At 63.5% G+C, this 55668-nt stretch carries 57 protein-coding genes and 1 pseudogene (1 of these 58 only partly in view); 24 read left to right on the top strand and 34 right to left on the bottom strand.

Going from position 1 to position 55668, the window contains the following annotated elements; all coding sequences use genetic code 11:
* Nucleotides 1–321 carry the end of an MFS transporter gene (locus XB14_RS21050; RefSeq protein ID WP_077963625.1) on the top strand. The gene continues 1002 nt to the left of window position 1, outside the view, so only the last 321 of its 1323 coding nucleotides appear in the window; the start codon falls outside the window, past its left edge; its stop codon occupies nt 319–321.
* Between the two features lie 11 nt (nt 322–332).
* Here the strand turns inward: XB14_RS21050 and XB14_RS21045 are convergent, their stop codons facing one another.
* The gene (locus tag XB14_RS21045; protein WP_077963623.1) at nt 333–935 is read right to left on the bottom strand and encodes a TetR/AcrR family transcriptional regulator; all 603 of its coding nucleotides are present in this window, start codon (nt 933–935) and stop codon (nt 333–335) included.
* Between the two features lie 51 nt (nt 936–986).
* A complete protein-coding gene (locus XB14_RS32770) occupies nt 987–1409 on the bottom strand; it encodes a hypothetical protein (RefSeq protein ID WP_143348477.1) in 423 nt (140 codons plus the stop codon).
* On the opposite strand from XB14_RS32770, the gene XB14_RS21040 reads away from it, so the two are divergent.
* Both XB14_RS21040 and XB14_RS21035 read left to right on the top strand, forming a co-directional pair.
* The gene (locus XB14_RS21040) at nt 1389–4532 is read left to right on the top strand and encodes an efflux RND transporter permease subunit (RefSeq protein ID WP_077963622.1); all 3144 of its coding nucleotides are present in this window, start codon (nt 1389–1391) and stop codon (nt 4530–4532) included. The two genes, XB14_RS32770 and XB14_RS21040, sit on opposite strands and share 21 nt — an antisense overlap.
* Nucleotides 4533–4547: 15 nt before the next feature.
* The gene (locus XB14_RS21035) at nt 4548–5699 is read left to right on the top strand and encodes an efflux RND transporter periplasmic adaptor subunit (protein WP_077963620.1); all 1152 of its coding nucleotides are present in this window, start codon (nt 4548–4550) and stop codon (nt 5697–5699) included.
* Between the two features lie 18 nt (nt 5700–5717).
* Here the strand turns inward: XB14_RS21035 and XB14_RS21030 are convergent, their stop codons facing one another.
* Nucleotides 5718–6614: a DMT family transporter gene (locus XB14_RS21030; protein ID WP_234804099.1), complete on the bottom strand. Its 897-nt coding sequence runs from the start codon at nt 6612–6614 to the stop codon at nt 5718–5720.
* Nucleotides 6615–6745: 131 nt separating this feature from the next.
* Here XB14_RS21030 and XB14_RS21025 point away from each other — a divergent pair, with 131 nt between their 5' ends.
* On the top strand, nt 6746–7219 hold the full coding sequence (locus XB14_RS21025) for an Lrp/AsnC ligand binding domain-containing protein (protein ID WP_077963618.1): 474 nt from the start codon (nt 6746–6748) through the stop codon (nt 7217–7219).
* A 12-nt stretch (nt 7220–7231) separates the two neighbouring features.
* Here XB14_RS21025 and XB14_RS21020 read toward each other — a convergent pair whose 3' ends face one another.
* Nucleotides 7232–7687, bottom strand: a complete 456-nt coding sequence (locus tag XB14_RS21020; protein WP_077963616.1) for an SRPBCC family protein — start codon at nt 7685–7687, stop codon at nt 7232–7234.
* Between the two features lie 170 nt (nt 7688–7857).
* On the opposite strand from XB14_RS21020, the gene XB14_RS21015 reads away from it, so the two are divergent.
* Nucleotides 7858–8916, top strand: coding sequence for an adenylate/guanylate cyclase domain-containing protein (locus tag XB14_RS21015; RefSeq protein ID WP_077963614.1), 1059 nt, complete (start codon nt 7858–7860; stop codon nt 8914–8916).
* A 54-nt stretch (nt 8917–8970) separates the two neighbouring features.
* Here the strand turns inward: XB14_RS21015 and XB14_RS21010 are convergent, their stop codons facing one another.
* The 12 genes from XB14_RS21010 to XB14_RS20955 all read right to left on the bottom strand — a co-directional run bounded on the left by XB14_RS21010 (nt 8971) and on the right by XB14_RS20955 (nt 19500).
* On the bottom strand, nt 8971–10023 hold the full coding sequence (locus XB14_RS21010; protein ID WP_077963613.1) for an alpha/beta hydrolase family protein: 1053 nt from the start codon (nt 10021–10023) through the stop codon (nt 8971–8973).
* The gene (locus XB14_RS21005; protein ID WP_077963612.1) at nt 10010–10618 is read right to left on the bottom strand and encodes a gamma carbonic anhydrase family protein; all 609 of its coding nucleotides are present in this window, start codon (nt 10616–10618) and stop codon (nt 10010–10012) included. The genes XB14_RS21010 and XB14_RS21005 overlap by 14 nt, the downstream gene beginning before the upstream one ends.
* A gap of 26 nt (nt 10619–10644) precedes the next feature.
* Nucleotides 10645–10977, bottom strand: coding sequence for a cupin domain-containing protein (locus tag XB14_RS21000; RefSeq protein ID WP_077963611.1), 333 nt, complete (start codon nt 10975–10977; stop codon nt 10645–10647).
* 25 nt (nt 10978–11002) lie between these two features.
* Entirely contained in the window at nt 11003–12007 is a 1005-nt protein-coding gene (locus XB14_RS20995) for a quinone oxidoreductase family protein (RefSeq protein ID WP_077963610.1), read from the bottom strand.
* A gap of 27 nt (nt 12008–12034) precedes the next feature.
* Entirely contained in the window at nt 12035–12913 is an 879-nt protein-coding gene (locus XB14_RS20990; RefSeq protein ID WP_077963608.1) for a 3-keto-5-aminohexanoate cleavage protein, read from the bottom strand.
* A gap of 39 nt (nt 12914–12952) precedes the next feature.
* Nucleotides 12953–13894 carry a dioxygenase gene (locus tag XB14_RS20985; protein ID WP_077963606.1) on the bottom strand — a complete coding sequence of 314 codons (942 nt, stop codon included), beginning with the start codon at nt 13892–13894 and terminating at the stop codon, nt 12953–12955.
* 19 nt (nt 13895–13913) lie between these two features.
* Complete coding sequence (locus XB14_RS20980) at nt 13914–14699, bottom strand: glutathione S-transferase family protein (protein WP_077963604.1); 786 nt, start codon at nt 14697–14699, stop codon at nt 13914–13916.
* Nucleotides 14700–14710: 11 nt separating this feature from the next.
* On the bottom strand, nt 14711–15754 hold the full coding sequence (locus tag XB14_RS20975; RefSeq protein WP_077963602.1) for a branched-chain amino acid ABC transporter permease: 1044 nt from the start codon (nt 15752–15754) through the stop codon (nt 14711–14713).
* The gene (locus XB14_RS20970; RefSeq protein ID WP_077963600.1) at nt 15754–16632 is read right to left on the bottom strand and encodes a branched-chain amino acid ABC transporter permease; all 879 of its coding nucleotides are present in this window, start codon (nt 16630–16632) and stop codon (nt 15754–15756) included. The genes XB14_RS20975 and XB14_RS20970 overlap by 1 nt, the downstream gene beginning before the upstream one ends.
* Nucleotides 16633–16643: 11 nt before the next feature.
* Nucleotides 16644–17372, bottom strand: coding sequence for an ABC transporter ATP-binding protein (locus XB14_RS20965; RefSeq protein ID WP_077963598.1), 729 nt, complete (start codon nt 17370–17372; stop codon nt 16644–16646).
* Entirely contained in the window at nt 17372–18118 is a 747-nt protein-coding gene (locus XB14_RS20960) for an ABC transporter ATP-binding protein (RefSeq protein ID WP_077963597.1), read from the bottom strand. Before XB14_RS20960 ends, XB14_RS20965 begins: the two co-directional genes overlap by 1 nt.
* Before the next feature lie 98 nt (nt 18119–18216).
* Nucleotides 18217–19500 (bottom strand): amino acid ABC transporter substrate-binding protein, encoded by a 1284-nt coding sequence (locus XB14_RS20955; RefSeq protein WP_077963596.1) that lies wholly within the window; start codon nt 19498–19500, stop codon nt 18217–18219.
* A gap of 251 nt (nt 19501–19751) precedes the next feature.
* Between XB14_RS20955 and XB14_RS20950 the strand changes: the two genes are divergently transcribed.
* Both XB14_RS20950 and XB14_RS20945 read left to right on the top strand, forming a co-directional pair.
* Nucleotides 19752–20792, top strand: coding sequence for a LacI family DNA-binding transcriptional regulator (locus XB14_RS20950; RefSeq protein WP_077963595.1), 1041 nt, complete (start codon nt 19752–19754; stop codon nt 20790–20792).
* A 221-nt stretch (nt 20793–21013) separates the two neighbouring features.
* Complete coding sequence (locus XB14_RS20945; RefSeq protein ID WP_077963594.1) at nt 21014–21778, top strand: SDR family NAD(P)-dependent oxidoreductase; 765 nt, start codon at nt 21014–21016, stop codon at nt 21776–21778.
* Nucleotides 21779–21908: 130 nt separating this feature from the next.
* Here XB14_RS20945 and XB14_RS20940 read toward each other — a convergent pair whose 3' ends face one another.
* Together XB14_RS20940 and XB14_RS20935 are read right to left on the bottom strand one after the other, a co-directional pair.
* Nucleotides 21909–22238, bottom strand: coding sequence for a hypothetical protein (locus XB14_RS20940; protein WP_077963593.1), 330 nt, complete (start codon nt 22236–22238; stop codon nt 21909–21911).
* 7 nt (nt 22239–22245) lie between these two features.
* Nucleotides 22246–22641 carry a CynX/NimT family MFS transporter gene (locus XB14_RS20935; RefSeq protein WP_143348476.1) on the bottom strand — a complete coding sequence of 132 codons (396 nt, stop codon included), beginning with the start codon at nt 22639–22641 and terminating at the stop codon, nt 22246–22248.
* Between the two features lie 143 nt (nt 22642–22784).
* Between XB14_RS20935 and XB14_RS20930 the strand changes: the two genes are divergently transcribed.
* The 4 genes from XB14_RS20930 to XB14_RS20915 all read left to right on the top strand — a co-directional run bounded on the left by XB14_RS20930 (nt 22785) and on the right by XB14_RS20915 (nt 27377).
* Nucleotides 22785–22991: a hypothetical protein gene (locus XB14_RS20930; protein ID WP_077963590.1), complete on the top strand. Its 207-nt coding sequence runs from the start codon at nt 22785–22787 to the stop codon at nt 22989–22991.
* A gap of 150 nt (nt 22992–23141) precedes the next feature.
* Nucleotides 23142–25211 carry an ATP-dependent helicase gene (locus XB14_RS20925; protein ID WP_077963588.1) on the top strand — a complete coding sequence of 690 codons (2070 nt, stop codon included), beginning with the start codon at nt 23142–23144 and terminating at the stop codon, nt 25209–25211.
* A gap of 423 nt (nt 25212–25634) precedes the next feature.
* The gene (locus XB14_RS20920) at nt 25635–26852 is read left to right on the top strand and encodes an MFS transporter (RefSeq protein WP_077963586.1); all 1218 of its coding nucleotides are present in this window, start codon (nt 25635–25637) and stop codon (nt 26850–26852) included.
* A 219-nt stretch (nt 26853–27071) separates the two neighbouring features.
* On the top strand, nt 27072–27377 hold the full coding sequence (locus XB14_RS20915; protein WP_077963584.1) for a hypothetical protein: 306 nt from the start codon (nt 27072–27074) through the stop codon (nt 27375–27377).
* Between the two features lie 68 nt (nt 27378–27445).
* On the opposite strand, the gene XB14_RS20910 is transcribed toward XB14_RS20915, so the two are convergent.
* Both XB14_RS20910 and XB14_RS33315 read right to left on the bottom strand, forming a co-directional pair.
* On the bottom strand, nt 27446–29494 hold the full coding sequence (locus tag XB14_RS20910) for a bifunctional aldolase/short-chain dehydrogenase (protein WP_077963582.1): 2049 nt from the start codon (nt 29492–29494) through the stop codon (nt 27446–27448).
* Nucleotides 29460–29771: a hypothetical protein gene (locus XB14_RS33315; RefSeq protein WP_179119633.1), complete on the bottom strand. Its 312-nt coding sequence runs from the start codon at nt 29769–29771 to the stop codon at nt 29460–29462. The genes XB14_RS20910 and XB14_RS33315 overlap by 35 nt, the downstream gene beginning before the upstream one ends.
* Nucleotides 29772–29862: 91 nt before the next feature.
* Between XB14_RS33315 and XB14_RS20905 the strand changes: the two genes are divergently transcribed.
* Nucleotides 29863–30852 (top strand): sugar-binding transcriptional regulator, encoded by a 990-nt coding sequence (locus tag XB14_RS20905; protein WP_234804098.1) that lies wholly within the window; start codon nt 29863–29865, stop codon nt 30850–30852.
* A 32-nt stretch (nt 30853–30884) separates the two neighbouring features.
* On the opposite strand, the gene XB14_RS20900 is transcribed toward XB14_RS20905, so the two are convergent.
* The 7 genes from XB14_RS20900 to XB14_RS20870 form a co-directional block, all read right to left on the bottom strand.
* Nucleotides 30885–31832 (bottom strand): carbohydrate kinase family protein, encoded by a 948-nt coding sequence (locus XB14_RS20900; protein WP_077963578.1) that lies wholly within the window; start codon nt 31830–31832, stop codon nt 30885–30887.
* Between the two features lie 80 nt (nt 31833–31912).
* Complete coding sequence (locus XB14_RS20895; RefSeq protein WP_419178615.1) at nt 31913–32872, bottom strand: ABC transporter permease; 960 nt, start codon at nt 32870–32872, stop codon at nt 31913–31915.
* Nucleotides 32873–32946: 74 nt separating this feature from the next.
* Nucleotides 32947–34515 carry a sugar ABC transporter ATP-binding protein gene (locus XB14_RS20890; protein ID WP_077964032.1) on the bottom strand — a complete coding sequence of 523 codons (1569 nt, stop codon included), beginning with the start codon at nt 34513–34515 and terminating at the stop codon, nt 32947–32949.
* 86 nt (nt 34516–34601) lie between these two features.
* Nucleotides 34602–35603, bottom strand: a complete 1002-nt coding sequence (locus XB14_RS20885) for a substrate-binding domain-containing protein (RefSeq protein WP_077963572.1) — start codon at nt 35601–35603, stop codon at nt 34602–34604.
* 77 nt (nt 35604–35680) lie between these two features.
* Nucleotides 35681–36682: an ABC transporter permease gene (locus XB14_RS20880; protein ID WP_077963569.1), complete on the bottom strand. Its 1002-nt coding sequence runs from the start codon at nt 36680–36682 to the stop codon at nt 35681–35683.
* Between the two features lie 351 nt (nt 36683–37033).
* Nucleotides 37034–37726, bottom strand: a complete 693-nt coding sequence (locus tag XB14_RS20875) for an alpha/beta fold hydrolase (RefSeq protein WP_234804113.1) — start codon at nt 37724–37726, stop codon at nt 37034–37036.
* 157 nt (nt 37727–37883) lie between these two features.
* A complete protein-coding gene (locus XB14_RS20870; RefSeq protein WP_268802295.1) occupies nt 37884–38168 on the bottom strand; it encodes an alpha/beta hydrolase in 285 nt (94 codons plus the stop codon).
* Between the two features lie 233 nt (nt 38169–38401).
* Here XB14_RS20870 and XB14_RS20865 point away from each other — a divergent pair, with 233 nt between their 5' ends.
* The 3 genes from XB14_RS20865 to XB14_RS20855 all read left to right on the top strand — a co-directional run bounded on the left by XB14_RS20865 (nt 38402) and on the right by XB14_RS20855 (nt 40273).
* Nucleotides 38402–38908 carry a carboxymuconolactone decarboxylase family protein gene (locus XB14_RS20865; RefSeq protein WP_077963564.1) on the top strand — a complete coding sequence of 169 codons (507 nt, stop codon included), beginning with the start codon at nt 38402–38404 and terminating at the stop codon, nt 38906–38908.
* Nucleotides 38905–39264: an Atu4866 domain-containing protein gene (locus tag XB14_RS20860; protein WP_077963563.1), complete on the top strand. Its 360-nt coding sequence runs from the start codon at nt 38905–38907 to the stop codon at nt 39262–39264. The genes XB14_RS20865 and XB14_RS20860 overlap by 4 nt, the downstream gene beginning before the upstream one ends.
* A 118-nt stretch (nt 39265–39382) precedes the next feature.
* Nucleotides 39383–40273, top strand: a complete 891-nt coding sequence (locus tag XB14_RS20855; RefSeq protein ID WP_077963562.1) for a LysR family transcriptional regulator — start codon at nt 39383–39385, stop codon at nt 40271–40273.
* 24 nt (nt 40274–40297) lie between these two features.
* Here the strand turns inward: XB14_RS20855 and XB14_RS20850 are convergent, their stop codons facing one another.
* Together XB14_RS20850 and XB14_RS33865 are read right to left on the bottom strand one after the other, a co-directional pair.
* Complete coding sequence (locus XB14_RS20850) at nt 40298–40945, bottom strand: substrate binding domain-containing protein (RefSeq protein WP_327326894.1); 648 nt, start codon at nt 40943–40945, stop codon at nt 40298–40300.
* A 104-nt stretch (nt 40946–41049) separates the two neighbouring features.
* Nucleotides 41050–41103: pseudogene (locus XB14_RS33865) on the bottom strand (hypothetical protein); the annotation flags it as partial.
* Between the two features lie 200 nt (nt 41104–41303).
* Between XB14_RS33865 and XB14_RS20845 the strand changes: the two are divergent.
* From XB14_RS20845 to XB14_RS20820, 6 genes are all read left to right on the top strand, one after another.
* Nucleotides 41304–42041 carry an SDR family oxidoreductase gene (locus XB14_RS20845; protein ID WP_077963561.1) on the top strand — a complete coding sequence of 246 codons (738 nt, stop codon included), beginning with the start codon at nt 41304–41306 and terminating at the stop codon, nt 42039–42041.
* 450 nt (nt 42042–42491) lie between these two features.
* Nucleotides 42492–43700: an MFS transporter gene (locus XB14_RS20840; RefSeq protein ID WP_179119632.1), complete on the top strand. Its 1209-nt coding sequence runs from the start codon at nt 42492–42494 to the stop codon at nt 43698–43700.
* A gap of 122 nt (nt 43701–43822) precedes the next feature.
* Nucleotides 43823–44461, top strand: coding sequence for a LysE family translocator (locus tag XB14_RS20835; RefSeq protein ID WP_077963551.1), 639 nt, complete (start codon nt 43823–43825; stop codon nt 44459–44461).
* Nucleotides 44462–45015: 554 nt separating this feature from the next.
* Nucleotides 45016–45693 carry an isochorismatase family protein gene (locus XB14_RS20830; RefSeq protein ID WP_077963549.1) on the top strand — a complete coding sequence of 226 codons (678 nt, stop codon included), beginning with the start codon at nt 45016–45018 and terminating at the stop codon, nt 45691–45693.
* A gap of 80 nt (nt 45694–45773) precedes the next feature.
* Nucleotides 45774–46844, top strand: coding sequence for an LLM class flavin-dependent oxidoreductase (locus XB14_RS20825; RefSeq protein WP_077963547.1), 1071 nt, complete (start codon nt 45774–45776; stop codon nt 46842–46844).
* On the top strand, nt 46837–47478 hold the full coding sequence (locus XB14_RS20820; protein WP_210190035.1) for an NADPH-dependent F420 reductase: 642 nt from the start codon (nt 46837–46839) through the stop codon (nt 47476–47478). The genes XB14_RS20825 and XB14_RS20820 overlap by 8 nt, the downstream gene beginning before the upstream one ends.
* A gap of 45 nt (nt 47479–47523) precedes the next feature.
* Here XB14_RS20820 and XB14_RS20815 read toward each other — a convergent pair whose 3' ends face one another.
* Together XB14_RS20815 and XB14_RS20810 are read right to left on the bottom strand one after the other, a co-directional pair.
* Nucleotides 47524–47739 (bottom strand): DUF4287 domain-containing protein, encoded by a 216-nt coding sequence (locus XB14_RS20815; protein WP_077963543.1) that lies wholly within the window; start codon nt 47737–47739, stop codon nt 47524–47526.
* 74 nt (nt 47740–47813) lie between these two features.
* Nucleotides 47814–48542 carry a TetR/AcrR family transcriptional regulator gene (locus XB14_RS20810; RefSeq protein ID WP_077963535.1) on the bottom strand — a complete coding sequence of 243 codons (729 nt, stop codon included), beginning with the start codon at nt 48540–48542 and terminating at the stop codon, nt 47814–47816.
* Here XB14_RS20810 and XB14_RS20805 point away from each other — a divergent pair.
* Nucleotides 48489–50009 (top strand): aspartate aminotransferase family protein, encoded by a 1521-nt coding sequence (locus XB14_RS20805; RefSeq protein WP_210190034.1) that lies wholly within the window; start codon nt 48489–48491, stop codon nt 50007–50009. The two genes, XB14_RS20810 and XB14_RS20805, sit on opposite strands and share 54 nt — an antisense overlap.
* A gap of 279 nt (nt 50010–50288) precedes the next feature.
* Complete coding sequence (locus XB14_RS20800; RefSeq protein WP_077963530.1) at nt 50289–50882, top strand: TetR/AcrR family transcriptional regulator; 594 nt, start codon at nt 50289–50291, stop codon at nt 50880–50882.
* A 30-nt stretch (nt 50883–50912) separates the two neighbouring features.
* Here XB14_RS20800 and XB14_RS20795 read toward each other — a convergent pair whose 3' ends face one another.
* Nucleotides 50913–52007: an MFS transporter gene (locus XB14_RS20795; RefSeq protein ID WP_234804111.1), complete on the bottom strand. Its 1095-nt coding sequence runs from the start codon at nt 52005–52007 to the stop codon at nt 50913–50915.
* Here XB14_RS20795 and XB14_RS33860 point away from each other — a divergent pair.
* Nucleotides 51927–52730: a CGNR zinc finger domain-containing protein gene (locus XB14_RS33860; RefSeq protein WP_077964030.1), complete on the top strand. Its 804-nt coding sequence runs from the start codon at nt 51927–51929 to the stop codon at nt 52728–52730. The genes XB14_RS20795 and XB14_RS33860 overlap by 81 nt on opposite strands.
* 199 nt (nt 52731–52929) lie before the next feature.
* On the opposite strand, the gene XB14_RS20785 is transcribed toward XB14_RS33860, so the two are convergent.
* Nucleotides 52930–53481, bottom strand: coding sequence for a hypothetical protein (locus XB14_RS20785; RefSeq protein WP_077963526.1), 552 nt, complete (start codon nt 53479–53481; stop codon nt 52930–52932).
* A gap of 294 nt (nt 53482–53775) precedes the next feature.
* Entirely contained in the window at nt 53776–55578 is a 1803-nt protein-coding gene (locus XB14_RS20780) for a phosphoenolpyruvate carboxykinase (GTP) (RefSeq protein WP_077963525.1), read from the bottom strand.
* Nucleotides 55579–55668 lie beyond the last annotated feature (90 nt).

The raw sequence follows: 55668 nt of genomic DNA, 5'->3' as shown, positions 1-55668 counted from the left end.
GACCGGCCTGCGCTCTTTGCCGCCCAGTTCGCCCTTTCGCATGCCTGCTGGCTGATCACCTATCCGCTTGCCGGCTGGCTCGGCGCAACCGTGGGGCTCGGCACGACCTTCACCGCGCTTGGCCTCATCGCCGTGGGTGCCATCGTCGCGGCCGCCCGCCTCTGGCCGGCGCAGGATCCGGACGAAATCGAGCACGTGCACCACGCGCTGGCTGACGATCATCCCCATGTCGCCGGCGCGACGCGTGTCGGCCGCGGTCACCGCCACACCCATGTGTTCGTGATCGACAGCCACCACCCCGACTGGCCCGCCGAGCGATAGGCACACGGTCGTTACCTGGGAACGGCGCCACTGCCGGCAAAGAACAGGATCGCCGCGTCGGCGATCTCCGCGAAACGAGCGCTCGGCCCTTCGGCGCCGCTGCTCTGCTGAGCGGCGCGCGCGCCTTCGATCAACAGCAGCAGCGTGTCGCCGAGCAGTTCCGCATCGGCGACGCCGGCCCTGCGGCAAAGCTCCACGACCCGATCCCGTTGCGCATCCTTGAATGTGCGGATCACCTCTCGTCCGGGATGATCCTCGTCCGTCAGTTGCACGGCGGCGCTCATCATTTCGCATTGGCACCTGTCGTCGCCGAGATGTTCGGCAATGCGCCGGACCCAGGCCCTGAGCTGCCCCAACCCATCGCCGGGATGCGCGTCTTCCAGCTCGCGCCAGAAGCCGTCCATCTCCATTCCCGCATGGCGCAGGCATTCGACGATCAGGTCGTCCTTCGAACTGAAGTGGCGGTAGAGCGTCATCTTGTTGCTGTCGGCCGCATCAGCGATCGCATCGACGCCGGTTCCGCGAATGCCGTGCCGGCGGAAGAGATCACGCGCGGCCTCGACGATGCGATCGCGCGGCGAACGACGGGATGGCTTGCAGAAATCCGTTGTCATCGCATTGGCCCGGCGTGGACGGCGCGGAAAATCTTGCCCCTTGACGCCCTGTCATGGGTCGATAACATGCGACGATGTTACCGACCAGTAACATTTTCGCCAGCGCGGCACATCGAGGAAAAGCCGCCGTCGCGAAGACAGTTCCGGAAACGGCGGCGGTAACCGCAGAAAAATTTCGAGCGCAGTGTCGGTGAGCGCGGTCGTCAGGCGTCTTTTAGCCAGAGCGCACACCGCAGAGACTTTTAAAATTCGACAATGCTCGTGATTTGGGTCGATCCGGCCCATCATGATCTCGTGCTGGAGCCTTACGATGCGCATGCTGGATGGGCAGAAGGCTGAGGAGAACGTCGCTGACCAAAAGGTCCGCGCGGCGGGTGTGCGCATGCCCGGTTTCGAAATGCTCCGCCGTGCTGCCCGCCGCGATGGCGGCGCACCCAATGGATCGGTCCAGTCATGATCGACTTCTTCATCCACCGGCCGATCTTCGCATCGGCGATCGCGATCATCATGACGCTTGCCGGCGGCATCTGCTACTTCCTGCTGCCGATCTCGCAGTTTCCCGACGTGACGCCGCCGCAGATCGTGGTCGCCGCCAACTATCCGGGCGCCAGCGCCCAGGTCGTTGCCGACACGGTCACGACGCCGCTCGAACAGCAGATCAACGGCGTGCCGGGCATGCTCTACATGACCTCGACGAGTTCGAACGACGGCTCGTCGCGCATCATCATCTCCTTCGAAGTGGGCTATCCGATCGACGTCGCAGCGCTCGACGTGCAGAACCGCGTGTCGCAGGCCGCCTCTTCGCTTCCGGCCCTCGTCAACCAGACCGGCGTCACGATCGCCAAGCAGATCCCCAACTTCACCGTGCTCGTCAGCCTGGATTCGCCCGACAATTCGGTCGATTTCGCCTCGGTCAGCAACTACGCCTATCTGCAGATCCTCGATCCGCTGAAGCGCCTGCCGGGTGTCGGCGACGTCCAGCTCTTCGGCGAGCGCCGCTATTCGATGCGCGTCTGGCTTGATCCCGACCGCATGGCCAATCTCGGCATCACCGCCGTCGACGTCCAGAACGTGATTACCGAGCAGAACATCCAGGTGGCCGGCGGCAAGATCGGACAATCGCCGGCGCCGGCGGGCACCCCCTTCGAGATGCAGATCAACGCGCTCGGGCGACTGAGCGATCCGTCCCAGTTCGGCGACATCGTGCTTCGAGCCGACCAGACCACCGGGGCGACGACCCGGTTGCGTGATGTGGCCCGCATCGAACTCGGCGCGCTGCTCTATTCCTCCTCGGTCACCTTCAACGGCAAGGAGAGCGTCGTGCTTGCCGTCTTTCAGGGGCCGGGCTCCAACGCGCTCGACCTGCAGGCCCGCGTGCAGGCGAAGATGGACGAACTTTCGCAGCGCTTCCCCGCCGGCATCGCCTACCACATGTTCTACGACACCACACGCTTCGTTTCGGCGGCGATGAAGGATGTGGTGTTCACGCTGCTCGAGGCGCTGGCCCTTGTCGTTTTCGTCGTCTTCATCTTCCTGCAGAACCTGCGCACGACGATCATTCCGACGATCGCCATTCCGGTCTCTCTCATCGCGACGCTGGTCGTCATGTATCTCTTCGGCTTCTCGCTCAACATGCTGAGCCTGCTCGGCATGGTGCTCGCCATCGGCCTCGTCGTCGACGATGCGATCGTGGTCGTCGAGAACGTCGAGCGCCAACTCGAAGCCGGCCTACCGCCACTCGAGGCCACCAAAAAGGCGATGCAGGAGGTGACCGGGCCGATTATCGCGACGACCGCGGTGCTGCTTGCCGTCTTCATCCCCGTCGCCTTCATCCCGGGCGTCGCCGGCAGCCTCTACAACCAGTTTGCGCTTACGGTCGCGATCTCGGTCGCCTTTTCCGCCTTCAACTCGCTGACCCTCAGTCCGGCCTTGAGCGCTGCGTTCCTGCGCTATCGCGGTGAGCCGCGTTTTGCTCTCTTCCGCTGGTTCAACACCGGTTTTCACGCGCTGTCGCACGGCTATGCGCACAGCGTCGCCGGGCTCGTGCGCTGGCGTTGGGCGCTTTTTGCCGTCTTCCTCGCCGCGATCGCCTCGACCTACGCGCTATGGCAGCGCATCCCCTCGACTTTCCTGCCGGTCGAGGACCAGGGCTACTTCTTCGTCGTCATCCAATTGCCCGACGGTGCCTCGCTTGAGCGCACCGAGGCGGTCGCGCGGCGGTCCGAGGAGATCCTTCGCGGCACTGCCGGCGTCGATTTCGTCGGCTCCGTCGTCGGCTTCAATTTCCTCTCCTTCGCCGCCCAGTCGAACTCCGCCGTGCAGTTCGCGGTCCTGAAGCCTTGGGACGAACGACCGCCGGAACAGGGCGCCTCGGCGTTGCGCGAGGCTGTGACGCCGCAACTCTTACAGATCCCGGATGCGCTGGTGCTCGCGTTTGATCCGCCGTCGATCCAGGGTCTCGGCGCGACCGGCGGCTTCGAATTCCAGGTCGAGGATCTCGCCGGGCGCAGTGCCCAGGCGCTGAACGATGCGACCCAGGCGCTAATCGCCGAGGCGCGCAAGCAGCCGGAGATCAATCCGTACCAGCTGTTCACCACCTTCAGCACCTCGAGCCCGCAATTCGACTATGATCTCGACCGCGACAAGGCGAAGCTGCTCGGCTTGAGCCTGCCGGATATCTTCAGCACGCTGCAGATCTATTTCGGCTCGCTCTATGTCAACGACTTCAACATCTTCGGCCGCACCTTCCGCGTAACGCTGCAGGCCGACCAGGGCGCGCGGGCCTCGGCGACCGATCTTTCACGCCTCTACGTGCGCAACGCTGAGGGCGAGATGGTGCCGCTCAACACGCTAGGAACCTTCAAGCCGACGGTCGGGCCCGAGACCATCACGCACTACAACAATTATCCCTCGGCACTGGTCAACGGGGCGGCAGCACCCGGCTTCAGCTCGAGCCAGGCGGTGGCCGCGATGGAGCGTGTCGCCCGCACGACATTGCCCCGGGACTACACATTCGAGTGGACCGGCATTACCTATCAGGAGATCCGGGCAGGCTCGATCGCCGCGCTCGTCTTTGCGCTCGCCCTCGTCTTCTGCTTCCTGATCCTGGCCGCCCAGTACGAAAGCTGGTCGATGCCTTTCATGGTGCTGCTTTCGGTGCCGCTCGCGCTCCTGGGTGCACTCTCGGCGCTGTGGCTGCGCGGCATGCAGATCGACGTCTATTCGCAGATCGGATTCGTGATGCTGGTTGGACTTGCCGCCAAGAACGCCATCCTGATCGTCGAGTTCGCACGAAGGCGGCGCGAGGAGGGGCTCGACGTGGTCGCTGCCGCCGCGGAAGCGGCGCGTCTGCGGCTGCGGCCGATCCTGATGACGGCCTTCGCTTTCATTCTCGGCGTGCTGCCGCTGATGTATGCCAGAGGCGCGGGCGCTGCCAGCCGCCAGTCGATCGGCACGACCGTGTTCGGCGGCATGCTGGCGGCAACCATTCTCACACTGATTTTCGTCCCGGTCTTCTACGCGGTCATCGAAAGATGGCGCGAGGGCAGATCCTCGCAACCGATCGGCCAGCGTCACGAGCCGGAGGCGGCGGAATAGGAATTGGAGCCTGACATGCGTGGTTCGAGACTGGTCCTTGCCGCAGCGGTCGTGGTCGCCGCCCTCGCCGCGGCCTATCATTACAAGAACGGCGGCTTCGAGCTGAAAGGCGGCGACGCCGGCGCGGCGGTGGGTCCGCCGCAACAGGCCATGCCTGTCCCGGTCGCAGCGGTCGTCAAGAAAACCATTCCCATCTATCTCGACTATTCGGCGCGAACGGAAGCGATCCGCAACGTGACGCTTCGGGCCAAGATCACCGGCTACATCGAGTCCCAGGCGGCGCCCGACGGTTCGGATGTGAAGCAAGGCGATCTGCTCTACCGGATCGACCCGCGCGACTATCGCGCGGAACTGGATCAGGCGAAGGCTCAGGTCGAACGGGACGAGGCGTCGCTCGCCTATCTGCGCTCCAACCTCAACCGCGGCAACGAGCTCGCCACGACCGGGTACCTCGACAAGGACAGTTTCGACCAGCGCCAGAGCGCGGTACACCAGGCCGAAGCGGCGCTGGCCATGTCGCGGGCAGCGGTGCGCACCGCCGAGATCAACCTGGACTATACCGAAATCCAGGCCCCCTTCGCCGGTCGCCTGGGACGGAACCAGGCGCCCGAGGGCACGCTGGTCAGCAACACCGCAGGCACGCCGCTCAACAACCTGGTGCAGCTTTCGCCGATCTACGTCTCGTTCAACCCGAGCGAGACGGAGCTCGCCGAGATTCAGAAGGCGCGGGCGAAAGGCAAGGTGGAGGCGGAAGTGCTTCTTCCCGGCGACAAGGAGCCGCGCTATCGCGGCGATCTCAGCTTCATCAACAATACGGTCGAGGGCAATACCGGAACGGTCGTGGCGCGCGTAACGATCGACAACACCGATCTGACCCTGCTGCCCGGTCAATATGTCCGCGTGCGGCTGAAGGTCCGCGAGGAACCAAACGTGCTGATGGTGCCGGAAACGGCGCTCGGCTCGAGCCAGCTCGGCAAATACATCTATGTCGTCGGCAAGGACGAGACGGTCGAGCAGCGGCTGGTCACCCTCGGCCCGACGAGCGGCGACCTGATCGGCCTGACGTCGGGCGTTTCGGAGGGCGACAAGGTGATCGCGGGAAACCTGCAGAAGATCTTCCCCGGCGCGCCGGTCAAGCCGATGCCTGCCGAGCAGGCGCAGAAGTAGGCGGGCAGCCGGCCCGGCCTACGCCCTTTTCAGGATCGGGAAGACCATTCCGAACGTGATGACGGCAATGGCGACGACCTGAAGCAGCGTCGGGACTTCACCGAGAACGACGACGCCCGCCGCGGTCGTCGTCACCGGGACGCACGGCATGAACAGCGACGCAGGCTGCGGGCCCAATTGGCGGATGACATAGGTGTAGAGAACGCTCGCGAGCGCTCCGGCAAGAAAACCCTGGATGACGAATTGCGTGGCAATTTCTGTGAAAGACGCGGCAGCGAGCCCGCTGGGCGCCAGAATGTGCAGCAAGGGCAACGGCAGGCAGGAGAAGAACACCACGGCGATCGTCGCCGTCACGGCGTCGACGGACCATAGCCGCACCAGCACCGCAAAGGTGGCAAACATCAACCCCGATATGGCGAACAAGAGATCACCGCGCAATGTCCCGGCGTCGGCGACGCCCGACTGGACGACGAACAGCAAAAGGCCGGCAATGACCGTGGCAACACCTGCAAGCCGCATGCCGGAGGCCTTGTCCTTGAAGACGAGGCGGGAGAACAGGAACGAAAAGAAGACGATTACGGCGGGAGAGAGTGCAGCCGCATGGGCGACCGGTGCCAGCGAAAGTCCCTGGTTGATGATCAGCGGATAGGGCAGCCCCGTCAGCAGCGCCAGCACGGCTGCCTTGCGCCAGCCAAGCTGCATCAACTTCGGCAAGCCGAAGCTGAGGAACACCGGCAGGAAGGCCAGGGCGGCACCAGAGAACCGCAAGGTGACGATGTCGGCGGCCGTCAGATGCTCGCGCAGACTGAACCGGGCGGCCACGAACTGTAAGGTGGTGATGGCAACGACCGCCACCCCTGCCCATATCGCCAGCCGCCGGCTGCGGTCGCCCTCCCCCATCGTAGCACTTTGCACGCCCGTCTCCCACACTGCGGAAGCCCCACCCGGGGCTTCGACAGAAACACCGTATTGCGCAAACGGCTGCGTCGAAATACACTTATTTTGATGAATCTGAGCGATTATCACTCTTTCATGGACCAAATAGCGTGAAGAACGAAATTGCAGGTCTAGACACCGTCGATCGCACCTTGCTGAGATTGCTGCAGGAAGATGGCCGGCGAACCACACTGGAGCTGGCAGAGTGTGTCGGTCTGTCGCCAACGGGCACGAGCCAGCGCGTGAAGCGTCTCTTCCGCGAGGGTTATGTGAAGGCCGTGCGGGCGATCCTCGATCCGAAGAAGATCGGCCGAGGCACCGTCGTCTTCATCCAGGTGCGCCTCGACCATACCGCCCCGCATATCTTCGAGCGCTTCTCCGACGCGGTTGCAAAGGCGCCGGAAGTTCTGGAATGCCATATGGTGATCGGCGGCTTCGATTATCTGGTGAAGGCGCGGATTGCCGACATGTCGCTGTTTCAGGATTTTCTCGAACGGGTGATCTTGCCCCTGCCCGGCGTCAGGGAGACACACACCTACGCGTCGGTCGGCGACGTCAAGCCGGACGCACTTCTGCCGATTTGAGGAACAAGCGGTTCAGGCCGCGCCGTCGCGGCCGAGCCACGGATCGGGTCCCGGGTCGCGCCCGGACGCCACCTGTCCCAGCCGCTCCAGATAATGCGCCCAGCCCTCCGCATGACCGGCGCATTGCTCGGCGGTGGGCAATCCCGTTTGCGTGAGGCGCAGCAATGTTCCGGGCGGCTGCTCGATCAGGTCGATCTCGATCAGGCTCGAGCCGGGCGGGACGATCTCGCTGCCCTCCCAGCCGAAGCTGTAGGCGAGCCGATGCACCGGCACCACCTCGCGAAACGATCCACGGGCAAATCGGGCGCCCGTCACATTGACGAGATAGAGGCCACCGGGTTCCGCCTTGGTGTCGGCCTCCGTTCCCATCCAGCGCAGGATCTTTTCCGGGTCGGTCAAAAGAGCGAACACTGCGGCGGGCGGCGCCGGAATATGCGTTTCGCGGCGAACGACAAGGGCTTCTGGCATCGGTCTTCCCTTTGCAGATTGGCCTGCCCGCCGGGTGAGAGGCCGAGTGCGGGCTACGGCAATCATAGACCGCCATGGCCGATGACGCCACCAGGCGTCTCCATGCCTTACCCGCGACACCAGGCGGGAAGGGACTTGTCCGCAGGGGTCCCGACGCTATCCTCTCCACCATGGATTTGTCCGCACCCCTCGCCTGGCTCGTGGACGAGGCAAGCGCCTCGCCGGAGCCGGACCGGTTCCTGTCGGAACTCGGCCGTCGGCTTGTCGCCGACGGTTTGCCGCTCGCGGGCGGTGCGCTCACGCTCGCCGTGCCGCACCCGATCATCGCGCGCCGCACCTGGCTTTGGCGAGCCGAGACCGACGTGGTGATCGAGAGCCTCGGCTTTGCCGGCGCCGTCTCCGACCGGGCCGGAGCGGAGTGGTTGGCCGAGCTCGGGCCGCTGCTGGAACAGTCGACCGGCTCGGAGACGGAACGTGCGCCCCTCGGCTGGGCCGGAACCCGCCCTTTCGGCCCTGACGAGACAGCGCAGCTTCGTGATGTCGCGCGTTTTGCCGCCGCGCCGCTCGCAGCACTTGCCGAGCGTGCAGCGCTCGCCGCCCTGCTTGACGCCTATCTCGGCCGCCGCAGCGCTGCCCGTGTTCGCGCCGGGGCGCTGACCCGCGATAGCGGCGAGACCATCCGCGCCGCGTTGCTCTACGCCGATTTGCGCAATTTCACGGCGCTGTCCGAAACATCGGAACCCGCCGAGGTGATCGCGGCGCTCGACGCCTGGTTCGACCGCCTCGCCGGCGCGATCCACGCTTTTGGCGGCGAGGTGTTGAAATTCATCGGCGACGGCGTTCTGGCGATCTTTCCGGTAAGCGGTTCGCCGGGCGAAGCCTGCGATGCAGCCCTGCGCGCGGTCGGCGCTGCGCGTGCCGGCATGGCGCATCTCGACCAGACACGGCAGGCCGACGGTCTGCCGCCGCTCTCCTTCGGCGTGGCGCTGCATCTCGGCGATGTTTTCTGGGGCAATATCGGCGCCGCCGATCGGCTGGATTTTACCGCCATCGGCCCGGCGGTAAACCTCGTCAGCCGCCTGGAGGGTCTGTGCCGGCCGCTCGGCCGGTCCGTGTTGATCTCGGGCGCCGTCGCCGACGTCGCGTCGACGCCGCTGCTGCCGCTCGGCGACCACCCCTTGCGCGGCATCGCGGCACCTTGCGCCGTCTTCACCTTGCCGGACGCGTAACGCGGCTCTTGGCGACAGCCAAACCGTGACAGTCGAAGCGTCCGTCGTCGACCATCACCTGCGTGTGCGCTCCGCCACCCAGTCGGCGACGAGCGGGCGATAGAGCCAGGGGATGTTGTTGCAGACGTGGTTGCCGTCCTCGAATATGTGCAGTTTGGCGCCGCGCGCGCAGATATCAGCGCATTTTACCGCTTCGGAGGGTGGAAAGATCTTGTCGCGTCCACCGTGGAGGATGAGTGCCGGGACGGTTGGCGGCGCGCATCGCGCCAGGGTGAAACGGTCGGCGCGCTCGCGCACGTCCGTGCCACCCAGCGAGAAGCGCATGTTGTCGCGATAGACCAGCGGCAGCGCGTCCCAGAACCCGCCGAGATCGAAGAAGCCATTGATGGAGACGACGCCGGCGATCGCCGGCACGGATGCGGCCGCGCGCAAGGCGAGAAACCCGCCGAAGGCCATGCCGACGAGCGCAACCTTGCCCGAAAGGCGTGGATGCGCCTCCACCGACCGGATTGCCGCCTCGACGACCGGGCCGATATCCGGGCGCAGCGCCCCCATCGAACGCCCCTCGCCCTGTCCGGGCCCATCGAGCGACAGGGTCGCCACGCCGCGCGCGTGAAAATGCCGCTCGAATGCCGGGAATTCCTCCTTGGTCGAATCCGAGCCCGGGATGATCAGCGCCAGCGGGTGGCTGCCCTCCCCCTTCGGCACGCGAAGAAAGGCCCGGAGTTCGCCGTCCTCGAAGGGCACAGCGACCATCTCGCCAGGCGGATCGAGCAGCGGCGAGGCGAGGCGATAGAGCTCCACTTTGCGCGCGGCCGCCCTCGCCTTGGCGTCCAGGTCCTCGAAGGCCATGAACTGTCCGAAATGATAAAAAAGGCTGGCGCGGGCATAGGCTTCGCCGGCGGTCACGTTGCGGCCGGCGACCAGAGCCGCAGCGCCGAGCTCTGCGTGACGCTCGCCCTCCTCACTCCACGCGGAAAGCCAGTTCTGCCAGACGCCGGCGCGCTCGATGACGGCGCGTGCGGTTGCCGATGGGATCCCGGCCACCTCCATGCGCGGGAGCCAATGCTCGACGACACTGACCAGTCGGTTCTCACTCTGCGACATGCACGTCCTCCCGCATGATGGAATTGCCTTCGTAGGCACCCGGCGTTGCCTTCCCGACGGAAACCGGCTGAAGATCCCCAGGGTAGTTCTGCGCCTTCGCGCGGTATCGCTGCGCCCCGGTCGACAGGCCCTCGGCCACTTTCGCGTCGAGTGTGCGGACGATCTGGGCGGGAACCCCGAGGACCAGCGACCCATCCGGGACGACCATGTTTTTCCGCACCAGTGCGCCGGCCCCGATCAGGCATCTGTCTCCGATCCGAGCGCCGTTCAGGATCGTCGCCCCCATGCCGACGAGACTACCCTTGCCGATCCGGCATCCATGAATGGTGGCATTGTGCCCGACGGTGACATCGTCGCCGATCTCGACGGGATACCCGGGGTCGGTGTGGACAACGCATCCGTCCTGGATGTTACAGCCGCGCCCGAGAATGATCGGCTCGTTGTCGCCGCGCAAGACGGCATTGAACCAGATGCTGACATCCTCCTCCAACTGCACGTCGCCGATCACCACGGCGCCGGGCGCGATGTAATATCGCCCGTCGGCGGGAACGCGCGGCTCGCGCGACCCCAGTCGGTAGAGACCCGATGAAACCATCAACAATTCTCCAATCTTCGGCGCGCTCAGGTCGGCATGGCGAGCAGGATGGACGCCGGCGCATTGGTGCGGTTGACGAGCGCCCGCGCCTCGCCGGGCGCCAGGCGGCAGCTGTCGAGAAAGCCGAGGGTGACGCTCTCGCTGCCGGTTTCGACCGTCACCTCGCCTGCAACGACGATGTAGATCTTCTCGACCGCAGCGTCCTTCAGCGAGGTGTGGCCGCCAGGCAGGAGATGCGACAGGCCGATCCAGATCGTGTCGGTTGCCGTCGCTTCCTTTCCCTGGAGCCGCAGGCAATGCATGCCATAGTGCTCCGGCGCCTCATAGGATCTGGCATCGCCGTAACGCGTCACCTGCATCGTTCCCTCCTCCTCTTCCTCCTCCTCAGGGCACCAGCAGCACGCGCTCGGGCGTTCCGCGCAGCACCGAGGCATAGGCCTTGGCGGCATCCGCGAAGCCATAGACGGTCGCCGGATTGATCGGGAACGGCTTCAGCTTGCCCTCTTCGAACTTCGGCTTGAGCTTGTCGAAGATGCGCGCGCCCTCGACCGAGGACAGCGCCAGCGTGTCGATGCCGATATATTTGTGGCGGCCACGGAAGAAGTTGAAGATATCGAAGGGCACGGCGCGATCGAAGGTGGAAATGAACACTTGTCGTGCCTGTTTCGCCATCGCGTTGTTGGCGATTTCGAAATAGGGACTTCCGACCGTGTTGAAGACGATGTCGGCCCCGTGGCCGCCGGTCTTTTCGCGCACGATCGCGGCAACGTCGTCCTTGGCGCTGTTCAGCATCTCGACCGGCGCGTTGGTGTGCGCCAGAAGCGGCTGCTCGTTGTACTCGACCGCGAAGACCTTGGCGCCGGCCATGGTCGCGAGCTGGATGACCGCCTGCCCGACCTTGCCGTTGCCGCCGCAGACAAGCACGACATCCGTCGGCTGCACGCCGCCGGCTTCGCGCAGGCCCTCAAAGGCGGTGATGAACGGCACGCCGATCGAGCCCGCTTCCTGCATGGTGAAATTCGCAGGCTTGGCGCGCACGGCCTTCTGGTCGAGCACCATCCATTTGGCGTGGCTGCCGTCCTGGGTGATGCCGAGCTCGCCGCCGCCGCCCCAGATTTCCATACCGATCATCGACGACGGCCCCTCGCGCACGATGCCGCCGAAATCGCGACCCGGCGTGCGCGGCCAGACGGCGTGCGGCATGTGCCCGAGCGATGCTTTGACGTCGCTGGGATTGACCCCCGCCGCCACGATTTCTACCAGCACCTGGCCCGGCCCCGGCCGCGGCACTGCGACATCGACCACGTCGATCTTGAGATTGTCGAGATCGGGAGATTTTTCCGTCACCCTCAGTGCCCGGGCGATCTTGGCGTCCACCTGAATGTTCATTCTATGCCTCCTTGCAGATATCGATGCCTATGCACGCAGTCCGAGGATTTCACGGGCCTGAGAGGGCTCGGCGATCCGTCCGCCGAGCTTCTCGATGAGATCTCTTGCCCGCTCGACCAGTTCACCATTGCCTTTGGCAAGCACGCCCTTGGCGATGTAGGAATTGTCCTCCAGGCCAACCCGGACGTGACCGCCGAGCAGGTACGCCTGAACGGCCATCGGGAACGACATTCGCCCGACGCCGAAGCCGGTCCAGACGGCGTCTCCCGGCAGCATGCGGGCCGCGGTCGCCATCACGTCGGTGGTCGAGGGAAAGCCGTATTTGACGCCGGTGACGATCGTGAACATCGCCGGCGACTTCAACACGCCCGCCTTCAAGAGATCCTGCGCCAGCTGGATGTGGCCGGTGTCGAACACCTCGAGCTCCGGCTTGGAGCCCGCCTCGTTGATGATGTCGGCCATGATCTTGACGTTGGCCGGCGTGTTGATGACGACCTCCGACCCGAAAGTCATGGTGTTGAGATCGAGCGTGGCGATATCAGGCTTCAGCGCGACAATGTGCTCGACCCGCTTTTCCGGCCGCATCAGCGTGGTCCTGGGCCCGGCGACCGCCGGGTTCTCGTCGCTCGGGTGGTAGCGGCCGCCCGGACCGGTGGTGACGTTGAGGATCAGCGCCGTGTTCTTGGCCCGGATCCGCTCGACGACCTCGCGGTAATATTCGAGCTCCATGGAGGGCTTTGCCGTAACCGGATCGCGCACGTGAATATGGGCGATCGCCGCACCGGCATCGGCCGCCTCCAGGCAGGCATTGGCGATCTCTTCCGGCGTGACGGGAAGTCCCGGATGGTTTTCCCGCGTTGTGAGATTGCCGGTGACCGCACAGGTGATGATGACGTTCTGCTGCATCACACGCCCTCCGCGCCAGAGGGCGAGCTGCTTGATCTCTCAGCCATGATGCGCCACCTTCTTTCCGGAGATGGGAGGCAGCGGCAGGACCGACTGACCCTCCACCAGCTTGAAGTGATAGTTGCAGCTGTAGAAAGGCGCCTCAGCGCCCGGAAATTCGCTATCCAGGCTGTCGTGGCGGAAGAACCTCCCAACGATCTGCTGTTTCGCGCCGAAGACCACGTCGTTGACCAGGGCTTCGTGCGTGTCGGAAAAGATCTGGGTGACGAGCGTCTTGTAGCCCGGCGCCGAGACGATGAAGTGGATGTGGGCCGGACGCATCGGCGTGCGCTTCTGCGCCCGCAAGAGATCGCCGACCGGTCCATCGGTTGGAACCGGGTAGCCTGCCGGCTTCACCGACACGAAATGAAAGTTTCCGTCGCCATCCGTCGTGAACCGGCCGCGCAGGTTGAAGTCGTCCTGCGTCTCGTCCTGGTTCTCGTAAAGCCCGACCGGGGACGCCTGCCAGACATCAAGGGTCGCCCCTTCGACGGGTCGGCCGGCTGGATCGGTCACTCGCCCGGTGAAGTAGAGCTGCGATCCCGGCGTATCCGAACGGGCGATGCAGTCGCCGTTTAAGCATTTCGGCGCACCCCCGCGATAGAACGGCCCCAAGAGCGCCGACAGCGTCTCGCCCTGCATGCCATCATTGTTGATCAGGTCGATCAGCGTCGAGGCGCCGAGCACGTCGGCGGCAAGCACGGTTTCGTTATGGGCATCGTTGGTCGCCTGGCCGACCGCAGTGATCCAGCGCAGGGCGTATTCGAATTCCGCCTCGGTCGGGCGTGCTTCCAGCAGGAAGGCATGCAAATGCCTGACCATCGTGTCCATGATCTGCTTGAGCCGCGGATCGTCGCCGTGCGACATGGCTGCAAGCACCGTCGGCGTGACGTCGGCCTCCCTGGAAATCAGCTTTGCCTCGGGGCTGATATGGCTGTTCATCCCTGTTCTCCTTTCCGCGTCACAGGCCTGACCCGGCGACCCGAAGTTCGGGCTTGGCCGTCTTCAGGTGCGGATATTTTTCGGTCAGCAGCGACCCGTAGTAATAGGTTTCAGCGAAGGCGCCGGTTGCGCGGATGGCATCGAGCCAGCTCTGGATCACCGGCATCTCCGCCCACATCGAGGACAGTCCGATATCGTCCATCCGGACGATCACCGGCATGATCGCGATATCCGCCAACGTCAGCTGATCGCCCATGACCCACGGCCCGCCATTGTCGGAAAGCCACGCCGCCATGCGCTGAACGCCGCGCTGCAGTCGCCCGAGCGCTTCATTCATTTCCTGCTCGGGAAAGCCGGTGCGCCCCATCTTCATCAGGAATTCGCGGCGAAGCGGCTTTGCATCGCAGACCGCCTGAAACTCCTCCGCCGTCATCGCCTGGTAGTGCGGCAGGAAGGCGAGGTTGTAGGAAGGCACCCGGACCGCCGGCGTCGGCACTTCGTCGATGAAGCGCATCATCGCCCGCATCTTTGCGGCGCCGAAGGCGTCCTGCGGCCGCAACCCACCGGGAAGAATATCCTCCAGATACTCCATGATGACGGCGGAATCGGTGACCGCGCGGCCCTGGTGGACGAGCGAGGGCACGACGCCGTTCGGGTTGATCGCCAGATATTCGGGCTTGAGCTGATCGCCGGTGAAGAGATCGAGCTTGTGCTCCTTAAAGGCGAGGCCCTTGGCGTTGAGAACGTATCGAACCCGCTGGCTGCACGTCGACTGAGGGGCGTTGTAGAGGATGAAGTCCTGCATGGTCGCCTCCCTCAATCCCAGTTGAGGACGCGGGGCAGCTTGCCCTTGCGGGCGAGCGTTCCGATCACGCCGTTCGGGAAGAACATCAGCCCCAGGACCATGACGAATCCGGTCGCGAGAATGTTGATCTCGGATGCGCCGAGCGTCGCGACGAAGATTTCGTTGAAGGCGACGATGAGGATGGCACCGACGACCGGACCGGCAATCGTGCCCTTGCCGCCGAGTATGCACATCAGCACCAGGTTTGCCGAAACCAGAATGATCAGGAAGATGTTCGGCCGGAGATAGGTGAGGTACTCGCCCCAGACCGCGCCGGACATGCCGACGAAGAAGGCCGACAGAGCGAAGGCGAGCACCTTGTAGAAGCGGGTGTTGATCCCCGCACTTTCCGCCTTGACCTCATCCTTGGAGAGTGCACGCAGGCCGAGCCCGAATTTGGAATGCTTGATGCGATAGGTCGCCCATACGGTGAAGGCGGCCATCAGCACGAAGGCATAGTAGTAGGGCAGCTTCGCAGTCTGTACCGGCAGGTCGGTCACCGGCAGCGACATGCCGTTGGCACCGCCGATGAACCCCCAGTGGTCGAACAGAATGCGGGCGATCATCAGAAGTGCGATCGACGAGATGATGAAGCTCGGGCCGCGAACCTTCAGCGTGATGAGGCCGACGAGATAGCCGCAGATGGCGGCCACCAGGCCGGCGAGCGGCGCCGTCAAGAGCGACGAGATGCCGTACCGCGCCAGGAGCACGCCTGAAAAATAGCCGCCGATCGCGAAGAACACCGCGTGGCCGAGCGAGATATAGCCGGCAAAGCCGCCGATGATGTTCCAACCACTCGCCATCACCGCGTAGGATGCCGTGAACAGGACGAGGTGCAGCAGGTAGTTGTAGTTGCCGGTCAGTTGCAGCAGCGGCAGGGCGAGCAGCACACCGAGAACAACAAGGGGAAACCATGTGGCGCGGGTCTGGTCATGCTGGCGCGCAAGCTTCTGATTGTGGATGCGACGGGCCTCGAGCACCGAGCTCGCGTCAGCTTGTTGCAGGTCTACGGCCATTATGCCAACTCCGGTTTTTCGCCGAACAGGCCCTGGGGACGGATCAGCAGGATGACGAAGAGTGCGAGGAAGAAGGTCATGGTCGACCAGGTGGCGCCCACCCAGGCGCCGACGAAGGCGGCGATGACCGAGAGCAGAAGAGCGGCGACGACGGTGCCGAGCACGCTGCCCATGCCGCCGAGCACGACGACCGACATCAGCATTGCGATCCATTCCCACTGCTTGGCGGGGAAGAAGCTGAAGACGAAGCTCACCAGCGAACCGGCAGCACCCGCGAGGCCGATGCCGATCGCAAAGGCGATCATGCTGATGAGGTTGACATTGACGCCGAGCAGTTCGGCGGCCTCGCGGTTCTGCGTGGTGGCGCGGATGGCGTAACCGAGCCGCGAGTAGTTGAGGAACAGCGTCAGCGCGCCGATGATCGCCAGCGAGACACAGCCGGCATAGAGTTGACCCTTCGGAATGAACAGGCTGCCGATGAAAAAGGCATCCGTCGCATACTCCGGCGAGGTCACGCGCTGGGTGTTGGTAAAGGCGGCGCCGAGGAAGCCTTCAACGATCATCGCCAGAGCGAAAGTCAGAAGCACCGTCATTTCCGAGTAGCGCGCGCTTTTGGCCTGGCTCTCGAACATCAGCCGGTAGAGCAGCACGCCGATCGCCGCCATGATCAGTGCCGCGATCGGCAACGTCGCGATCGGGTCGAGGCCCCAGAGCTTGAAGGCCCAATAGCTGACATAGGCGCCGCAGATGATCAGTGACGGATGGGCCAGGTTGACGATGCGCATGACCCCGAAGACCAGCGAAAGTCCGGACCCCATCAGGGCGATCACGCCGCCGAGCGCAAGCCCGAGTATCAGTATCTGAAGAATGTCTGTCATTGTGTCCTCCGCTACGCGACCTTGCGGCCGCCGAGGTAAAGTTCCTGGATGCGCGGGTCCGCCAGAACCGCCTCGGCCGGCCCCTCGAAGAGGGTGCGGCCGAGGTCGAGCACGACGCCCCAGTCGGAGTTCTTGAGGCCCATCAATGCGTTCTGCTCGACGAGCAGCACGGTGACGCCCTCCTGCGACATCATCTTCATGATGTCGAACATCTCCTGGACCACCTTCGGCGCCAGCCCGAGGGAGGGTTCGTCCAGCATGACGATGTCGGGCTTGACGATCAGCGTGCGTGCCATGGCAAGCGTCTGCTGCTGGCCGCCCGACATGGTTCCGGCATGCTGGTCGGCGCGCTCGCGCAGCACCGGGAAGCGCTCGAGGATTTCGTCGATGCGGCGATCGCGCAGTTTCGTGTCATCGAGCACGTATCCGCCCATGCGCAGGTTCTCGCGCACCGTCATCTTCGGAAACAGCGCGCGTTCCTGCGGCACGAAACAGATGCCCTTGCGCAGGATCTGGTCGGGGCGCAGCCCGTTCAGCCGCTCGCCCTTGAAGACGACGTCACCCTTGCGGATCGTCAGCATGCCGCAGATCGCTTTCAGCAGCGTCGACTTGCCGGCGCCGTTCGGGCCGATGATGCAGTGGACCTTGCCGGGCTCGACCGTCAGCCGCGCGCCATCGAGAATAGCCGGGCCGTCGCCGTAGCCGGCGGTGATGTTGGTAACTTGCAGGAGTTCGCTCATCAGGCCGCTTCCTCTTCCAGTACGCCGCCCAGATAGGCTTCGAGCACATGCGGATCGCGACGCACCACGTCGGGCGTGCCGTCGCAGATCACCCGCCCGTGCGCCATGACGACGACGCGGTGCGAAAGCCGCATGATCAGATCCATGTTGTGTTCGACGATCAGCACCGTCAGGCCCTTGGCGTTGAGCGCCCGGATATGGCCGACGATCTCTTCGAGCAGCGTCGGATTGACGCCGCCGGCCGGCTCGTCGAGCAGGATGATCTTCGGATCGGCCATCAGCAGTGCTGCCAGATCCATCAGCTTCTTCTGGCCGTAGGACAGGTTGTGCCCGTCCTCGTAGGCGATGCGGGTGATCCCGAGGAAATCGAGGATCGACATCGCCTTGTCCCGCTCCTCCGCCGAGACCGCCGGCCGAAACAGGTCGGCAAAGCCGCGGCTGCGCGCCTGCACGATCACGTTTTCCAGCACCGTCATGTCAGCGAGGTTGCGCGAGATCTGGAAGGTCCGGCTCAGGCCCTTGGCCGTGATCTTGTGCGGGCGCAGATTGTCGATCCGCTCCCCGTCCAGCCAGACCTCGCCCGAGGTCGGTACGACGGTGCGGCTGATGCAGTTGAAGGCCGTGGTCTTGCCGGCGCCGTTCGGGCCGATGAGTGCCGTGATCGAGCCCTTCTCGACCCTGAAGCTTGCGCCGTCCACGGCGCGAATTCCGCCGTAGTGCTTGCACAGGTTCTTAACCTCGAGCATCCGCGCGATCTCCTTGTACTAGAATCTGGGTAGGTAGATGCCTGCTGATCGGGAGGGCGCCTCGCGGACGAAACACCCTCCCTTGCCTTTGCAAAAGGTCAGAAACCGGACTTCGGATAGCGGAAGGGCACGATGCCCTCGAACTGGCCGGTCGGGTAGACGAAGGTCAGCTTGCCATCCTGCCACTGGGTCATGATGTGCGACTTTTCGACGGGCAGGCCGAGATCGTCCCAGCTGAAATCGCCGAGCACGGTCTGGACAGGCTGTTCCTTGGTGCGGGCGTGCAGCCATTCGCCCATCTTGGCGTTGTCCGTGGTGCCGGCCCCGGTGATCGCCTGCTCGATGCCCTGGCAGACGGCGAAGGGAATGGCGCTGTCCTCATCCGGCTCGACGCCGTATTCGGCTTCGAACGCCTTCACGAAATCGGCGTTGTCGAAGGGCTTTCCGGCGAGCGTGCTCTTGAAGGGAACATCCTTGTGCCAGGTGGTGTGGATGACAACACCATCGGCCGCATCGTTGCCGACGCCCTCGATGAACTCCGTCTGCGCGCCCTGGCTGAGATAGACAAGCTTCGCCGATGCACCGACGGTTTTCAGCGACCGCATGAGCTGGACGGCTTCTTCCGCCGAAGCCGTCAGGCCGACGATCATGTCAGCGCCGGAGCGCTTGATCGAGTTTGCGAGGTTCAGCCAGTCGTTGAAGCCTTCTTCAGGCCATTTCTCCTCCATGACCACCTCGATGCCGGCTTCCTTGAAGTAACCGGGCGCGAGGTCGGCGATTTCCTTGTCGTTCGCCGGGTCGATCACTTTCTGGCCGAGCAGGCCGGTGGCGATCGCGTTGGCGAAGAAGTCGTCCGCATGGACGACGGCGACCGTCTTCGGCGCATCCGCCGGATCCTTGATCTCCTTCAGGAGACCGATCACGTCCTTGCCGGTGTACTCGGCGGCATTGACCTGGAAATAGAAGAGGTTCTTGTAGCCCTGGGCATAGATCCTGAGCGCTCCGCCCGAGGGAACCGGATGCACCATGTTGTACTTGGACAGAACGTTGCCGACCGGAAAGGTCAGGCGGCTCGAGAACGTGCCGTAGACGGCGTCGACTTTGTCGACATTGATGAAACGTTCGTACTGGTTGATGGCCGTCGCCGGGTCGGAGCGATTGTCGCTGACGATCAACTCCACCTGCTTGCCGAGGATGCCGCCTGCCTCGTTGATCAGCTTGTTGCAGAGCTCGTAGCCCCGCTTGTGTTTTTCGCCGCTGACCGAAAGGCCACCGGTAATCGGCAGCGATGCGCCGATCCGTATTGTTTCCGCAGCGCTCGCAACGGTGCTTGCCGAAAGCACACTAACGGTTGCTGCCGCGATCAGCCGATTGATTCCCATTTTGTCTCCTCCCAGACAGTTGCGCGCAATCGTTTGCATTGGAGCGAAAAACAAATCGCCCGGCCATGCCGGACGTCACTTGCGCGCTGTTCGATCGACGGCGGGGCGGCTCCTCAACCGCCCCGCCGCAAACTGAATATGCAAACGATTGCACATTGGCGATTATGCGCACCGTTTGCGCTTTGTCAAGTGTCTATGCGAACGATTGCAAAACCTCTGGCAAGATTTTAAATGAAGGCGAGAGGTGACACATGCAAAAGAAACGAACCACGCTAAAGGACATTGCGCGCGCGACCGGCGTTCATGTGTCGACCGTATCGCGCGCCCTTGACCCGACCGAGCGAAAGAGCATCACGCCGGAGGTCGTGGCGAAGATCCAGGCGGCGGCAGAACGCCTGGACTATCGCCCCAACCGCATTGCCTTCGGGCTTCGCACCAACCGCACGATGACCGTCGGTGTCGTCATCCCCGACATCACCAACCCGATTTTCCCGCCGATCCTGCGCGGGATCGAGAGTGTTCTGGAACCGCTCGGCTATGCCTCGATCATCGTCAACACGGACAGCGAGCGCGAACGCGAAATTCGCCTTCTCGAAGTGTTGCGCGACCGTGGTGTGGACGGTGTCATTCATGCCGCTGTGCTCAGAAGCGACCCGTCGATCGCCAAGGCGGCGCAGGACGGCCTGTCGGTGGTGACGCTCAACCGGCGCGTGGAGAATTCGAACATCCCCTATGTCATCAATGACGAGGACCTGGGCATCTGCGAGATGCTGCGCCACCTGACGAAACTCGGCCACCGGCGGATCGCGCATCTTGCCGGGCCGCAGGATCTGTCGACCGGCCAGTTGCGCCTGGCGGCCTTTCGCAGCGCCGCCGAGAGAATGTCGATCGAGATCGATCCTCAACTCATCGTCACCGCCATGCGCTTCGACGAAGACGAAGGCGCCCGGTGCACGCGCGAACTGCTCGCCTCCGGTCACGACTTCACCGCGGTGCTCTGCGCAAACGACCGCCTGGCGCTCGGCTGCATCGACGTGTTGCGCGAGAACGGCCTCGATTGCCCGTCGGACATTTCGGTCAGCGGCTTCAACGACATGCCGTTCCTGCAACTGGCGCGTCCGAGGCTCACGACCGTCCGAATCCAGCAATATGATGCGGGCATTACCGCCGCCTCGATCCTGCTGCGCCTCATGAACGCCGGCGCAGACGACGACATCCCGCTGGAGACCGTTCTTCCGGTAGAACTCCTGGAACGCGAAAGCACGGGGCCCGTGGCAGCGCAGCGGCGCTGACAATCCCCTCCGCCCGCATTTCGCCAGCCGTCAACGGCCAGGCCTCATCTCCGCACGCTTTCCCGCCGGTCTCGCCCGCAGCCTTCGACACCCTCGGCCATGCAATCGATTGCCCATTGTTTTGTGCAATCGATTGCCCTAAGGTCGCTTTCGATTGGTCGGCATTTGCAGGGCAGTGTTCCCGCCGGCTGAAAAGACATCAGGTCAAGAGGGAGGAACTTATGGCGTATCCGCGGTCCTTGGTTGGAAAGACAATTCTCGTCATCGGCGGAAACGGCGCGATCGGCGCCGCGACGGGGCGCCTTTTTGCGGAGGCAGGGGCGACGGTGCTCGTCACCCACATGCCGGGCGAACAGGGTGCAGCAGGCGCGGATGCCGCGCTTTCCTCCTTTGCCGGCCCGGAACGTCACGCGCGATATGCCGTCGACATCACCGATTCCAGCGCTCTTGGCGACCTCGCCCGTGCGATTGAACAGAAATTCGGTCGGCTCGACGTGCTGGTCAATGCGGCGGGTTTCACCAAGCCCATCGCCCACCGGGATCTCGACGCACTGACGGATGAGCTGATCGACGACATCTTCAAGGTGAACTGGCGAAGCCAGTTCGCGGCGATCCGCGCCTTTGCTCCGCTTCTGAAAAAGTCCGGCGACGGGCTCGTCGTCTCCATCTCGTCGATCGCAGCCTTCACCGGCGTCGGGTCGAACATCGCCTATTGCGCGGCCAAGGCCGGCATCGACGTGATGACCAAGGCGCTCGCCCGCGTTCTGGCACCGGAAGTCAGGGTGCTTGCCGTTTCTCCGGGTGTCGTCGACACGCAATTCGTTCCCGGACGGGGCTCGGACTTCAACGACAAGGTCGCGGCTTCGACCCCGCTCGGCCGCATCGGCGAGGTCGACGACATTGCCGCCGCCATCCTGGCAAGCGCAACGTTGCTTGGCTTCTCGACCGGCCACATCATCCAGGTCGATGGCGGCCGGGCCCTCTGACGCCAGCGGAAATCCGCATCCGCGCGACGAACCGGACGCGCGGATGCGATCGCGCTCATGCTGTCCTGCTCTCGTGCGGCGGACCCGTTGCGGGTCCCTGCATCATCCCGCGAGGCAGCAGGCGTGGCGCCTACGGGACAGCGGCCGCGTAACCGCGCGGCGACAGGCGCACGGTGAGCGCGGCCGCAACGACAATGCACCCCAGGTGCCATTTCCAGCCCGTGGCAAAGTTCCCGGTCAGGTCATGGAGTGCGGACACGATCATCGGCGGTAGCGCCGCCAGGAGAAAGCCGCCGCCTTGCATCACTGCCGACAGAGCGGTTGCCTGTGCGGGGTCGGAGAGATGATCGAGGGCGACCACCATCGACAGCGCGAAACAGCCGCCCAAGCCTGCGCCCGTCATCGCCACGAAGACGAAGGGCGCGGCATCCGGCGCTAACGCAAAGCCCGCAACTGACATCCAAGCGTCAACCACAGCCACGGCCGACGGTCCGTCCCGGTCGTACATGCCAATACCGGCAGGAAGAGCGCCGCGCTGCCTGGAATATCGCCATGACGGCCAGCAGGCTGCCGCTCGCCGATGCGCCCCAGCCGAGTTGCTGATAGTGCGGAGCAAGCCAGACCACCACCGACTTATAGCCGCCATTGACCAGACCGAGGAACGCCATGAGCAGCCAGGCGCGCGGCTCCGCGAGCAAGCTCCTGACGAGATTGCCTTCCGGTTTCCGCTGGCCGCCGTTGGGAAGACCGGTCCACGCAACGGCAAGGGCCGCAAAGCCGAGCGCGGCCAGCTTGCCCCAGGCGGCCATCCGTTTGCAGCGCGCGTCGTCATCCGTAGGCTCGACCCAATCACCGGCATGCAAACGGCAACGCCGGTCTCTGGCCAGGTCCGCGTCGAGGCCTGGCTGGCGATCGAATCCGGCATGCGTTGTCTCGCAAAGAGAGACCGAGACTGTCGGGCCCCATCCCGCTATAAGACCTCCACACGAGCAAATCAGGAAGTGTCATGGAAACCATTGAAATCAACGGACGCAGCGACTTCGCCCTGTGGGCGATCCAGCGCGCCCAGGAAATTGTAACGGCCGAAGGCGCTGCCTTCGCAGTCGCCGCGCGCGACATGGACGAAGAGGAACTGGCGCAAACCGCCGCCGCACTGGGCAAGGCGATCAGCGACGCGATGCTCGAGGTTTTCGACGGCCTGACGGCGGAGTAAGTTTCTCGCAGCGTCTGCGGTTCACGACCCGCCAGGCCTCCAGGGTTTTCATTCGAAGGATAAGTTGCTAATGTTCCTTCTTTGTTCTTCCCGCCCTACTGCAATCGATTCGGGCTGTAACTGAATGCGACGAAAAACGAACGGGAACGCATGAGCGCCGCCTATCTCGAAAAACTCAATGATCGTCAGCGTGAGGCGGTCGAGCATGGTGTCGGATTGCCGGATGGACGGATTGGCGGCCCGCTTCTGATCATTGCCGGTGCCGGTTCGGGAAAGACGAACACGCTCGCCCATCGGGTGGCGCATCTGATCGTCAACGGCGCCGATCCGCGGCGCATTCTGTTGATGACCTTTTCCCGACGCGCGGCCTCCGAAATGACCCGCCGCGTCGGCCGCATCTGTCGCCAGGTCCTCGGCGACAACGGCGCGGTCATGACCGACGCGCTCTCCTGGGCCGGCACGTTCCACGGGATCGGGGCACGCATCCTGCGCATCTATGCCGAGCAGATCGGTCTCGGCCCGGACTTCACGATCCATGACCGGGAAGACAGCGCCGATCTGATGAATCTCGTGCGCCACGAGCTGGGCTTCTCGAAGATGGAAAGCCGGTTCCCGACGAAGGGCACGTGCCTCTCGATCTACTCGCGCGTCGTCAACTCTGAAAGCTCGATTGCGGACGTGCTGAAGTCGGCCTATCCGTGGGTCACCGGCTGGGACGAACAGCTCAAGGCGCTGTTTGCGGCTTACGTCGACGCCAAACAGGCGCAGAACGTGCTCGATTACGACGACCTCCTGCTCTATTGGGCGCAGATGGTTTGCGAGCCGGAACTTGCCCGAGATCTCGGCGCCCGGTTCGATCATGTCCTCGTCGACGAGTATCAGGACACCAACCGGCTTCAGGCGTCGATCCTGATGTCGCTCAGACCCGGCGGCCACGGACTGACGGTCGTTGGCGACGACGCCCAGTCGATCTATTCCTTCCGGGCTGCGACCGTCCGCAACATTCTCGATTTCCCGAATGCGTTTTCGCCGGAGCCCGCCGACGTCATCACCCTCGATCGGAATTACCGTTCGACGCAGCCGATCCTCGCTGCCGCGAATGGCGTGATCGGGCTGGCGCGGGAAAGGTTCACCAAGAACCTGTGGACGGACAGGCAATCGGAGCAGCGCCCGTTGCTTGTCACCGTCAAAGATGAAGCGGACCAGGCGGCCTACATCGTGGAGCAGGTTCTGGCTGGCCGCGAGATCGGCGTCGCGTTGAAGCAGCAGGCGGTGCTGTTTCGATCGTCCAGCCACAGCGGGACACTCGAAGTCGAACTCACTCGCCGCAACATTCCTTTCGTGAAGTTCGGTGGGCTGAAGTTCCTCGACAGCGCCCATGTGAAGGACCTGCTCGCCATCATGCGTTTCGCGCAGAACCCGCGCGACCGCGTCGCCGGCTTCCGGCTGCTGCAGATGCTTCCCGGGGTTGGTCCGCAGACGGCCGGAAAGATCCTCGACGCGATCGCCGCCGATCCGGAACCGCTTGCAGCCCTTGCAGAAATCCCGCCTCCGCCGAAAACCGGCGAGGGTTGGACCGGCTTCATCGACCTGGTTTCCGGCCTGCGAAAGGCCGAGCCGGGATGGCCGCAGGAGATCGGCGCTGCGCGCGCCTGGTATGAGCCCCATCTCGACCGGATTCATGAAGACGCCGACACACGCAAGGCAGACCTGCTGCAGCTTGAGCAGATTGCCGGCGGTTACCAGAACCGCGAGCAGTTTCTGACCGAACTGACCCTTGACCCACCCGATGCAACCAGCGATCAGGCAGGTGTCCCCCTCCTCGACGAGGACTATCTGATCCTTTCGACGATCCATTCGGCGAAGGGCCAGGAATGGCGCTCGGTCTTCATGCTCAACGTCGTCGACGGCTGCATTCCGTCGGATCTGGGTGTCGGCACGACCGCCGAACTCGAAGAGGAACGGCGGCTGCTTTATGTCGGCATGACGCGGGCGCGCGATCATCTCGCGCTGGTTACGCCGCAACGCTTCTTCACCCATGGTCAGAACGCTCAGGGCGACCGGCACGTCTACGCCTCGCGGACCCGCTTCATTCCGGCGACGCTGCTGCAGTTCTTCGAAACGACGAGCTGGCCGAAGATCTCGGCGAATGCCAGCGAGAGAAGCGCCAAGCAGATCCGGATCGATGTCGGTGCGCGCATGCGCTCCATGTGGAAATGAGCGAACGGTCCGCGGCGAGCCCCGAGGGCTCTGCAGGGCTGTCCCGATGTGGCGGGGCACCTTCCGGAAACGACGCGACAAGCGCCAAAATTGTATCGCGCCGTAATTCAACATAAAATAGTCGCGCTGAAGCATCTGCTCGCACAGAATGCTCCCATAAGCTGCAAAGCACGCCTACACCCAGTCAGCGGCGGTGCGCGCTGCGTGACGTCGGCAAGCGAGCAATGCCTCACCCCATGAACCCGCGATCGAATTCACCGAAGAAATGATCCTTCACTCCGACGATCACGATTGGCTCATTCACAGTACCCCGACGGAAATAGCGGAATTCAGCGTCCGCGCGCCTTACCGGGGCGATGGCAGTCTTCATCGACCTTCGCGCAGGACAGCGATGTTCACGAAGTCACATGGGGCTCTCGCTCCATGTTGAACGAGGAAGCCGTGTTTTCCGGTCGCCGATTGGGCGGACTGGAACTGACAGCCCTCTTTACCGGCTTCATCGCTGCCACTTACGGCTTCGGTATCTACCTCTTTTCGACACTGATCCCGGACATGAAGGGCGACCTTGGTCTGGATTACAGCGAGGCAGGCACTGTGATCGCCCTGGCTCAGGTCGGGTTCATGGTTGCGGCGCTCTCGAGCGGACTTCTGGCGCACCGTTTTGGGGCCGCAAGGGTCGTGCTGTTCTCCGTGCTGGTCTGCGGGACATGCCTGCTGGCGCTGTCGTTCGCAACGGCGGGGTGGCAGCTCATCGGGCTCTTGTTCCTGACGGGCGCGGCTGCGGCATCCGTCTGGGTTCCAATGGTTTCCCTGGCTCAAGCCGCGCTACCGACTGCGCATCGGGGGAAAGCACTGGGTTTGATGTCGTCCGGGACCGCTTACGGCGTCTTCCTCAACGGTCTTGCCGTCCCGGCGCTCGTGCCCTCCTACGGCTGGCGATCCGTCTGGCTCGTCATGGGTGTACTGACGCTCATTCTCTTTGCCTGGGGCGTCGTCCGGCTATCCGGCGTTCGTTTCGAAAGCCGCAGTCCCGCCGTCGACACCGAGCCAGGCGCGGCTGCGAGCACCTCGTCCGTGCTGCGATCGCCGGTGAGCACGATCGTGCTCGCCATGATGTTTTTCAGCGGCATCGCTTGCATGCCGACCCAGAACTACCTCGTTTCCCTGCTGCGGGACGATCTCGGCTACGACGTGGCGGAGGCGAGCCGGGCGTGGAGCGCGATCGGCTTCATCGGCATGTTCGGCGGGTTGCTCATGGGGTGGGTTGCCGATCGCATTACCGTGCGCCGAGCCATGCTCCTGACCTACGCGCTTCTCGTCGCGGCTATCTTAGCCTTTCTGCACCATTCCAGCCTCGTGGAGATTTACATCGGGGCAGCGCTCTTCGGCCTCGCCTTCAACGCCATCTTCGGGCTGATGCCCGCCTTTGTCAGCCTCAACTTCCACGGCCGATCGGCAACCACGATCTTCGGGTTCGGCAACGTTCTGCTTGGGCTGGGCTCAATGGCCGGCAACTATCTCGGCGGTGTGACGAAAGATGCGCTCGGATCATTCCAGCTGATCTACGTGATTTCGCTTGGCGCGGGCATCGTGCTTCTTGGACTGACTGTCATGCTCGGGGTGCAGGCAGCAAAAAAGTAGGCTCCGGCGTCCTACTAGCAACAAGGTCCTTCATCCGTCAGTGGCCCGGCCGCGGACGGGCGATCCGAGGCTGGCGGCCTCGAGCCGTCTGCCCAGCGTGCGTCCGCATGACATTCCAACCGGCGACGATACGAACCGCTAGCCTGCGCAAACTATGAGTTGACCGCTTTTGAGCGCGAAGCGACACTTGCGGATAGCAGCAAGGCAGGAGGAAAAATGATGGCTGAACCGGACCAATGGCGTCACATGGCGAGCGCACCGAAAAACGGAAGCCGGATCCTCGTCACGATCCGCCCATCCGAACAGGGCGCCGCAGAAGTCGATCTCGCCTATTGGTCACATGGCGATCAGTTCGGGCCCGAAGGCTGGCGCGCCTCCGATTCCTCGCCCGGCCGCATCATCGCGTACCCCGAGCCTGAATTGAAGTGTTGGATGCCGATGCCCGCGGCCAATCTCAGCCGCAGCTCGATGCCTTCGCCCTGGGAAGGCGAGGACGAGCAGCAACTGGACGGCTCCGGAATTTAGGAACGCGCGACGAACGTTGGGACGGCACGGCCGCGGCGACTGTCACCGCGGCCGCACTTTTGTTTTCCCTATCGCATCATCGCCGCGACATTACCGCCGTCGACGGTGATGACCGCACCGGTGCTCGCGCGGGCCTTGGCAAGGTGCACGAAAGCGTCTGCGACATCCCTGGCGGAGACTTCGCGGTGGACGAGATTGCCCCGCATGTAGGCATCTTTGGTGATCCCGCGGGCGCGGCTGCGCTCTTCGACCATCTGGTCGGTCATGAGGCCGGTGCGGATGCGATCGGCGTTGACGGCGTTCGACGTGATCCCGTCGGCGCCGTGCTCGACCGCGTATTGCCGCATTAGCGCCATCAGCGCCGCCTTCGACGTGCCATAGGGACCGAAGTCGGGGCCGGGATTGACCGCCTGCTTGGAGACGTTGAACACGAGCGCGCCGCCGGTGCGCTGCGCCTTCATGATCCGGGTTGCAGCCCGGGCGATGTAGTGGTGCCCCCAGAAATTGAGCGCGAAGGCTTTCTGGAAGAGTTCGTCCGAGACCTCGACGATAGCCCCCTGGAAGGCAGCGCCTGCGTTGGAAATGACAATGTCGACGCCGCCGAAATGTTCGGCAACGGAGGCGAGCGTTGCATCGACCGCCTCAGGGTTAGTGACGTCGCATGCCAACCCAAGCCCGCCAAGCCGCGCGGCCTCCGTCTTGACCGGTGCTTCGGCGAGGTCGATGAGGGCGATTTCGGCGCCTTCCGCCCTTAGTGCCTCGGCGATCGCCAGGCCGAGCCCGCCGGCGCCACCGGTCACCACCGCCACCTGCCGGCTGAGCGGCTTTTCCACCTGCTTCGTCAGCTTCACCTGTTCGAGCGACCAGTATTCGATGTCGAAGAGATCCTGCTCCGACAGGGCCTCAAAGCGCTCGATACCCTCGGCGTTGCGGATGACGTTGATCGTTGCCTCGGCGACATCGGCGCCGACGCGCGCCGCCTTCTTGGACGGACCCGCAGCGAATAGACCGACGCCGACGACGTAGAAAACGCGCGGCATCGGATCCAGCATCTTCCTGTTGCCGCCGACGCGCGCATTGTTGCGCTCGAAATAGGCACGGTACTCGGCGACGTAATCCGCCACGGCCGCACGCACCGTCTCAGCCCAGGCGGTCGTCTCGCCCGCAACCGGGGCCGGCAGAACGAGCCCGAAGCGCTTGATGTGAATGACGTGCTCCGGCGTTGCATTGCCGCGACGCGCGAGATCGCCGGCGTTCTCGGCGTTGCAGAACTCAAGCACGGCTTCGCTTGCCCGATGCTCCAGTACGAAGCGCTTCGGAGCGCCTTCAACGCCGGTGTCGATGGCGATGGCGCCACGCAGGATCGGGGCGATTTCGGCGGCCGACGCAAGCGCTGCCGGTTGCTTCACCTGGACGAACGGTCGCGGATTGCCTTTTGCGATGCGGCGCTCGGCCCGGTCGATCGCGGCGATCATCTTCTCATAGGATTCGCGCGGGTCCTCCGACCAGGTGAAGATGCCGTGCTTCAGGAGGATCATGCCGTCGGCGGTCGGATCGGCGCGGAAGGCCTCGTCGCAGGCTTTCGCAAGGTCGAAGCCGGGCATGACATAGGGAACGATGATCGCTTTGGGGAAGAGTTCGCGCACGATATCCTCCCCGTGCGGCTGGTTCGTCAGCGACACGATCGCGTTGGCATGGGTGTGGTCGATGTGCTTGAACGGCAGGTTGGCGTGCAGGATCGCTTCGACCGACGGGTTGGGCGCCGTCGGATCGAGCAGCAGCCGACGCTGCAGCATGACCATGTCGTCGTCGCTGAGCGCCTGGAAACCGACCATCGCCTGCAACGGCTGCAGGCGGACGGCCGGCAGGCCTGCCGGCTCGATCGTGCCCATGTCCCAGCCGCTTCCCTTGACGCAAAGAACCGGAATTTCCGAGCCGTCGAGGTCGGTGAAGGTGGTTTTCACCGACGTGTTTCCGCCGCCGTGCAACACCAGCTCCGGGTCGGATCCGAGCAGCCGCGTCGTGTAGGTGCGGATCGCCAGGTCGCGGTTGACGCCCTCGCGGACATAGGCGTCCACGACCTCAGCATATTCGGTTTCGGACCATCTCGACTTCATGGAAAAGCTCCTTGGCTTCCGGCGGACATCGTCTGCGACGGGCCGGAGAAAATGACATGGCGGGGCCGCGCCCGCCGAACCGCAGGAGGCTGGCAGGAAAGGCCGCTTGGAAAATTTGGGATCGGCAGCCGGCGCGGGCCGCGCCAAAGGCCCGGCTTTCGATGCTGTCTACCGCGGTCTCGCCTGCCCATGCGACCGCGTTCGCGGCAGCGTGCTCAAGCGCGATTCCGTTCTCGATCGTCCGTTGCAACGGAACGCAAACAAATGACAGCATCATGTGTCAAATGTCAATTGAGTGTTCGAATTTGTTTGACGGCAGCAGCTTTTCCGGTTTGAGGTGGCGCAAACGGTATCAGGCGGAGTGACGGATGACGGATAGTGGGCGGGGGAGTTCGATGATCGGTGAAGGCAAGTCGTTGCCGCCCGAGTTCGATGACGGGGTCGTTTGGGCTGCCTGGCTCTACTACGTCGATCAACTGACCCAGAGCGACATCGCCAAGATCCTCGGCATGTCGCGCGCGACCATCGTCAACTATCTTCAGGAAGCCCGCGAGAGAGGCCTCGTCACCATCCGCGTCAATACCGACGTCGGCGGACGCGTCGCCATTGCGCGCAAGCTCAAGGAGAAGTTCGGGCTCGAAGGGGCGCTGGTCATTCCGGCCGGCGAGCGGACGTCGCTGGTCACGAGGCTCGGCGAGGCGGGCGCCCGCCTGCTCGCCGACATGATCAAGGAAGGCGACACGATCGGCGTTGCCTGGGGACGGACCGTGCTTGCGGTCGCCGACCAGATCTCCCTGGCCGAGCCGCTTGGCGGGCTCACCGTCGTCCAGGTCTCGGGCAGTTCCATCGCCAATCCCGAATTCTCGCCGGAGTTCTGCACCTCGCTGATGTCGCAGCGCATTCATGCGCGCTGCGTCAACCTGCTCGCGCCCGCGCTCCTGTCGACGCCGGAACTCAAACGCTGGCTGCTTTCGGAGCCGGTGCTCGTCAAGCAGTTCGAACTCATCCATTCGACCAATGTCCTGGTCTTCGGCGTCGGCGATATCGGTCCTGACACGCTGATCCGGTCGGCCAATGTCGCAAGCCAGGAGGACTTCGACTCCTACCAGGCGCACGGCGCAGTCGCGGTGCTGATCTGCCGGTTCATCGACGAGGCGGGCCGACAGGTGAGCGGCGAACTCGATGATCGCATGGTGGGCATCGAGCTTAACGAACTGGTGCGCATCCCAAGCCGCATCTGCGTTGCCGGCGGTTCGAACAAGATCACCGCGATCCGGGCGACGATGAATGGCGGCTATGCCACCCATCTCGTCACCGACATCGAAACCGCCGAGATGCTGCTGGCGGACGAGGCCTGAGGCGCTCCGTCAGGAACGCCCCAGAACGCCGATCAGTTTGCCTTGACGCGCGCCGTCCGCATGAATTCCTGCGTCGCCTCGAAGGAGGTGATGCCGGCATCTGAACCGAGACCGGTCGCCACCAACGCGGCCGAGGCCTGCGCGAACTTGAGCGATGTCTCCGTATCCATCTTGTGGTGCAGACCGGCGATGAAGCCGGCATTGAAGGCATCGCCGCAGCCGGTCGTATCGACGACGTCGATCTCGAACGCCGGCAGCTTCACGGTTTTTCGCTCCGGATCCATGAAATAGACGCCGTCGCCGCCGAGCGTGAAGACGCAATGCTTCACGCCGAGATCGCAGAAGAACAGCGCCGCATCCTCGGCCGTTTTTCGCCCGGAGATCAGCATGGCTTCTTCCACCGACGGCATGAAGTAGTCGATATAGGGGAAGAGCGGACGGATGAGGGAAAGCGTCTTCTCGCTGGCGCCGAGCAGATCGAAGGTGACGGTCCGGCCCTTGCGCTTGGCAGCTTCGAGAAGCACGCGGCTCGGCTCGCCGTCGAGGCGGTCGAGCAGGCCCGTACCGCCGAGATGAACGATCGGCGCCGCCGTCACGCGATCGAGCGCGTCTTCTGCGACCTCGAAATGACCGGACGCACCGCGAACGTGGAGGGCCGGTCTTTCGCCATTGCGACGAATGTTGAGGATCGTGGCGGACGTCGGTACGCCCGGGATCCGCTGCATCTCGACCGTGTCGACGCCGAAGCGCTGCAAGGTCGAAAGCACGAAGTCGGCCTTCTCGTCATCGCCGACGGCGCCAACGGCGAGGCAGTTGAGACCGAGCTTTGCGAGGTCGACGACCGTGCCTCCGGCGGTACCGGCAACCGTCAGCCGGATCTCGTCGATGAATTCGACATTGCCGCCCGCGGGAATGCGGTCGACCGGGCGGCCGAGGATGTCGAGAATGTAAAGTCCGATGACCGAAACATCGTGCGCCATGCGCTCAAACCTTTCTCTGTGAAGGAGAGTTGTCGAAAGACGCCGGCCCCGACCGCCCGTGGCGGCTCCGGGACCGGCCGTCAGGATTGTCTGCCGCGGATCGAGAAGATCGCGCCGGCAAGAATGATGAAGATGCCGACGATGACGAGCTGCCAGGTGCTTGGAATGCCGACGAGAATGAGCACGTTGCTGACGAGCGTGATGAGGACCACACCCAGAAGCGTGCCGATGACGCTGCCGGAGCCGCCGGTGATGCGGGCGCCGCCGAGAACGACTGCCGCGATGATTTCGAGTTCGGCGCCGGCGAGGTCGAACGGGTTCGCCAGCCGGTTGCTGGAGACGTGAATGATCCCGGCGATGCCGGCGAGAAGCCCCGCATAGGCAAAGACAAAGATGCGAACCGTGCGCAGATTGTAGCCGAGGCGTTCGGCGACACCGGCATTGCCGCCGACGGCATAGACCGCGCGACCGATCAGGGTGCGCTCGAGGATCCACCAGGTGACAAATGAGGCGACCGCCAGGATGAGCACGAATGCCGGCAGCGTCGACGTCGAGCCGTTGGCACTGTGATGGGTGAAAAGCGCAAGCTTTCCGAAGGCGTCCATCGCCGCCGGAACGTTCATGAACAGCGCCGTGCCGACAAAGGTGAGCAGGAAGCTGCGGATGACATATTGCGTGCCGATCGTCACGATCAGAGACGGTGCCTTGAGCGCATGAACCAGAACGCCGTTGAGCCCACCGAAGCAGGCGCCGCCGACAGCGCCGAGCGCAAGGATCGCCACGATCGGCATGTCGGGCACGACATTCACGACCAGCATGGTGACGGCATACATGACGAAGGCGGCGATTGCCGTAAACGAGACGTCGATGCCACCGGAGGCAAGCACGACAAGCACGCCGAGCGCGAAGAGACCCCGCACGACGGAAGCACGCAGGATGTCGAAGAGGTTCGATACCTGCCAGAAATCGGTGTTGATCGCACCGACGACGAGCGAAACGGCGACGATCAGGATCAACGTGAAGGCCGGCGGGTGGCGCATGAGCCACGCCCAGATGCCGGCAACGGCGCCTGCGCTTTCAGACCGGGGTGCTGCCGAGGAGAAGGTGGTTTCGGTCATTGAAGCCTCGCAATGGTATCGTCGGTCAGCGCGCGCGAGAGAACGTCTTCCGCCAGCCCTTCGGCGGCAAAGGTTTTGACGACACGACCCTTGCGCATGACCATGATGCGGTCTGAGTTCTGCAGCAGTTCGGGCAGGTCGTCGCTGATGATGATGACGCCCATGCCGTCACCGGCGAGCCGCTGAATGATCCGATAGATCGTGTCCTTGGAGCCGACGTCGACGCCGACGGTCGGGCCGTGCAGGATGAGAAGTTTTGGCTCGATCGTCAGCCAGCGGCCGATGAGCACGCGCTGCTGGTTGCCGCCGGAAAGCGACTGCACCGGCTTGTCGACGCCGGCCGAGACGACCTGCAGGTCATCGACCGTGCGCTCGGCGAGCGCACGGCTGCGGCGACGGTCGACGATGCCAAAGGCATTGCGCAGCCGGTCGAGGACCGGAACCACGATATTGTCCTTGATCGATTGCGAGAGGAACAATCCCTCCGAGAGCCGGTCCTCGGGAACGTAGCCAATCCCCGAAGCAATCGCATCGGCGGGTTTGCCAAGGCGGATCTCGTTGCCTTCGAGAAAAATGCTGCCGCCGTCGGCGGGCGAAACGCCTGCAAGCGCAAGCGCCAGTTCGTTGCGCCCGGAATCGAGCAGGCCGGTAATGCCGATGATCTCGCCCTTGCGCAGCGACAAGGACACATCAGCGAAAAATCCGCTCCGTGAGAGCTTTTCGACATTGAGCAGCTTCTCGCCGAGCGTGACGGCGGACCGCTGGCGGGTGTCGTCCAGCACCTTGCCCGTCATCCAGAAGGCCAGATCGGTCTTCGAATGGCCCTCGACGTCGCATTCGGCGACTTTCTGGCCATCGCGCATGATGATCGCCCGCCCGCCGAGCGACTTGCACTCGTCGAGCTTGTGGGTGACGAACAACACGGCCACGCCCTTGGCGCGCAGGCGATCGACGACGCCGATGAGATTGTCGACCTCGTGTTTGGTCAGCGCGGTCGTCGGCTCGTCCATGATGACGAGGCGGGCGTCGGAGGCGATTGCGCGGGCAATGGCAATCAGCTGCCGCGTCGCCATCGGCAACTCGTCCGTCCGCGTTGAAAGAAAGGCCCTGCTCGCCGGCAGGCCGACGGCCGCAAGGGCGCGCTCGGCCGTCGCCCGCATCTTCGGTATGTCGAGCCGCCGCGCAAGCTTGCCCGACGAGGACACCAACTGCTGAGTCAGCCCGATGTTCTCGGCGACCGAGAGATTGGGGAGCAGCGAAAAATCCTGATAGACCGTTTCGATGCCGGCAGCGAGGGCTGCGACCGGTGTCAGTCCGGTGACCGTCTTGCCGTCGATCAAGAGTTCGCCTGCATCAGCCCCTTGAGCCCCGGAAATGATCTTGATGAGCGTGCTCTTGCCGCAGCCATTCTCACCCATCAGGTGATAGATGTTGCCGGCCTCGATCGAAAAACTCACGCCCTTGAGCGCGCGCACGCCACCGAAGTGCTTCTCGATGTTGCGCACCTCCAGAAACGGGGTCGCGGGCTTCGGATGCGGTTCACCGCCAGTGGGCTGTGGCTGCATGGCTTTGTCCTGATGGTGCATGGAGAGGCTTCACGGGCATGCCGCCGCGCGGGTTTAGGGCGCGGCGGCTTTGATCGGTGATCCGATCAGAACGGGTATTTGCCGTAGTTGGACTTGTCGACGTCGACCCAAGCTTCGCCGACCACGATGATGCCGTCACCGGCACCCTTCTTGACCGAAACCTTTTCGTATCCGGGCACGCCGAGATCCATGCCGTCCTTGATCTCTTCGCCCTTGATGACCATGTCGGCCACCTTGTTCATGACGTAGCCGGCATCCTTCGGATCCCAGAAGCTGATGCCGTCAACGGCACCGGATTCGAGATAGGAACCGGTATCCTTCGGCAGGCCGATGCCGAAGACGCAGGTCTTGTCCTGCAGGCCGGCCTCTTCGACGGCGCGGCCGATGCCGATGACGTCGATGGCCGAGCCGCCCTGGAAGCCCTTGATGTCGGGGTACTTGCGCAGGATCTCGCGGGCCTTCTCATAGGCGCGGTTGGCGTCGTTGAAGGATTCGTTCTTCTCCGAGACCAGCTCCATTTCTGGGTACTTCTTGGCGTTTTCAGCGCCGCCGTCAGCCCACTGAACATGCGTCAGGCTGCCGAGCGAACCGACGAAGGACGTCCATTTTCCTGATTTGCCCATGCACTCGGCGATCTTCTCGTTGAAGCGGGCGCCGAAGGCCTTGTTCTCGAAGGCTTCGATGTCGACGAGCGTGTTCTTCATGCTGTCGGCCTCGTGGGTCACCACCTTGATGCCGCGCTGGGCGGCGCGCTTCAGCACGCCTTCGAGCGACGACGCATCCATCGGCACGACGGCAATCGCGCTGACCTTCTTGGCGACAAGGTCCTCAATCAGGCGTGCCTGCTGGGCGGCATCCGCCTTGCCCGGGCCGATCTGGCTCGTGGCAACCGTATCGTTGTCGTTGCCATAGGCGGCGACGCCCTCGGCCATGCGCGTGAACCAGTTCTCGCCGGTGACCTTGACGACGGTGACGATGCTGGGCTTCTCCTCGGCGGTGGCAGCCGCGGCACCCCAGATGGTGCTGAGTGCCACGGTGCAGGCGGCAAGTTTACGAAAATCAGGCATAGTTCCTCCCATTGCGCCTTCGAAGGGAAAGAGCTGTGGCGCGCGAAGGCTCGCGCCCGGCCCTGACGGAAGCGGGGTTAGCTGCGGACGGCTCTGAACCAGGCTCTGAAGTCGAAGCCGGACGTGGCGATGAAGACCAGCAGAAGAACGCCCCAGGCGAGATCCCGGAAGAAATTCGAGATGTTCATGAAGTTGAACAGGCTGGAGAGCATCTGCAGCGACGTTGCCGAAAGCACCACGCAGATGACCCGCCCATAGCCGCCCTCGGGGCGAACGCCGGCCATGACGGCGATGAGGATCGCAATGAGGACATAGGAGCTGCCGTAGTCCCACTTCACGCTCGAGGTGCGCGCGGCAATGACGATACCGGCAACCGACGCCAAAAGCCCGCAGACGGCGTAGGTCAGGAACAGGATGCGCTTTTCCGGGATGCCCGCGTAGCGCGCGGCCTTGGCATTGTTGCCGAGCAGAAGCAGACGTTGGCCGAAGGGCGTGAAACGCAGGATGGCGCCGATTGCGAGCGCGACGACCAGGAAGAGAGCGAAGCATTGGGGCACGCTCAGGATCGTGGCATTGCCGAAATCGTCGAGCGGCTCGACATAGCCTATGCTGAGCGCCGAACCATTGGTGAGAACGATCGCCAGCCCGGTAAAGAGCAATTGCGTACCGAGCGTCGCGATGATCGGCGTCAATCCAACCTTCGCGATCAGGAAGCCGTTCAGCATGCCGCCGACAAGGCCGACGCCAAGCGCTACACCGATCAGGCTCCAGGTGAAAAGAAGCGGAGCATCGTCGGCGGAAATCGCGCCCCGCAGGAAGAAGTAGGCGGCAACGCCGGAGAGATTGGCAAGCGCGATGCCCGAAAGGTCGATGCCGCCGTTGCCGGAGATCATGGCCAGCATGACGCCAAGGGCGAGGAAGCCCAGTTCGGGAACCTGTGACGCCATCGACTGGAAGTTATAGAGCTCGACGAAGCTGGCGCCGACGAGCACCGCACCGGCCACGATGGCGGCAACGTTCACGGTGGCGAGAAAGCTGAGCTGCCGATCCACCTGAAAAGCCACGATGTCCCCTCCCATGCTGGCATTCGTGCGGACGGAAACGGTTTCCGGCCGTTCGGTTCAGGCTCCTGTCTCCCCTGATACCATCCGCATCCGGCTTCCATCGCACATTCTGACATTTGCCAGCCATCGGTGTGTTTTGTCAACAGCGTTCTTCGCACTGCCTTGTGACCAGTGTTGACAGCGAGCGGGAATAGGACGTTGCCCTCCTTTTTGGACGCCGTGGACAGTCCCGCTTGGCGAGACTGCCCGGCGTGTCCGCAGCCTGGGCGGGACATCCGCTGGATTGGCAAAGCTGGGAGCTGGAAATGGGAAAATGCCGGCGGCAACGGCTGCGCGAAAGGGCACCTTTTTGGCCCGGGCGCGGCGTCAGGCTCCGCGGTTCTGTTGACCGAGCCACTCTCGAAGGAGGGTGGCGAGGCGTTGCGGCGCCTCCATCGGAACCATATGGCCGGTGTCTTCGACGACCTCGAAGCTTGAGCCGGCAAGTCCCTGGTGAAGCTCGAGCGCCTCGGTGCGCGACCTCAACCGGTCCTTGTCACCCGCGACAATCAGGCTTGGGCACCGGATCGCCGCCAACTCGTCCCGTTCGTCTCTCCGCTCGACAAGGGACTGCCGGCGAAAGGCGTCGCCTCCCAGGCGCTGACCTGCCGCCTGGATGCGATCGACAAGATCGGCCCGCTCCGCATTGTCGGGGTGCAGGGATGAGAGGATGGCCGATCGGCTGAGCCCCTTGAACGCGGTGCCGGCGGTCTGCCCGGCGGCGACCGCCTTTCGTTGGCGCTCGACATCGCTGTCGCCGCGTGCGGATGTGGCAATGAGGATCAGCGCGGTCACCCGGTCGGGCGCCTGCCGGACGATTTCCCGGGCGACGTAGCCACCCATGGAGAAGCCGACCAGCACGAAGCGGGCCGGCGCGTCCAGTAGCGCACGGTGCGCCATGGCTGCGATCGAGCTGTCCTGCGACAGATCGGCGTAGGCCGCGGGGCCATAGTCGCCGAGTGCCGGAACCACGTCACGCCAGAGATCGGCGTCCAGCATGAAGCCCGGAACCAAGAGCATTGCCACAGTTGCCACCTCCCCGTGCGCGTGCCCGTACACATGTATTGATCCTATCGGAAGAAAGGAGGCGGTCGTCAAGCAGGACGCCGCCTTCTGGCGGAAAAGCCCTTGCGCACCGGGAGCGAGCGCGCGGCGTGAACCGTGCAGCGGCTGCCAGTCAGTCGTCATTCAACGACCGGCTCAGAGCCGATTTCCAGCTGGCGATGAAATCAGCCGAAATGCGCGCCTGCGGCACCATCGTATCGAAACCGTGATAGGCGCCGGGGACCACGGACATTTCGACGGCGACGCCGGCCTCGACGAGGCGAGCGGCAAAGCGCATCGATTCCTGCGCGAACAGGTCGAGTGTGCCGACGCCGATCCAGGTGGGCGGCAGGCGGGCAAGGTCCACTGCGCGCGCAGGGGCCGCAGCCGCGCGGGTTGCCGGCGAGAGCCACGGCAATCGCGCCGGGGACCGCCATATGCCCGAATGACACCGTCGCCGGTCAGAACCGAGACGGCCGCGATCGCGCCGCCGTCGCGCGGCGCACGTATTGGTTAGCGTGGCTTGCCAGTATGGAAAGAAATCAGCGTCTTATCGTTCCAATCCTTCCCGCCTACCTTTTGCGTCAACCACAGCAGCGCAACGGAAGGTCGGGCGACATTCGCGATCGTCGGGCGTCCCACCCGTTACCCATGGAGGAGAGAAACGTGCTTGATCGCATTCAATCGCAATTCGCAGCCGCAGGTACGGCGATTATCCTGGGCCTTTCACCCGAGGTCGCCTATGCCCAATCCCTGGAGGAGCGTCGCGAACGCGGCGCCGCCGTTATCCGGACCCTCAACAATGGCGTGACGCAGCCCAACCTGGAACGGATGCGGCAGGAGTTTCCCTTCCTTGCCGACGCGACCGAGGCCTATGCCCTTGGCGACGTCTGGTCCCGTCCGGGTCTCGACAACAGGACGCGGCAACTCGCGGCGGTCGCCGCATTCGCCGCGATCGGGCTGACCGACCTGATGAAGGTCCATGCCGGATACGCGCTCAACGTCGGCGTTTCGGAGGATGAGCTCAAGGAGGTAATCTACATGGTAACCGTTCCGGCCGGATTTCCGCGCGCCATTGCCGCGTCGCAATCCTTGTCGCAGCTTTTTGCCGAGCGGGCCGAAGCGGGCAACGACAAGCCCGCGGGAGAGCGGCCATGAGCAATCTCCCCAAGCTTGCCGCCGCCACGCTTATCGCCGGTCTCGCGTCCCTCGACACGCCGGTCTCCCGCCAAGCCGTCGCGGAGGAAATTATGAACAGCCCGACTGAGAGCAAGCAAGCAGATCACCCCTATGTCGGCATGTGGGTCACCGGGGACGGGCGGATCCGCCAGGAGCTGTTGCCGAACGGACGTTATGACGAGGCGCGCGGAAACCGAAAGAGCGCCTATCAGGGGCGCTATGTCGTGACCGGAAACCATATCGACTACTGGGACGACACCGGCTTCACCGCCGACGGCGCGTTCATCGACGGCGTGCTGCACCATGGCGGCATGGTGTTTTACCGCGAAAGGTGATGACGGAAGCCAAGGCGCGCGCAGAATCTGCACTCGCCTTGAAGGTTGCCGGTCGGCAGGACAAGATTATATCTTCACTCTGCCCAATCACGCCGGCATAGGTAAGTTGAGCCGACCAATGGCCGTTGATCTGAATGTTATTTCCGTCTTCATGGCCGTTGCGGAGGCCCGCAGTTTCCGCGCGGCCGCGGAGCATCTGGGCGTTACCCGATCTGCGGTCAGCCAGTCGCTGCGCCGTCTCGAAGATCGGCTCGGGGTGGCGCTCGTCCAACGAACGACACGCAGCGTCAGCCTTACCGAAGCTGGCGCGCAACTTTACCAGCGCGTGGCGCCGGCCCTTCAAGAAGTCGGCCTGGCCCTGGACGCCGTGGCGGATCGGGACATGGCTCCGACGGGCCTGTTGCGATTGGCCGTGTCCTCGATCGCCGAAAGGTTCATCTCGGGGCCGTTGCTCGCAAGTTTTGCTGCGGCCTACCCCACGGTCGAGATCGATGTGACCGTCACGGACGAGGAATTCGACATTGTCGCCCAAGGTTATGACGCCGGGGTGCGGCTCGGCGAAGTCATCGAACAGGACATGATCGCGGTGCCGGTATCGGCCGAGCAACGCCAGACCGCAGTGGCGGCCCCATCCTACATCGAACGCTTCGGCAAGCCTTTGCAACCGTCGGACCTCGCTTTGCATCGCTGCATCGGCTGGCGTCCGGCACCGCAGACCGCGCCTTACCGCTGGGAGTTCGGCAAGGGTGGACGCGAGTTCGATGTCGCCGTGAACCCCCAGATCACGACCAACGACATGTGGCTGATGATCCGCACCGCCTGTGCCGGGGGCGGCATAACGTTCGGCATGGAGGAAACCTTCCGGCCCTATGTTTCGTCGGGACAACTGGTGCCGCTTCTCGAAGACTACTTCCCGCCATTCGCGGGCTTCTACCTCTATTTTCCCGATCGGCGGAACCTTGCGCCGAAGCTGCGCGCGCTTATCGAGCATGTCCGGTGGCGGCCCTAGCGCCGGGTAGGGCGACCGAAGCGCCTACGCGACGATCTCGCGTACGAAGTCGAGAAAGGCCCGCAGCTTTGCCGGCATGAGATCCGAGCGGCGATAATAGGCATGGAGCGGAAAGGTTTCCTCCGACCAATCCGGCAGGATCTGGATCAGATCGCCGTCCGCCAATTCGTCCCTGACATAGAGTTCGAGCAACTGCGCGATGCCAGCGCCGCTACGGCAGGCGCCAAGGAGCGAACCCGTGTCATTGACCGTGACCCGGCCGGTCGCCGCGAATGGCACGGTTTCGCCCCGGCGCTGAAACTCCCAGGTGAAGGCACGCCCGGTTACCGGATCGCGGATGAGGACGCACTGGTGCCCGTTCGAGAGATCGGCGGGAGTTTTCGGTTCGCCATTCCTCTCGAGATACTTGGCCGAAACGCAGGTGAACACGCGCGTTTCCAGCAGAAGTTCCGTTTGCATCGAATGCGCGCCGGGTTCGCCGAACCGCACGGCGACATCCGTCCCTTCGCCGACAAAATCCCCGATCGCGTCGCGCACGAAGATCTCGACCGACAGTTCCGGATAGCGTTCGAGAAAGTCATTGATCCTTGGGGCGAGCACAAAATGCCCGAACGTCCCATCGACATTGACTCGCAACTTGCCGCGCACCCGCGTCTTGGCCGCCCCCGCCATGATGGCGGCCTCCTCGATCGCGGCGCGACGAGTTCATAAAACCGCCGTCCCTCGTCCGTCAGCGAGATTGCCCGGGCGCTTCGATTGAAAATTCGGATGCCGACACGCTCCTCCAAACGTGCAACCGCGCGGCTGATAGCAGGCTGCGTCAATCCCATGGCTTCGCCCGCCCGGGCAAAGCTGCCGGCCTCGACGACCGCAGAAAGCACACCGATCCCGCTGAGCAGGCGCGCATCAAACGTCATGACGACTCATACTTTCGGTTATTGCTCCCCTACCAACTATGCATTTTTTCTTCTCTCATGCCAGGCGTATCCTCCTCTCGATCAATAGACCGAACAACGCAAGGGCTTGAAAAATGAGCAACAGCAGCAAGGTCGCACTCGTTACCGGAGCGTCGCGGGGCATCGGGGCGGAAATCGCCAGGGGCCTCGCCCGTGACGGCTTCAAGATTGTCGTGAACTATGCGGGACGCACCGAGGCGGCCAAGGCGGTCGCAGACGAAATCATCGGCGCAGGTGGCGACGCGCGCATCGTTCAGGCGGATGTCAGCGATGCCCGCGCGGTCGCGGCGATGTTCGACACGGCCACCCAAGCCTTCGGCGGAGTGGACGTCGTCGTCAACAGCGCCGGCATCATGAAGCTTGCCCCGATCGCCGACGTCGCCGACGACGTCGTCAACGAGACCATCGCGATAAACCTCAAGGGCACGTTCAACGTCTGCCGTGAAGCGGCGAGACGGCTGCGCAACGATGGCCGTATCATCAACGTCTCGTCGAGCGTGATTGGCATGCGCCTGCCGACCTATGGCATCTACATTGCCACCAAGGCGGCCGTTGAAGGACTGACCCAGGTGTTGGCCCAGGAGATGCGCGGCCGCGGCATTCGCGTGAACGCCATCGCCCCCGGCCCGGTGGCGACAGAGCTGTTCCTGAGCGGCAAGAGCCCTGAACTGCTTGACCGCATGGCCAGGATGAACCCTCTCGAACGGCTTGCCGAACCCGAAGATATCGCCCGCGTCGTTTCTTTCCTCGCCGGACCGGAAGGCGCGTGGATCAACGGCCAGGTCATCCGGGCAAACGGCGGCATGTGCTGAGCCGCACGCATCTCCTCACAACGAATGCTCACTCATGGAAGGAACATCCCATGACCCAAGCTTAGAGGCTGCACTGCGATCGTTGCAACACGGGCCGGGGATGAAAAGATCGGGTGCTTTCGCTGTCGGAGGGCCTCAGCAACCTGAAGGTCCTGTTCGTCCGGACACTTGCCGCGATGCACTTCGACGGGAAGGGCGCGACCGCATCGGCGCAAGCAAGGGTGGCCGAGGCAGGAGCGGTGAGCTTGCAGGGCAGCCCCGGGCTGTCCCCTGTCGACGGCCGGTCAAGAACGTGTTCGAACGCTTCTGACCTCCCGTTCCGCCGCCGCATTTTTTTCGCGCGTGACGTTGCGTGGTGGTTGCCCGCCTATCGCAGGATGCATAAGCTCCCCGGCGCGCGGCCATCGCCGCAAGCCATTTCCCGGAATCCCTGGAGCCAAGAAATCAGCCATGACAGTCGCCATCCCTGCTATGACACGGCCCAAGACGCATCTTGCGGTCCTGGTCGTTCTGGGGCTTACCCACCTCCTCAACGACCTCATGCAGTCGCTGATCCCGGCCGCCTATCCGATCCTGAAGGATGCCTATGCACTGGATTTCGTGCAGATCGGCATGATCACCATGACCTTCCAGATTGCCGGGTCGCTGCTGCAGCCTGCGATCGGCATGGTCACGGACAAACACCCCGCACCCTATTCGCCGGTCGTCGGGATGATGTTCACGCTCTCCGGATTGGTCAGCCTCGCTCTTGCCGACAGCTATGCGATGATCCTCGTCTCGGTCGCGCTCATCGGCATCGGATCGTCGATCTTCCATCCCGAAGCCACGCGCATGGCCCGCTATGCCGCCGGCGGTCGACAGGGATTGGCACAGGGACTGTTTCAGGTCGGCGGCCAGGCAGGCGGCGCGCTCGGCCCGGTCTTCGCCGCGCTGATCATCGTTCCCTGGGGACAGCCGAGCCTCGCCTGGTTCGCCGCTCTCGCCTTGCTGGCCATGGTGCTTCTCGCCTGGATCGGCGGCAAGCAGCGGGAGATCAGCGCCGCATTCATGGCGTTGCGGGCGGAGGGCAAGCAGGCGGGCGGCGGCATCCGTCATGCACCGGCGACGATCGGCGCAGGCCTGGTGGTGCTGACGCTGCTGATGTTCACCAAGAACGCCTATGGCGAAAGCTTCCGCTCGTTCTACACCTTCTACCTCATGGAGCGGTTCGGCCTTTCCATCCCTTCCGCACAGATGATGCTGTTCATCTTCCTGCTGGCGTCGGCCGCAGGGGCGCTGATCGGCGGCATTGTCGGCGATCGCATCGGGCGCTACCGGATCATCTGGATTTCGGTTCTCGGACCGCTCCCTCTGACGCTCATGCTGCCCCATGTCGACCTGTTCTGGACCGGCGTGCTGACGGTGATGATCAACCTGATCATGGCGAGCGCCTTCGCATCGATCCTGATTTACGCCATCGAGTTGCTGCCGCACCGCATAGGGCTCATCGGCGGGTTGTTCTACGGCCTGAACTTCGGCCTGGGCGGCATTGCAGCGGCGCTTCTCGGAATACTGGCCGACCGCTACGGTGTCGAAACGGTCTATTACGTCTGCTCCTTCCTTCCGCTTGCGGGACTTCTCGCCTGGTTCCTCCCGAAGATCGAGGAAGGTCACCATTGAGGGGTATCTTACCGCTTACTCAGTGGAGCCAGCAGGAGCGACACGCGCCCGATTGAGGAATGATGCAACGCGTTTCATAATCGTCCCGCGCTGGCGGCGCTTTCTAACGAGAGGATAGCGACATGCATGAACTCGCAATTCTTGCCTCCATCCTGGGCGTCTTCCTGCTTGGCGCCATGAGCCCTGGCCCGAGCTTCATCGTGGTGTCGCGCATCGCGATCGCCCGGTCGCGCGCCGACGGCTTGATGGCGGCGGTCGGCATGGGCATTGGCGGCTTCCTGTTCGCCTGCATTGCGGTCGCCGGCCTGACGGCGATCCTTCTCCAGGTCGAATGGCTCAACATCCTCTTGAGGCTCGCCGGTGGCGCCTATCTGGTCTGGATCGGCATCGGCATCTGGCGGGCTGCACCGCAAAAGATAACGATTGCCGAAACGCCCGCCGACCAGCCGGGCACGCTCTGGAAATCTCTGCTGCGGGGGCTTTTCGTTCAGATCTCCAACCCGAAGACGGCGATCTTCTACGCTTCGATGTTCGCCGCGCTGCTGCCGTCGCCGACACCCACCTGGATGCTGCTCGCCCTTCCGCCCCTGCTCTTCATCAACGAGTTCCTGTGGTACGCAATCGTCGCCGTCGGCTTTTCCGCGCATGCACCGCGGGTCGTCTATCTGCGCTCCAAGACCTGGATTGACCGGGCCGCCGGCGCGGTGGTGGGCGCGCTCGGCATCAAGCTGATGACCGACAGCGCGCGAACAATCGGCTGACGGTCAGCGTCGGCACTGACCGTCAGGGGTCCTCGACCTCGTCATCACCACCGATCATCCCGACGGTTGGGTGCGTTACATTCCGGGGCGAGGTCCGAGCCGTTGACCAAACTCACGTGAGATTGATGGTCTCGGCGAGGGCGAAGACGCGCTCCTGAATGTCCACGGTGCGTCGTCTGGCGTGCGCCCAGTCGACGTCGACCATCGCGCCGTTGCGTTTCACGCGGCGGCCGCTCGCAAGGCGTCGCGCCAAAAAGCCCGGCGCGGTTCACACCGATACGCCCCCCAAGGAGCGGACAAGTAGCGCCGTTTCGGCATGGTTCGTCCCATTGTGTTCGTCCCATTTCATTGGGCCGCTCAAACGCGCCTGCGCCAAGCTTCGCTCGTCCCCGTGCCGACGCGCTTGCGTGATCAAGCCGGCTGAATTGTCCTAGAAGTGAGACATAGAAGCTCAATCCAGGTGTCTACCGCCAATTTGTATCATCCCTATTCTCTTAGTCATCGAAGGCCGCTCAATCAGAAACGGTCCGAGCAATCAAGAGAAAGGAACCGACATGACCCCAGCAAACTTCAACGGACAGCGCCCGGTTATCGATCCCGATGATGCGGTGATGCTTTTGATCGACCACCAGAGCGGCCTGTTCCAGACCGTCAACGACATGCCGATGCCGAAGCTGCGGGCCCATGCGGCAGCGCTTGCCAGCATGGCGACGCTGACGAAGATGCCGGTCATCACCACGGCCTCCGTGCCGCAGGGCCCGAACGGCCCGCTGATCCCGGAAATCCATGCCAACGCGCCGCATGCCAAGTATGTCGCCCGCCGTGGCGAGATCAACGCCTGGGACAACCCGGACTTCGTCGCCGCCGTCAAGGAGACCGGCCGCAAGACCCTGATCATCGCCGGCACGATCACCAGCGTCTGCATGGCCTTCCCGGCAATCAGCGCCGTCCATGACGGCTACAAGGTCTTCGTCGTCGTCGATGCTTCGGGCACCTATTCGAAGATGGCCGAGGAGATCACCCTTGCCCGCGTCGTTCAGGCCGGCGTCGTGCCGATGGATACGGCAGCGGTCGCCTCCGAACTGCAGCGCACCTGGCATCGCGACGACGCCCAGCAGTGGGCCGAGATCTACACCAGGATCTTCCCGGAATATCAGCTGCTGATCGAAAGCTACCTCAAGGCCCAGCAGGTCGAAAAGGACCAGGAACAGCTGGACTCGCAGCGCGGCTAAGACCGTCGCGCCCGGATGGCGCCGGGCGCTTTGCCCCGGCGCCGAAGCGCCGTCGAATGAGAGTACATCAGGAGAAGTCGATGGAACTAGGGATCTACAGCTTCGGCGACGTACAGCGCGATGCCGCAACCGGCGAACTCGGTTCGACCGCGCAAGCGACGCGCAACCTGCTCGAGGCCATCCAGCTCGCAGACCAGGTGGGTCTCGACTATTTCGGGATCGGCGAACATCATACGCGCGAAATGCCGGCGTCCGCCGCCACGGTTATTCTGGGCGCCGCGGCCTCGTCCACCTCGACCATCAAGCTCGGCAGCGCCGTGACCGTGCTCAGCACCGACGACCCGGTGCGGGTCTATCAGCAATTCGCAACCCTCGATGCCGTTTCGAACGGGCGCGCCGAGATCACGGCGGGCCGCGGTTCGTCAACGGAATCGTTTCCGCTCTTCGGCCAGAGCCTCAACGACTATGACGAACTCTACGCCGAGAAGCTCGATCTGCTCCTGAAGATCAATGAGAGCGAGACCGTCACCTGGTCCGGTAAATTCCGGCCGGCCCTGAACGACGCGCTGGTCGTGCCGCGGCCCGAAAGGGGAACCTTGCCGATCTGGCTCGCGACGGGCGGCAATCCGCATTCGTCGGTTCGCGCCGGCCTGCTCGGCCTGCCGATTTCCTATGCGATCATCGGCGGCCAGGCGCACCGGTTCGCACCCCTGGCGGATCTCTACAGACGTGCGGCCGAGCAGACTGGACACGGACCGGAGAAGATCAAGGTGTCTGTCGCGAGTCCCGGTTTTGTCGGGGACGACGCCAAACGAGCCAAGGACTTCTTCTGGACGCACTGGCACGCGGTCATGGAACAGATCGGCCGGATTCGCGGATTTGCGCCGCCGCCGCGGTTTCACTACGACACGGAAGCAAGCGGCGCGGGTGCGCTCTTTGTGGGTCATCCCGAGGAGATCGCCGAGCGGATCGTGACGCTTCACAAGAGCATCGGCCATCAACGCCAGTTCTTCCAGACGGATGTCGGGCAAATGCCGCACCGGGACTTCCTGCGCTCGATCGAACTCCTGGGCACCCGGGTAAAGCCACTTGTCGATGCCGAACTCGGCAAGCGCCAGCGGGAGACCGACGAGGCAACAGCACATGCATAAAGTTGCGATCCTCGGCGCCGGGCGGGTCGGCACTGCCCTTGCGCGGCGCGCCTTGTCCGCCGGCTACGAGGTTCGGGTCGCGACCTCGCGACCAGCCGCCGACAACGCCTTCATGCTGCAGATCGTGGCGCCGGGGGCGATTGCCGCGGGCGCCGAAGAGGCGATCGCCGAGAGCGACATCATCGTTCTGGCGCTGCCTCTGTCGAAGTATCGCACTCTCAAACCCGAGCTGCTTCAGGGCAAGATCGTCGTCGACACCATGAATTACTGGGCGCCGACGGACGGGACGCTCGCCGAATTCGAGGGCGCCGCCTCAAGCAGCGAAGTGGTCCAGCGCTTCCTGAAGGGCACGCGGCTGGTGCGCAGCTTCAACCATATGGGCTACCATGAAATCGAGGACGCTGCCCGCCCTCAAGGGCATGCCGAGCGTCGCGCCATGGCGGTCGCCGGTGATGATCCCGAGGCAAACCTTGTGGTTGCGGCGTTCGTCGACAGGCTTGGCTTTGATCCGGTCCTTTCCGGTGGACTGGCGTCGTCCCGTCTCTTTGCCGGCGGCACCCCGATTTTCGGTGCGGCGATGACCCGCGGCGAAATGGAGGAAAATCTCGGGCTCTCCAGCGAAAATCTGGTCTAGCTCGGTTCGCTGGTCAGTCGAAACGAAGCGGGGCCAAGGCTTGTCTCACACGCCAATCTGGGCTCGGTAGAATGCCACGAGCGCGTTGGCATGGCCATGACCGATCTTGTGGTCCTCCTTGAGGAAGGCCACCTGTTCCATGTGCTTCTTTTCCTTCACGGAATTGAGAAGATCGAACCAATGGGCGACAGGCTTGCCATAGGTCTTTTCAATGGACGGGAAATAGGATGCCGGACCCTTAACTTTGGTATCAGTTGCCATATGCGTCTAAATCCTTGCGTTGTTGTTCGCGGTACGGACGGACAAGGGGATAACCTCGCCCCTCCGTCGGATCGTCATGCGCTCATCGTGTGCTTCGCCAGCTTTGCTTCCAAGCCAAGGACGAATGCCTCGACATAAGTCTCGAACCCTCCGTCGAGCGGTGCGGTGCTTCCGCTTTCCCACCGCAAGATGAAGGCGCGATTGGCGAGGCCACCGAAGTTTGCGTGGATGAGCGGGTAGTGATCGGAAGGAAGCTCCCTCAATTGCTGTTCGAAGGCGCGTGCCCAGCTGTCGGGCTCGTCGCGCGGCACGGGCGCAAACTCGAGCGTGACATAGCCGAGCATCGCGGCCAGGACCGCGTTGTAGGCATCGATCAGCGCCGCGCCGCGGAACCCGGCGCCATCCAGCGCCGTCAGCACACGCTCGACAAGGATGGGATTGACCCCGGCATTGGATACGAGCTGGGCGCCGAGCAAGGGCGCAACGTTCGGGTGTTCGGAGAGCGCCTTGCGATACTGCCGAAACAGCAGCCTGATCCATTCTCGCCAGTCGTCGTTCATGTGAAGAGCCGGCGTGACGCCATTGAGCGCTCTTGACGCGACAGCCGCCAGAAGCGCGTTCTTGCCGGCCTTGAAATACCAGTAGATGGCCGTGGGATAGACCTTAAGCTCGCGTGCGACTTCCCGCATGCTGAAGCCGTCGAGCCCATCCCGATCGATAATCATGAGCGCCGTCGCGACGATCTGATCATGGCCGAGCTGGTCATTGCGGCGACCGCGCCGTGGGGCGTCTTCCTTCGACATGCTGCTCCTATCGGCACCAACGGTGCCGGATCCGGCACCATTCCATGCTTCCAACAGTATCTCATCCAAATTTTATTGTACAGTAGACAAATAAAATTGTTCTTCGTACAAAATGAGGCCCAGAGGGTCGAAGGAGGGCGAGGCATGTCGAAGAATGGAAAAGCCGCCATTGCGATGGCGCTGGCCGAAGCACATCATCGGTATGAACAGGCCAATCGGCTGAGCCTGGAATACCATCGGACCGCCCGTGCGTTCATGCCCGGCGGCAACACGCGCAGCATCCTGTTCCACAGGCCTTTCCCATTGGCGATCGAACGCGGAAGCGGCGCGCAGCTCTGGGACGTCGATGGACACGAATATTCAAACTTCCTGGGTGAATACACCGCCGGCCTCTTCGGGCACTCCCACCCAAAAATTCGGGCGGCCATCGAGGCCGCTCTCGAACAGGGCCTCAACCTTTCTGCCCATACGCGGAGCGAAGCCAGCTTTGCAGCCGCCATCTGCGAGCGGTTTTCCGCGATCGAGCTCGTTCGTTTTACCAATTCGGGAACCGAAGCGAACCTGATGGCGCTGGCGGCGGCAACGGCGATCACCGGACGCCGGAAAGTCCTGGTGTTCGACGGCGGCTATCATGGCGGCGTTCTCAATTTCGCAACCGGCGGCGCTCCCACAAATGTGCCTCATGATTTTGTTGTCGGGACCTACAATGATCTGGAAGGCACGGCGGCGCTGTTGCAGGAGCTCGGCGCCCAATGTGCTGCCATTCTGGTCGAGCCGATGCTCGGCTCCGGTGGCTGCATACCGGCCGAGCGAAGCTTTCTTGAACTTCTCCGGACGGAAGCAAGCCGGCACGGAGCGCTGCTGCTCTTCGACGAGGTGATGACCTCGCGACTTTCGCCGGGCGGGCTGCAGGCGCTCCACGGGATTGCGCCCGACCTCATGACCCTTGGAAAATACATCGGCGGCGGCATGTCCATCGGTGCCTTTGGCGGCAACGCGGCCATCATGGCACGATTTGATCCTGCAAGCGCTGCAGCCTTTGCCCACGCAGGAACCTTCAACAACAACGTACTCACGATGAAAGCAGGCCTTGCGGCACTGACCGAGATCTATACGCCTGATGTCGCCACGCGACTAAGCGCGGAAGGGGATACGTTCCGCGGACAACTCAACACGCTCTGCGCCGATGCGGGCGCGCCGGTGCAAATCACGGGAATGGGTTCGCTCGGGACCGTGCACTTTGCCCGCGGCCAACTCCGTTCGGCCGCTGACGCAAGAAACGCCGAACAGGAACTGAAGGAACTCTTCTATTTCGACATGCTGTCCCGCGGGCTCTACCTCGCCCGACGCGGGATGTACGCTCTCAGCTTGGAGATCTCCGAGAGCGACCGCTCGCGATTTCAGGCCGCCTTCGCCGAATTCCTCGATGAGCGCCAAGACCTCTTCAATCGGGTTGCCGCATGCTAGGGCCAAGAACAGGCGCTCAGGAGCGCTGCGGGCGGAAATGACGCATAGGCGTGATGCAGGCTTGCCAAGGCGAGCAAGCGAGAGCCGAAGCATCGGTTCTTCGAAACGGAGAAGAGAGGAGAAATGGCAGAAAGTTCAACCATAGCTGTTCTCAGACGTTGACTGGGCAACAATCGGCATCCACGGTCCGGAACATTGTGTTCGGAAACGCGGGACAGACGGACACCTCTGGTGCCCTTGGACTGCCAACCGCACAAGCCCGGAAAGAGGAGAACGAACATGGGGATCGATCGGCGGGTGGCCAGAACGCGCACGGCGCTTTACGAAGCGCTTCTGTCCCTGATCCGCCGCAAACACTACGAGCTGATCACCGTGGAAGAGATCCTGGCCGAGGCGAACATCGGTCGATCGACGTTTTATGCCCATTTCACCTCGAAAGATGACCTTCTGAAACGCAGCCTGGAGCGTTTGCGCGATCTGCTCGTGACCGCAAAGGACAGGACGATCTCGGCGGCGCTCCAGCAGGAACCTGAGAAGGCATGGGACCCGAGCCGGGCCCTGTTCGAGCATGTCGCGGAACACGCGGACATCCGGGTCGCGCTGGCTGGCGGACGCGGCGGCGGCATCGTTCGCGATGCGATAGACGATGTGCTTGCGGAAATCCTCCGCAAGTCACTGCCCACGACGATGCATGCCACCGTTCCTCGTGATCTCGTGATCCGCCATATGGTCTCCACATTCAACGCCGTTCTGCGCTGGTGGCTGGAGGAGCGACCGGAAATGACACCGCGCGAAGCCGACGCTGCGTTCCGAAAACTCGTGCTCCATGGCGTGCCGCCGGAGACGTGTCGGCCTTTCATCATGACGGCGTGACCTGCCAGACATGTGGCGACTTTCAGTCCGTCACGTCCGATCCTCAATCACACCAGCCGCGCCGCCGAGCTTCAGCCACAACAGGACGATGGCCGACATTGCCGAGGCTGCGGCCGCGACCAGGTAAATGCTGCGCCGCCCCCATTCTTCATCCAGATAGCCGGAAAGGAGTGTGCCAAGCCCGTAGCCGCCCCACATGAAACCACTGAGCCAGCCAAACGCCTCCGTGCGGTCTTCAGGCCGGGCACTGATGCCGACTGCGAACTGGCCCAGCGCATCCCGCGCCCCGCTTAAGAGTCCGACGCCGACGTAAAGCACCAGCAGTCCCCATGATCCGAGAACCGAACTCATCAAGACGAAGAGGCAGGCCGTTGCCAGATGGAAGCCGATCATGTCTCGCTTCACGTTCGCATCGCGCGATCGGACGCCGGAGAGAAGTCCCCCGACGACCTCGCCGCCAGCGAAGGCGCTGAAGAGAAGGCTCGCCGCCGTCGCCGTGGCGCCAGCCGCAGCCCCGACCTGCAAGGCCCCTATCGTGAAGGTATCGGCCGCGATAACGGCGAGAAGCAGCATCAGTGGCGCATTTTCGGCCAGCGCAAGCGCCTTGCGCCTGCTGCGCTCAGCGCCCTTGAGCCCCGATGCACCCGTTGCGATCAGCAAGTCTCCGGTAATCTTGGCTATGGCGCAGGCACCCACGACCGTGTTTGCCGACAGGAAGAAAAGGAGACCGCCCACGACCATCGGACCCAGGATGAACGTGGTTGAATTGATCACCGTATCAAGCGCGTAGGCACTCGACAGGTATTTTCCGGGAACCAGCAACGGCCAGGTGCTGCGCACGACCGCGGTTGACGGCGGGGTCGTGCAGCCCAGAAAAGCTGCGGCAACGATGAGGTGAGACAGCGGCAGCGCAAGAACGAGAGCAGACACGATCGCCGCATAGGACAACGCGTGGAACCCGATAAAGACATGAAGAGTACGCCGCGGGCCGTATCGATCCGCGAGACGTCCACCGATCGGGGCCGCCAAAGCGAGCGCAACGGCATGGACGAACAGGACAAGGCCTGCTTCGGCGAAGGAACCGTTGCTCGCGGAGACCGCAAGCAGAAGAGAAAGGCTCAGCATCGATGTCGTCAGACGACTGACCGCTGCCGCACCCGCAAGCCGAACGGCTCCGTCGCTGCGCAGTACTGCGGCATAAGTTCTCCAAGCCATCGTGACGTTACCCCTCTCATTCGTTTAAAAGGTAACAGCGATCTTTATGGAGTTACCGTCAAAATGCAACTTACAAGTAACTCGCAACGACAGGCCGGGTTAGCGGCGCTGCTGGTCAACCTCGCGCTGGAGGGACGCGCGGGAGGGCGTTCCTATCCTGGCTTGCGGGAGCGCGCACTTAATCAAGCGTTCGCCGAGCAGCTCCACGCGCCGATGAGACAAAGGCTGTTGTCGGTGGATGATGCCGGCGCTCGGCTCTATTCGGTCGCTGTAGCGCTTCGCCCGGTGTTTGAAGCACCGGACGAGACGACGGCGGCAAAAACCTTGAATGACCTGATGCTCCGCTATGGAGCGCGCCCTTACCTCGTTGAAGATGTGGGGCAGCCATTTCACCTGCACTTCCATGGCGATGGAGAAACCGATGTGGAGGCGCTGGCAGGCGAGTTTGCGGTGTCCCTGGCGCTGCTGATGGACACGTTTGGAACGCGGCGCTTTGGCATATGTCATGCGAAGGAATGCGACCGCGCCTATGTCGACGTCACGCGTAACGGATCCAAGCTCTACTGTTCGGAGGCCTGCGCGGCGCGCATGAAAATGGCCGAGTATCGCGCGCGTTCAAACAGGAACCGCTAGGCGGTCGTGTGGATCGACGGCCGGCCCGAGGCGCAATCTCAACGGCGCCCCGCGGTCATTCGCCGAAAACACAATGGGATCGTGGCAAGGACGCAAGCCCCGGGGCATGTCGCGCAAAACTGCGCAGCGATCTTGCGATTGCACGCGACAAATCAATAACTGAAAGCGCTCGAAGCGAAGCTGAAGATCGCGATGCGCTTTAGTCGGCGCAAAGCAATTGGCCGTCGAAAAGGCCCTTGTCAAAACGCATCGAGACGATCGTCTTCAAACCATCCGGGTCCGCATGAAACACGCCGTCCGCCTGGCCGCCTTCGATGGGCGTCTCGATCCGGCGATAGTTCACGAGACCGGGCACGAGATCCACCTGCTCGACATAGCCCGGCGCCTCAAAGCTGTAGACGACATCGGCCGAGATGAATTCGAGATGCACGACTTTGCCGGCGGGCAGCGTGATTTGGCGGCCGACGGTACATTCTACCGAAGGATCATTCTCAGGGAGCTCGCCTGGCTTGCGGTATTCGAGCGTGAGCGCGCCCTTGTCGGCTCTCAACACAACCGTGAGATCCGCATCGCCGGGCGACGTGGAGAGCGGGGCAAGAAGATCGTCCGCCGTGACGCAGTCGGCCCGATTGGCCTCGGGCAAGTCGTCACCACAGAGCTCTGACTGCGTCTTCGCCTCTTCTGCGGTCGCCACGCCCGGCGACGCCGCAGCCATGGCAAGGATAAGGGCGACCCTCGGCGCGCAAGTCATTGTTCGTGCCCTCCTTTAGCCCGGCATTCGATCGACGGGGCATCTGTGAGCCAGCCGGGACCGGAGCGCAAGCATCGATCGTCGCATCACTTGGGGCGTCGCAATCCTGTCATCGCTTCACGGTGAGTTTCACGCTGCGCGATTGTTGTCATAGGTCCCGACGTGCGGCCGCCCGCATCCGCAGGCCGAAAGCGATCCGCGACCTGCCGCCTGCGGGGGCCTATACCGCCGGTCTGCCGGCGGAGCAGCACTCCAGAGGGAATGCCGGCAGATCCAGTCGAACGACGAAACGCTCTAGTTTTGAGCCGGAGCCAGCGCGTCGAGCAAAGCCTGACGGGTGACGGAAAGCTCCGCCGGCAATCTCTGGCCGAAGGATTGCAGCCATGCATCATGGCCTTGCAGCTCTTGCGCAAGCTCGGTCGGATCGACCTTCATCAGCGCCTCGAAAGTCTGACCGTCATAGTCGAGACCGCGCCAGTCGATGTCGTCGTAGCGCGGCACAAGGCCGATCGGTGCGGCTTGCCCGCCGCCCGTGTTTTCTGTCCGTTGCACGATCCATTTCAGCACTCGCATGTTTTGCCGGAAGCCCGGCCAGAGGAACGCACCGCCCTCGTCGCGCCGGAACCAGTTGACGCGGAAGATTGCCGGCGCATTCACAAGCCGGTCGCCCATCGACAGCCAGTGGGCGAAATAGTCGGCCATGTTGTAGCCGCAGAAAGGCAGCATCGCGAAGGGATCGCGCCGTGTCGCCGCCTGGTTCTCGGCAGCGGCCGTCGCTTCCGACCCGAGCGTTGCGGCCCAGTAGACACCCTCGCGCCAGTCCCTTGCCTCAAAGACGAGCGGAAAGGTATGGGAGAGCCGCCCGCCGAAGACGAACGCCGAGATCGGCACGCCGGCGGGATCGGCCGCAGGGTCCATGCTCGGGCAGCGGGCACGCGAAACGGTGAAGCGGGCATTCGGATGGGCGGCGGGGCGACTGGCCTCAGGCGTCCAGTCGAGACCGCGCCAATCCACCAGCGCTGGCGGCGGCTCCTCCGTCAAGCCCTCCCACCAGACGTCACCATCGGGCGTGAGCGCGCAATTGGTGAAAATGGTATCGCGCGAGATCGCCGCTATCATGTTGGGATTGGTCTTGTCGTTGGTGCCCGGGGCAACGCCGAAGAAGCCGGTTTCCGGATTGATGGCGAGCAATGTGCCGTCCGCATCCGGCCGTATCCAGGCAATGTCGTCACCGACCGTCTTGACCTTCCACCCGTCAAAATCCTCGGGCGGCAGAAGCATGGCGAAATTGGTCTTGCCGCAGGCAGACGGAAAGGCGGCCGCGACATAGGTCGTTTTTCCAGCGGGATCCTCGACGCCCATGATCAACATGTGCTCGGCAAGCCACCCTTCCTTTCGCCCCTTCAGCGAGGCGGTCCGCAATGCCAGGCACTTCTTGCCAAGAAGCGCATTTCCGCCGTAGCCGGAACCGAAGGACGCGATCGAGCCGTCGTCCTGGAAGCTCACGATATATTTGTGTTCCGCGTTGCAGGGCCACGGCACATCGCGATCGCCGGGCGCGAGCGGGGCTCCGACCGAATGCAGGCAGCGCACGAATTCGCTGGCGCCGAGTGCGCGCAGGACAGGCAGGCCGATGTGCGCCATCAGCTTCATGCTGACCGCGACATAGGCGGAATCGGTGATCTGGACCCCGATCATCGCAAGTTCCGAACCGGGTTCTCCCATCGAGAAGGGGATTACATACATGGTCCGCCCGCGCATCGACCCTTTGAACAACCGCGCAAGCTCGGCGCGCATGCTGGCCGGATCCGCCCAATAGTTTGTCGGCCCGGCATCGTCCCGGTCAGCCGTGCACACGAAAGTGCGATGCTCGAGGCGTGCGACATCACCGGGATCGGAACGGCAGAGGAACGAGTTCGGACGCTTGTCTTCGTTCAACCGGATAAAGGTGCCCGCCGCGACAAGGGTGCTGCAGAGACGCTCGTATTCCGCATCGCTGCCGTCGCAGACATGGACCTGATCCGGTTCGCACAGGGCCTGAACCTCGTCGATCCATTGGCTAAGGGCGGAGTTGGTTATGACAGTCAGGTCTTGCATGGATATGTCTCTCGCTTGGCAGAAATGAAGTCGGTTCGCGCGGGCCGGCGTTCACATGTTCGGATAGACCGGGCCTTCGCCGATTTCCTT

It is taken from the genome of Ensifer adhaerens (genome assembly GCF_002007205.1).
GTDB classification, from domain to species: Bacteria; Pseudomonadota; Alphaproteobacteria; order Rhizobiales; family Rhizobiaceae; genus Ensifer; species Ensifer adhaerens_D.
Note: the sequence above shows the minus strand (reverse complement) of the source record. Positions and strands in the feature narration are given on the sequence as shown.

Bases quoted from the DNA above. Each gene is read 5' to 3' on its own strand.
- XB14_RS21045 (WP_077963623.1), bottom strand. From the start codon at position 935: ATGACAACGGATTTCTGCAAGCCATCCCGTCGTTCGCCGCGCGATCGC.
- XB14_RS21040 (WP_077963622.1), top strand. From the start codon at position 1,389: ATGATCGACTTCTTCATCCACCGGCCGATCTTCGCATCGGCGATCGCG.
- XB14_RS21035 (WP_077963620.1), top strand. From the start codon at position 4,548: ATGCGTGGTTCGAGACTGGTCCTTGCCGCAGCGGTCGTGGTCGCCGCC.
- XB14_RS21020 (WP_077963616.1), bottom strand. From the start codon at position 7,687: ATGCCAGAAGCCCTTGTCGTTCGCCGCGAAACGCATATTCCGGCGCCG.
- XB14_RS21015 (WP_077963614.1), top strand. From the start codon at position 7,858: ATGGATTTGTCCGCACCCCTCGCCTGGCTCGTGGACGAGGCAAGCGCC.
- XB14_RS21010 (WP_077963613.1), bottom strand. From the start codon at position 10,023: ATGTCGCAGAGTGAGAACCGACTGGTCAGTGTCGTCGAGCATTGGCTC.
- XB14_RS21005 (WP_077963612.1), bottom strand. From the start codon at position 10,618: ATGGTTTCATCGGGTCTCTACCGACTGGGGTCGCGCGAGCCGCGCGTT.
- XB14_RS21000 (WP_077963611.1), bottom strand. From the start codon at position 10,977: ATGCAGGTGACGCGTTACGGCGATGCCAGATCCTATGAGGCGCCGGAG.
- XB14_RS20995 (WP_077963610.1), bottom strand. From the start codon at position 12,007: ATGAACATTCAGGTGGACGCCAAGATCGCCCGGGCACTGAGGGTGACG.
- XB14_RS20990 (WP_077963608.1), bottom strand. From the start codon at position 12,913: ATGCAGCAGAACGTCATCATCACCTGTGCGGTCACCGGCAATCTCACA.
- XB14_RS20985 (WP_077963606.1), bottom strand. From the start codon at position 13,894: ATGAACAGCCATATCAGCCCCGAGGCAAAGCTGATTTCCAGGGAGGCC.
- XB14_RS20980 (WP_077963604.1), bottom strand. From the start codon at position 14,699: ATGCAGGACTTCATCCTCTACAACGCCCCTCAGTCGACGTGCAGCCAG.
- XB14_RS20975 (WP_077963602.1), bottom strand. From the start codon at position 15,754: ATGGCCGTAGACCTGCAACAAGCTGACGCGAGCTCGGTGCTCGAGGCC.
- XB14_RS20970 (WP_077963600.1), bottom strand. From the start codon at position 16,632: ATGACAGACATTCTTCAGATACTGATACTCGGGCTTGCGCTCGGCGGC.
- XB14_RS20965 (WP_077963598.1), bottom strand. From the start codon at position 17,372: ATGAGCGAACTCCTGCAAGTTACCAACATCACCGCCGGCTACGGCGAC.
- XB14_RS20960 (WP_077963597.1), bottom strand. From the start codon at position 18,118: ATGCTCGAGGTTAAGAACCTGTGCAAGCACTACGGCGGAATTCGCGCC.
- XB14_RS20955 (WP_077963596.1), bottom strand. From the start codon at position 19,500: ATGGGAATCAATCGGCTGATCGCGGCAGCAACCGTTAGTGTGCTTTCG.
- XB14_RS20950 (WP_077963595.1), top strand. From the start codon at position 19,752: ATGCAAAAGAAACGAACCACGCTAAAGGACATTGCGCGCGCGACCGGC.
- XB14_RS20945 (WP_077963594.1), top strand. From the start codon at position 21,014: ATGGCGTATCCGCGGTCCTTGGTTGGAAAGACAATTCTCGTCATCGGC.
- XB14_RS20940 (WP_077963593.1), bottom strand. From the start codon at position 22,238: ATGTCAGTTGCGGGCTTTGCGTTAGCGCCGGATGCCGCGCCCTTCGTC.
- XB14_RS20930 (WP_077963590.1), top strand. From the start codon at position 22,785: ATGGAAACCATTGAAATCAACGGACGCAGCGACTTCGCCCTGTGGGCG.
- XB14_RS20925 (WP_077963588.1), top strand. From the start codon at position 23,142: ATGAGCGCCGCCTATCTCGAAAAACTCAATGATCGTCAGCGTGAGGCG.
- XB14_RS20920 (WP_077963586.1), top strand. From the start codon at position 25,635: ATGTTGAACGAGGAAGCCGTGTTTTCCGGTCGCCGATTGGGCGGACTG.
- XB14_RS20915 (WP_077963584.1), top strand. From the start codon at position 27,072: ATGGCTGAACCGGACCAATGGCGTCACATGGCGAGCGCACCGAAAAAC.
- XB14_RS20910 (WP_077963582.1), bottom strand. From the start codon at position 29,494: ATGAAGTCGAGATGGTCCGAAACCGAATATGCTGAGGTCGTGGACGCC.
- XB14_RS33315 (WP_179119633.1), bottom strand. From the start codon at position 29,771: ATGATGCTGTCATTTGTTTGCGTTCCGTTGCAACGGACGATCGAGAAC.
- XB14_RS20905 (WP_234804098.1), top strand. From the start codon at position 29,863: ATGACGGATAGTGGGCGGGGGAGTTCGATGATCGGTGAAGGCAAGTCG.
- XB14_RS20900 (WP_077963578.1), bottom strand. From the start codon at position 31,832: ATGGCGCACGATGTTTCGGTCATCGGACTTTACATTCTCGACATCCTC.
- XB14_RS20895 (WP_419178615.1), bottom strand. From the start codon at position 32,872: ATGCGCCACCCGCCGGCCTTCACGTTGATCCTGATCGTCGCCGTTTCG.
- XB14_RS20890 (WP_077964032.1), bottom strand. From the start codon at position 34,515: ATGCAGCCACAGCCCACTGGCGGTGAACCGCATCCGAAGCCCGCGACC.
- XB14_RS20885 (WP_077963572.1), bottom strand. From the start codon at position 35,603: ATGCCTGATTTTCGTAAACTTGCCGCCTGCACCGTGGCACTCAGCACC.
- XB14_RS20880 (WP_077963569.1), bottom strand. From the start codon at position 36,682: ATGGGAGGGGACATCGTGGCTTTTCAGGTGGATCGGCAGCTCAGCTTT.
- XB14_RS20875 (WP_234804113.1), bottom strand. From the start codon at position 37,726: ATGCTCTTGGTTCCGGGCTTCATGCTGGACGCCGATCTCTGGCGTGAC.
- XB14_RS20865 (WP_077963564.1), top strand. From the start codon at position 38,402: ATGGAGGAGAGAAACGTGCTTGATCGCATTCAATCGCAATTCGCAGCC.
- XB14_RS20860 (WP_077963563.1), top strand. From the start codon at position 38,905: ATGAGCAATCTCCCCAAGCTTGCCGCCGCCACGCTTATCGCCGGTCTC.
- XB14_RS20855 (WP_077963562.1), top strand. From the start codon at position 39,383: ATGGCCGTTGATCTGAATGTTATTTCCGTCTTCATGGCCGTTGCGGAG.
- XB14_RS20850 (WP_327326894.1), bottom strand. From the start codon at position 40,945: ATGGCGGGGGCGGCCAAGACGCGGGTGCGCGGCAAGTTGCGAGTCAAT.
- XB14_RS20845 (WP_077963561.1), top strand. From the start codon at position 41,304: ATGAGCAACAGCAGCAAGGTCGCACTCGTTACCGGAGCGTCGCGGGGC.
- XB14_RS20840 (WP_179119632.1), top strand. From the start codon at position 42,492: ATGACAGTCGCCATCCCTGCTATGACACGGCCCAAGACGCATCTTGCG.
- XB14_RS20835 (WP_077963551.1), top strand. From the start codon at position 43,823: ATGCATGAACTCGCAATTCTTGCCTCCATCCTGGGCGTCTTCCTGCTT.
- XB14_RS20830 (WP_077963549.1), top strand. From the start codon at position 45,016: ATGACCCCAGCAAACTTCAACGGACAGCGCCCGGTTATCGATCCCGAT.
- XB14_RS20825 (WP_077963547.1), top strand. From the start codon at position 45,774: ATGGAACTAGGGATCTACAGCTTCGGCGACGTACAGCGCGATGCCGCA.
- XB14_RS20820 (WP_210190035.1), top strand. From the start codon at position 46,837: ATGCATAAAGTTGCGATCCTCGGCGCCGGGCGGGTCGGCACTGCCCTT.
- XB14_RS20815 (WP_077963543.1), bottom strand. From the start codon at position 47,739: ATGGCAACTGATACCAAAGTTAAGGGTCCGGCATCCTATTTCCCGTCC.
- XB14_RS20805 (WP_210190034.1), top strand. From the start codon at position 48,489: ATGGCCGAGCTGGTCATTGCGGCGACCGCGCCGTGGGGCGTCTTCCTT.
- XB14_RS20810 (WP_077963535.1), bottom strand. From the start codon at position 48,542: ATGTCGAAGGAAGACGCCCCACGGCGCGGTCGCCGCAATGACCAGCTC.
- XB14_RS20800 (WP_077963530.1), top strand. From the start codon at position 50,289: ATGGGGATCGATCGGCGGGTGGCCAGAACGCGCACGGCGCTTTACGAA.
- XB14_RS33860 (WP_077964030.1), top strand. From the start codon at position 51,927: ATGGACGAACAGGACAAGGCCTGCTTCGGCGAAGGAACCGTTGCTCGC.
- XB14_RS20795 (WP_234804111.1), bottom strand. From the start codon at position 52,007: ATGCTGAGCCTTTCTCTTCTGCTTGCGGTCTCCGCGAGCAACGGTTCC.
- XB14_RS20785 (WP_077963526.1), bottom strand. From the start codon at position 53,481: ATGACTTGCGCGCCGAGGGTCGCCCTTATCCTTGCCATGGCTGCGGCG.
- XB14_RS20780 (WP_077963525.1), bottom strand. From the start codon at position 55,578: ATGCAAGACCTGACTGTCATAACCAACTCCGCCCTTAGCCAATGGATC.